The sequence below is a fragment of the Blautia sp. 210820-DFI.6.14 genome (assembly GCF_020558815.1).
Lineage (GTDB): Bacteria > Bacillota > Clostridia > Lachnospirales > Lachnospiraceae > Blautia_A > Blautia_A obeum.
Genome location: NZ_JAJCKS010000023.1, coordinates 1 through 52,826, shown reverse-complemented (window position 1 = coordinate 52,826; position 52,826 = coordinate 1). Strand labels below are relative to the sequence as shown.

Annotated in this window: 48 protein-coding genes; 43 read left to right on the top strand and 5 right to left on the bottom strand. The window is 42.3% G+C overall.

Going from position 1 to position 52,826, the window contains the following annotated elements; all coding sequences use genetic code 11:
* Nucleotides 1-709 precede the first annotated feature (709 nt).
* The 6 genes from LI112_RS14115 to LI112_RS14090 all read left to right on the top strand — a co-directional run bounded on the left by LI112_RS14115 (nt 710) and on the right by LI112_RS14090 (nt 7,630).
* A complete protein-coding gene (locus LI112_RS14115) occupies nt 710-1,768 on the top strand; it encodes an FUSC family protein (RefSeq protein ID WP_227190917.1) in 1,059 nt (352 codons plus the stop codon).
* Nucleotides 1,769-1,944: 176 nt separating this feature from the next.
* Complete coding sequence (locus LI112_RS14110; protein ID WP_227190916.1) at nt 1,945-2,949, top strand: N-acetylmuramoyl-L-alanine amidase; 1,005 nt, start codon at nt 1,945-1,947, stop codon at nt 2,947-2,949.
* Between the two features lie 135 nt (nt 2,950-3,084).
* The gene (gene rfbD / locus LI112_RS14105) at nt 3,085-3,936 is read left to right on the top strand and encodes a dTDP-4-dehydrorhamnose reductase (RefSeq protein WP_005427580.1); all 852 of its coding nucleotides are present in this window, start codon (nt 3,085-3,087) and stop codon (nt 3,934-3,936) included.
* 1 nt (nt 3,937) lies between these two features.
* On the top strand, nt 3,938-5,236 hold the full coding sequence (locus tag LI112_RS14100; protein ID WP_044926162.1) for a dicarboxylate/amino acid:cation symporter: 1,299 nt from the start codon (nt 3,938-3,940) through the stop codon (nt 5,234-5,236).
* A 354-nt stretch (nt 5,237-5,590) separates the two neighbouring features.
* On the top strand, nt 5,591-7,147 hold the full coding sequence (locus tag LI112_RS14095) for an ABC-F family ATP-binding cassette domain-containing protein (RefSeq protein WP_227190915.1): 1,557 nt from the start codon (nt 5,591-5,593) through the stop codon (nt 7,145-7,147).
* Nucleotides 7,148-7,162: 15 nt separating this feature from the next.
* The gene (locus LI112_RS14090) at nt 7,163-7,630 is read left to right on the top strand and encodes a transporter (protein WP_227190914.1); all 468 of its coding nucleotides are present in this window, start codon (nt 7,163-7,165) and stop codon (nt 7,628-7,630) included.
* A gap of 1 nt (nt 7,631) precedes the next feature.
* Here LI112_RS14090 and LI112_RS14085 read toward each other — a convergent pair whose 3' ends face one another.
* Nucleotides 7,632-8,087: a CYTH domain-containing protein gene (locus LI112_RS14085; protein WP_118050782.1), complete on the bottom strand. Its 456-nt coding sequence runs from the start codon at nt 8,085-8,087 to the stop codon at nt 7,632-7,634.
* A gap of 143 nt (nt 8,088-8,230) precedes the next feature.
* On the opposite strand from LI112_RS14085, the gene LI112_RS14080 reads away from it, so the two are divergent.
* From LI112_RS14080 to LI112_RS14010, 15 genes are all read left to right on the top strand, one after another.
* Nucleotides 8,231-8,788, top strand: a complete 558-nt coding sequence (locus LI112_RS14080) for a DJ-1 family glyoxalase III (RefSeq protein WP_227190913.1) — start codon at nt 8,231-8,233, stop codon at nt 8,786-8,788.
* A gap of 216 nt (nt 8,789-9,004) precedes the next feature.
* Complete coding sequence (gene tig / locus LI112_RS14075; RefSeq protein WP_005425294.1) at nt 9,005-10,291, top strand: trigger factor; 1,287 nt, start codon at nt 9,005-9,007, stop codon at nt 10,289-10,291.
* Nucleotides 10,292-10,344: 53 nt separating this feature from the next.
* Entirely contained in the window at nt 10,345-10,926 is a 582-nt protein-coding gene (gene clpP / locus LI112_RS14070) for an ATP-dependent Clp endopeptidase proteolytic subunit ClpP (RefSeq protein WP_005425295.1), read from the top strand.
* Between the two features lie 74 nt (nt 10,927-11,000).
* A complete protein-coding gene (clpX, locus tag LI112_RS14065; RefSeq protein WP_005425296.1) occupies nt 11,001-12,314 on the top strand; it encodes an ATP-dependent Clp protease ATP-binding subunit ClpX in 1,314 nt (437 codons plus the stop codon).
* An 18-nt stretch (nt 12,315-12,332) separates the two neighbouring features.
* Nucleotides 12,333-14,645: an endopeptidase La gene (gene lon / locus LI112_RS14060; RefSeq protein ID WP_118197659.1), complete on the top strand. Its 2,313-nt coding sequence runs from the start codon at nt 12,333-12,335 to the stop codon at nt 14,643-14,645.
* 18 nt (nt 14,646-14,663) lie between these two features.
* Nucleotides 14,664-15,269, top strand: a complete 606-nt coding sequence (gene yihA, locus LI112_RS14055; RefSeq protein ID WP_005425298.1) for a ribosome biogenesis GTP-binding protein YihA/YsxC — start codon at nt 14,664-14,666, stop codon at nt 15,267-15,269.
* Between the two features lie 13 nt (nt 15,270-15,282).
* Nucleotides 15,283-16,128, top strand: coding sequence for an energy-coupling factor transporter ATPase (locus LI112_RS14050; RefSeq protein ID WP_005425299.1), 846 nt, complete (start codon nt 15,283-15,285; stop codon nt 16,126-16,128).
* Nucleotides 16,119-17,006 (top strand): energy-coupling factor transporter ATPase, encoded by an 888-nt coding sequence (locus LI112_RS14045; protein ID WP_005425300.1) that lies wholly within the window; start codon nt 16,119-16,121, stop codon nt 17,004-17,006. Before LI112_RS14050 ends, LI112_RS14045 begins: the two co-directional genes overlap by 10 nt.
* Complete coding sequence (locus LI112_RS14040; RefSeq protein WP_005425301.1) at nt 16,999-17,802, top strand: energy-coupling factor transporter transmembrane protein EcfT; 804 nt, start codon at nt 16,999-17,001, stop codon at nt 17,800-17,802. Before LI112_RS14045 ends, LI112_RS14040 begins: the two co-directional genes overlap by 8 nt.
* Nucleotides 17,803-17,863: 61 nt before the next feature.
* A complete protein-coding gene (truA, locus tag LI112_RS14035) occupies nt 17,864-18,604 on the top strand; it encodes a tRNA pseudouridine(38-40) synthase TruA (RefSeq protein ID WP_044925733.1) in 741 nt (246 codons plus the stop codon).
* 190 nt (nt 18,605-18,794) lie between these two features.
* Nucleotides 18,795-20,438 (top strand): hydroxylamine reductase, encoded by a 1,644-nt coding sequence (hcp, locus tag LI112_RS14030; RefSeq protein ID WP_055056892.1) that lies wholly within the window; start codon nt 18,795-18,797, stop codon nt 20,436-20,438.
* 279 nt (nt 20,439-20,717) lie between these two features.
* Entirely contained in the window at nt 20,718-23,363 is a 2,646-nt protein-coding gene (locus LI112_RS14025; protein ID WP_227190912.1) for a calcium-translocating P-type ATPase, PMCA-type, read from the top strand.
* A gap of 61 nt (nt 23,364-23,424) precedes the next feature.
* Nucleotides 23,425-24,594 (top strand): cation diffusion facilitator family transporter, encoded by a 1,170-nt coding sequence (locus LI112_RS14020; protein ID WP_022387952.1) that lies wholly within the window; start codon nt 23,425-23,427, stop codon nt 24,592-24,594.
* A 244-nt stretch (nt 24,595-24,838) separates the two neighbouring features.
* On the top strand, nt 24,839-26,302 hold the full coding sequence (locus tag LI112_RS14015; RefSeq protein ID WP_173908680.1) for a uracil-xanthine permease family protein: 1,464 nt from the start codon (nt 24,839-24,841) through the stop codon (nt 26,300-26,302).
* A gap of 224 nt (nt 26,303-26,526) precedes the next feature.
* Nucleotides 26,527-27,126, top strand: a complete 600-nt coding sequence (locus LI112_RS14010) for a 50S ribosomal protein L25 (RefSeq protein ID WP_173908678.1) — start codon at nt 26,527-26,529, stop codon at nt 27,124-27,126.
* Nucleotides 27,127-27,205: 79 nt separating this feature from the next.
* Here the strand turns inward: LI112_RS14010 and LI112_RS14005 are convergent, their stop codons facing one another.
* Nucleotides 27,206-27,850 carry a TetR/AcrR family transcriptional regulator gene (locus tag LI112_RS14005; RefSeq protein WP_173908676.1) on the bottom strand — a complete coding sequence of 215 codons (645 nt, stop codon included), beginning with the start codon at nt 27,848-27,850 and terminating at the stop codon, nt 27,206-27,208.
* 157 nt (nt 27,851-28,007) lie between these two features.
* Between LI112_RS14005 and LI112_RS14000 the strand changes: the two genes are divergently transcribed.
* The 11 genes from LI112_RS14000 to LI112_RS13950 all read left to right on the top strand — a co-directional run bounded on the left by LI112_RS14000 (nt 28,008) and on the right by LI112_RS13950 (nt 36,546).
* Nucleotides 28,008-29,177 carry a uroporphyrinogen decarboxylase family protein gene (locus tag LI112_RS14000; RefSeq protein WP_173908674.1) on the top strand — a complete coding sequence of 390 codons (1,170 nt, stop codon included), beginning with the start codon at nt 28,008-28,010 and terminating at the stop codon, nt 29,175-29,177.
* Nucleotides 29,178-29,188: 11 nt separating this feature from the next.
* The gene (locus tag LI112_RS13995; RefSeq protein ID WP_022213332.1) at nt 29,189-29,335 is read left to right on the top strand and encodes a hypothetical protein; all 147 of its coding nucleotides are present in this window, start codon (nt 29,189-29,191) and stop codon (nt 29,333-29,335) included.
* A 42-nt stretch (nt 29,336-29,377) separates the two neighbouring features.
* Nucleotides 29,378-30,013 carry a B12-binding domain-containing protein gene (locus LI112_RS13990; protein WP_173908672.1) on the top strand — a complete coding sequence of 212 codons (636 nt, stop codon included), beginning with the start codon at nt 29,378-29,380 and terminating at the stop codon, nt 30,011-30,013.
* Between the two features lie 25 nt (nt 30,014-30,038).
* Nucleotides 30,039-30,839 carry a dihydropteroate synthase gene (locus LI112_RS13985; protein WP_173908670.1) on the top strand — a complete coding sequence of 267 codons (801 nt, stop codon included), beginning with the start codon at nt 30,039-30,041 and terminating at the stop codon, nt 30,837-30,839.
* A 15-nt stretch (nt 30,840-30,854) separates the two neighbouring features.
* Nucleotides 30,855-32,375, top strand: coding sequence for an ASKHA domain-containing protein (locus LI112_RS13980; protein ID WP_173908668.1), 1,521 nt, complete (start codon nt 30,855-30,857; stop codon nt 32,373-32,375).
* 6 nt (nt 32,376-32,381) lie between these two features.
* On the top strand, nt 32,382-32,927 hold the full coding sequence (locus tag LI112_RS13975) for a DUF2284 domain-containing protein (protein ID WP_227190911.1): 546 nt from the start codon (nt 32,382-32,384) through the stop codon (nt 32,925-32,927).
* Nucleotides 32,928-33,214: 287 nt separating this feature from the next.
* Nucleotides 33,215-33,715 (top strand): RNA polymerase sigma factor, encoded by a 501-nt coding sequence (locus tag LI112_RS13970; protein ID WP_227190910.1) that lies wholly within the window; start codon nt 33,215-33,217, stop codon nt 33,713-33,715.
* Nucleotides 33,712-35,055 carry an anti-sigma factor C-terminal domain-containing protein gene (locus tag LI112_RS13965; RefSeq protein WP_173908664.1) on the top strand — a complete coding sequence of 448 codons (1,344 nt, stop codon included), beginning with the start codon at nt 33,712-33,714 and terminating at the stop codon, nt 35,053-35,055. Before LI112_RS13970 ends, LI112_RS13965 begins: the two co-directional genes overlap by 4 nt.
* A 15-nt stretch (nt 35,056-35,070) precedes the next feature.
* Nucleotides 35,071-35,352 (top strand): hypothetical protein, encoded by a 282-nt coding sequence (locus tag LI112_RS13960; protein WP_173908663.1) that lies wholly within the window; start codon nt 35,071-35,073, stop codon nt 35,350-35,352.
* Nucleotides 35,353-35,355: 3 nt separating this feature from the next.
* Complete coding sequence (locus LI112_RS13955; protein WP_173908662.1) at nt 35,356-35,901, top strand: TIGR00730 family Rossman fold protein; 546 nt, start codon at nt 35,356-35,358, stop codon at nt 35,899-35,901.
* A gap of 21 nt (nt 35,902-35,922) precedes the next feature.
* Entirely contained in the window at nt 35,923-36,546 is a 624-nt protein-coding gene (locus tag LI112_RS13950; RefSeq protein ID WP_055065721.1) for a peptidase C39, read from the top strand.
* A 145-nt stretch (nt 36,547-36,691) separates the two neighbouring features.
* Here LI112_RS13950 and LI112_RS13945 read toward each other — a convergent pair whose 3' ends face one another.
* Together LI112_RS13945 and LI112_RS13940 are read right to left on the bottom strand one after the other, a co-directional pair.
* Nucleotides 36,692-37,822 carry an alanine--glyoxylate aminotransferase family protein gene (locus tag LI112_RS13945; RefSeq protein ID WP_022387959.1) on the bottom strand — a complete coding sequence of 377 codons (1,131 nt, stop codon included), beginning with the start codon at nt 37,820-37,822 and terminating at the stop codon, nt 36,692-36,694.
* A gap of 30 nt (nt 37,823-37,852) precedes the next feature.
* The gene (locus tag LI112_RS13940) at nt 37,853-38,410 is read right to left on the bottom strand and encodes an ECF transporter S component (RefSeq protein WP_022387960.1); all 558 of its coding nucleotides are present in this window, start codon (nt 38,408-38,410) and stop codon (nt 37,853-37,855) included.
* Between the two features lie 227 nt (nt 38,411-38,637).
* Between LI112_RS13940 and LI112_RS13935 the strand changes: the two genes are divergently transcribed.
* Together LI112_RS13935 and rsmH are read left to right on the top strand one after the other, a co-directional pair.
* Nucleotides 38,638-39,552 carry an alpha/beta hydrolase gene (locus LI112_RS13935; protein WP_227190909.1) on the top strand — a complete coding sequence of 305 codons (915 nt, stop codon included), beginning with the start codon at nt 38,638-38,640 and terminating at the stop codon, nt 39,550-39,552.
* An 82-nt stretch (nt 39,553-39,634) separates the two neighbouring features.
* Nucleotides 39,635-40,693, top strand: coding sequence for a 16S rRNA (cytosine(1402)-N(4))-methyltransferase RsmH (rsmH, locus tag LI112_RS13930; protein WP_022387962.1), 1,059 nt, complete (start codon nt 39,635-39,637; stop codon nt 40,691-40,693).
* A gap of 67 nt (nt 40,694-40,760) precedes the next feature.
* Here rsmH and LI112_RS13925 read toward each other — a convergent pair whose 3' ends face one another.
* Nucleotides 40,761-41,207 (bottom strand): DUF5684 domain-containing protein, encoded by a 447-nt coding sequence (locus tag LI112_RS13925; RefSeq protein WP_005425348.1) that lies wholly within the window; start codon nt 41,205-41,207, stop codon nt 40,761-40,763.
* 148 nt (nt 41,208-41,355) lie between these two features.
* On the opposite strand from LI112_RS13925, the gene LI112_RS13920 reads away from it, so the two are divergent.
* The 9 genes from LI112_RS13920 (at nt 41,356) to LI112_RS13880 (ending at nt 52,787) form a co-directional block, all read left to right on the top strand.
* Nucleotides 41,356-42,858 (top strand): class I SAM-dependent DNA methyltransferase, encoded by a 1,503-nt coding sequence (locus tag LI112_RS13920; RefSeq protein ID WP_227190918.1) that lies wholly within the window; start codon nt 41,356-41,358, stop codon nt 42,856-42,858.
* Nucleotides 42,859-42,883: 25 nt separating this feature from the next.
* Nucleotides 42,884-43,993, top strand: a complete 1,110-nt coding sequence (locus tag LI112_RS13915) for a restriction endonuclease subunit S (RefSeq protein WP_227190908.1) — start codon at nt 42,884-42,886, stop codon at nt 43,991-43,993.
* Nucleotides 43,994-44,005: 12 nt separating this feature from the next.
* On the top strand, nt 44,006-44,464 hold the full coding sequence (locus tag LI112_RS13910; RefSeq protein ID WP_022387964.1) for a DUF3990 domain-containing protein: 459 nt from the start codon (nt 44,006-44,008) through the stop codon (nt 44,462-44,464).
* A complete protein-coding gene (locus tag LI112_RS13905; protein WP_117739074.1) occupies nt 44,464-44,925 on the top strand; it encodes a hypothetical protein in 462 nt (153 codons plus the stop codon). The genes LI112_RS13910 and LI112_RS13905 overlap by 1 nt, the downstream gene beginning before the upstream one ends.
* A gap of 43 nt (nt 44,926-44,968) precedes the next feature.
* On the top strand, nt 44,969-45,937 hold the full coding sequence (gene xerA / locus LI112_RS13900; RefSeq protein WP_227190907.1) for a site-specific tyrosine recombinase/integron integrase: 969 nt from the start codon (nt 44,969-44,971) through the stop codon (nt 45,935-45,937).
* Between the two features lie 36 nt (nt 45,938-45,973).
* Nucleotides 45,974-47,056: a restriction endonuclease subunit S gene (locus LI112_RS13895; RefSeq protein WP_227190906.1), complete on the top strand. Its 1,083-nt coding sequence runs from the start codon at nt 45,974-45,976 to the stop codon at nt 47,054-47,056.
* Nucleotides 47,057-47,102: 46 nt separating this feature from the next.
* On the top strand, nt 47,103-50,453 hold the full coding sequence (locus LI112_RS13890; RefSeq protein ID WP_227190905.1) for a DEAD/DEAH box helicase family protein: 3,351 nt from the start codon (nt 47,103-47,105) through the stop codon (nt 50,451-50,453).
* A 33-nt stretch (nt 50,454-50,486) separates the two neighbouring features.
* Nucleotides 50,487-51,719: an MYG1 family protein gene (locus LI112_RS13885; protein WP_227190904.1), complete on the top strand. Its 1,233-nt coding sequence runs from the start codon at nt 50,487-50,489 to the stop codon at nt 51,717-51,719.
* 63 nt (nt 51,720-51,782) lie between these two features.
* Complete coding sequence (locus tag LI112_RS13880; protein ID WP_227190903.1) at nt 51,783-52,787, top strand: LacI family DNA-binding transcriptional regulator; 1,005 nt, start codon at nt 51,783-51,785, stop codon at nt 52,785-52,787.
* Nucleotides 52,788-52,826 lie beyond the last annotated feature (39 nt).

The window sequence follows — 52,826 nt, the reverse complement described above, 5'->3', positions numbered from 1 at the left end:
ATACAATCACCAGGCAGCAAGCATCCTCAAGTGCCATAGAAAGAAAAGCAAGATACAATCACCAGGCGGCAAGCATCCTCAAGTGCCATAGAAAGAAAAGCAAGATGCAATCACCAAGTAGCAAGCATCCTCAAGTACCATAGAAAGAAAAACAAGATACAATCATCGGGCTGCAAGCATCTTCAAGTGCCATAGAAAGAAAAGCAAGATGCAATCACCAGGCAGCAAGCATCCTCAAGTGCCATAGAAAGAAAAGCAAGATGCAATCACCAGGCTGCAAGCATCCTCAAGTACCCCAAAAAGAAAAACAAGATACAATTGCTTATTAGGGATCATCTTCAAAATATGGAAAATACAAGTTGAGGATGCGTTTGTTCATAGTTGACAGAAATAAGGCATCTGCATACGAATTAACTATGTAAATGAAGATGCACTGCTGAAAACTAAGTAATCTACAAATGTGATTAAAGTGCGAATGAAGATGCACTGCTGAGAATTAAGTAATCCGCAAAAGTTATTGAAGAGCAGCTCAAGATGCACTGCCAAGGCATTAGGGAACAATATCAGAAAGAAGGAGTTGTTATCCCCCAATACTCTCTGGTTTCCGGATTAAAAAATCCCCTCTTGACCTTTCGCCACTTTTGCGGTATAGTTCTCTACACTTTGTTAAAAATAATTTGAAAGCTAGTGTACGAAAGGAGCGAGTTTTATGACTTTTTATCAGGAACTTCAGCTGAGCTCGACCGGTTCGAAGCAGCTGATCAAAAACACCACTGACCCGAAAGAAAAACGCAGACATATTTTAATCTATAATTTCAAAGTCTATCTGGTAATGATATTCTGTGTTGCGGTGGTATCGCTGTATAGCAAGTTTATTGGAAATGATAACAGTGTCGTAGGTGTAACTGTCCTGCTTGCGGTGCTTGTGCTCAGACAGGCAGACTTTGGAATCCGCACATCACATGGATTGCTCTCTATTGCCGGAATATTTGCTATTCTGATGACGGCACCACGTTTTGCAAACACACTGTCACCAGTACCTGCATTTGCAGTAAATGTGATTGCAATTCTTCTTCTGATGATTCTTGGATGCCACAATGTGATCATGTACAATCATTCCACTTTTGTACTGGGGTATTTACTTCTGCTTGGCTACGATGTGACAGGAGCATCATACATAAAGCGAGTGGAAGGCCTTGCGGTAGGTATGATCTTGTGTATGATCATTTTCTACAAGAATCAGAAAAACAGACCGTACAGAAGAACCTTTCTTGATCTGTTTCGAGAATTTGATCTTCATTCAGCGCGTGGCAGGTGGTATCTGAAACTGACATTCATCGTATCAAGTGCGATGCTGTTTATGAATCTTCTTGGACTTCCAAGAGCTATGTGGGCAGGAATTGCCTGTATGTCAGTATGCCTTCCATTTACAGAAGACTGCGTTGCAAGATCAGGAAGCAGATGGCAGTTTAATATAGTAGGCTGTGCGATATTTATCGTGCTGTACCTGGTACTTCCGGAGTCAATGTATCCGTATATTGGTATGATTGGTGGAATTGGAGTTGGATATTCAGCAGGATATGCATGGCAGACAGTATTCAATACTTTTGGCGCATTGTCCATCGCAGCAGGATTATTTGGAATGCCGGCTGCGGTTGCACTTCGTATCGGCGCAAATGTATTTGGTTCGGCCTATACCGTAATTTGCAATAAGATAATTGACAAACTGGCTGACAGATTTGTGGCAAGACAAAGTGCAGAAGCATAAGAAATAGAATTCCGTACGATTTCGCCAGGAATATGTCTGATCAACTTGAAAAAAATAAAGTGTCATGAGAAAATATATTAAATGTGAGATGACTTCCGCTTGATATAGCTTATGCAGTATTCCGACAAGCGAGTTGGAACGTATTCTGAATCATAAAAGTGAGAAGGGGAAAACGTATGAAAAAGTTCAAAAGATTTGTCTGCATTTTACTTACCCTGCTGCTTACAGCCGGGACATTCTCAGAAACAGCGATGAACGAAAAACAAGGCCTGTTCAAAATATCTACAGTTCAGGCAGCAGCGCAGAACTTAAGTTTCTACACCGGTTGGAAGACTGTATCAGGAAAACGCAGGTATTATCAGAATGGCAGGATGAAAAAAGGATTTTCCAGAATAGGAAACGATTATTACTGCTTTGATACAAAAGGGAACATGCATACGGGATGGCAGTATACCGGAAAACGATACCGCTATTTTGATAAAAAGACCGGCAAGATGAGAACCAACACCACGATCCAGGGAAGAAAGATCAACAGCAAAGGCGTCTGGACTCCGGTGATCGTGCTTGATCCGGGGCATTCTGGAAAAGTTGCCAGAGGAACGGAACCGATAGGACCGGGATCTGGAGAACGCAAAGCTAAGGATGTTTCTGGAACAATAGGTTGTGTAACGAGAGTAAATGAATACCAGCTCACTTTGCAGGTGGCAAAAAAACTCCAGACAGAGCTGAAAAAACAGGGATGTAAAGTAATCCTGACTCGCAAAGACAATAAGACTGCAATCAGCTGTGCACAGCGTGCCCAAAAAGCAAATAAGGCAAAAGCTGATGCATATCTCAGGATCCATGCAAATGCTGTTGATTTTTCCAGTGCGAATGGTGCACTGACTATCAGCGTCAGCCGTCGCAATCGTTTTATAGGAAGTAAAATGGTTAAAAAATGCTATGCACTTTCCAAAGCCGTTCTGGATTCTTATGTAAAGGCGACCGGATGCCGCCGCGAATATATCTGGGAAAATGATACTATGAGCGGCAACAACTGGAGCAAGGTTCCTACAACATTGATCGAACTGGGATATATGTCCAATCCGGGTGAAGACCGGAAGATGCAAAGTGCTTCTTATCAGAAAAAGATGGTAAAAGGACTTTCTGACGGAATTCGAAGATTTTTGACAGCAAAATAATGATATATACAGAACTGTCATGTGTTTTTTCTTGACAGAGAAATGCTGAATTGGTAACATATTAAAGGATATAAAGATTGAGAAAGCGTTGATTTTTATTCTGAATCAACGCTCTTTTTATGAAGGAGGAATAATATGTTAAAAGTATGGATTGCAGGTGCCAGCGGACAGATTGGACGCGCCCTGAATGATGTGCTTGATCCAATGCAGATTGAAGCACTGAACACAGATCTTGATGAACTGGACATTACAGATACTGATGAAGTCATCAATTTCGGTACAGTCAACCGCCCGGATGTCATCATCAACTGTACTGGTATCACAGACACCGATGAGTGTGAAGCGAACCCGGAACATGCGTACCGTGTCAATGCCCTCGGTGCAAGAAACTTAAGTATCGTTGCCCGTAAATGTGGATCTAAGATCGTGCAGCTTTCTACAGATGATGTTTTTGACGGACAGAGCAAGAAACCGTATACAGAGTTTGATGATACCAATCCGCTGACAGTATATGGCAGATCCAAAAGAGCCGGAGAAAACTATGTCAAAGAATTTACGCACAAGCATTTTGTTATCCGAAGTAACTGGGTGTACGGACATGGTGGACACAACTTTGTAAACCGCGTGCTGGCAGCGGCAGAAGCAGGAAACGGACTTTCTGTTGCATCCGATCAGTTTGGTTCTCCGACCAGTGCAAAAGACCTGGCAAAGATGATCATGTATCTGATCAGCACCAACGAATATGGAACCTACCATGTAACATGCAGAGGTGTATGCAGCCGGTACGAATTTGCGCAGGAAATCTTAAAACTTGCAGGTAAGGATATAGAGCTGAGAGCTGTTCCGACAGAGCAGTCAGACCTTTCCGCAGTCAGACCACCGTACGCGGTTCTGGATAATTTTATCCTTCGTATCATTGAAGTGTATGATATGCCGGACTGGAAAGAATCACTGAAAGAGTACATGGATGAAAGAACGGAGGATTGATATGAAAGAAAAAAACGTAAAAGCAAAAGCTCCGAATAAAAAAGTTCTCGGACTGACTACAAAGATTTTTATTGCACTGCTCGCTGGTGCAATTCTGGGTATTGTACTTTGTTATCTGGTTCCGGACAGCAGCTTTAAGAAAGATGTCATTGTTGAGGGCATTCTGTATGTCATCGGACAGGGATTTATCCGTCTGATGAAGATGCTGGTCGTACCATTGGTATTCTGCTCTTTGGTCTGCGGAAGTATGGCGATCGGAGATACCAAGAAGCTCGGAACCGTAGGTGTGAGAACTCTGGCATTTTACCTTGCAACAACTGCACTGGCAGTTTGCGTTGCACTTGGTGTCGGAAATCTGATCAATCCTGGTGTCGGACTTGACATGAGCGCGATCCAGAGTTCCGCGGCATCCGTGGAAACCATGGAAGCAACGTCACTCACTGACACGATCCTCAATATCATTCCGGACAACCCGATCAATTCTCTGGCGAGCGGAAGCATGCTTCAGGTTATCGTATTTGCCCTGATCGTAGGTGTGATCCTCGCGAAGATGGGAGAGCGTGCAGAGACCGTAGCAAACTTTTTCAGCCAGTTCAATGACATTATGATGGAAATGACCATGATGATCATGAGCCTTGCCCCGATCGGCGTTTTCTGTCTGATCAGCCGTACCTTTGCAAATATCGGTTTCAGTGCATTTATTCCGCTGGCGAAGTATATGATCGGTGTACTGCTTGCCCTGGCAATCCAGTGTTTCGGTGTATACCAGATCCTGCTCAAGATCTTTACCGGTTTGAATCCGATTCGTTTTATCAAGAAATTTTTCCCGGTTATGGCATTCGCATTCTCAACTGCTACATCCAATGCGACCATTCCGATGTCTATTGATACCCTTTCCAAGAAGGTTGGTGTATCCAAGAAGATTTCTTCCTTCACGATTCCGCTTGGTGCGACCATCAACATGGATGGTACTTCCATCATGCAGGGCGTGGCTGTTGTTTTTGCGGCGCAGGCATTTGGTATCCACTTAACCCCGATGGATTATGTAACGGTTATCGGAACAGCAACACTTGCTTCCGTAGGTACTGCCGGTGTACCGAGTGTTGGTCTTGTAACCCTGACGATGGTATTCAACTCTGTAGGACTTCCGGTTGAGGCAATTGGTCTTATCATGGGTATCGACCGTATCCTGGACATGACAAGAACAGCAGTCAACATCACCGGTGACGCTGTCTGCACAACGATCGTTGCACATCAGAACGGTGCTCTGGATAAGAAGGTCTTTAACGAAACAGAATAAAAGCAGAGTGATCTGTAAAAAACGACTGTACATGATGTATGGTCGTTTTTTATGTAATAGGAAATTACTCCGTAATGTTCCTATTACATAAAAACGCTCCGCGAGGATGCGACCAGATGCCTGAGGAATATGTCTGCTGAAGCAGACTGCATCTGGCGCGCAAAGCGTAACAAGTCCCTCAAGCTTGAGGGATTCAGGGAGTTTGAAGAGGACTTGTCCGCTTTGTTCTGTAATACATAAAACCGGTTGCATTCGCCATATGGCTTCGGCTATAATACGAGATATCAGGATTGCAGAAGTGCAAATACGCACAGCAGTCCGTATAGATCAGTTAAATGAAAGAGAGAATACTATATGAGTATATTAAATGTAGAACATCTGACCCATGGCTTTGGTGACAGAGCAATCTTCTCAGATGTTTCTTTTCGCCTTCTTAAGAGAGAACATATTGGACTTGTTGGCGCAAATGGTGAAGGTAAGTCCACGTTTATGAGTATCGTGACAGGAAAACTGATGCCGGACGAAGGCAAAGTAGAGTGGGCAAAAAATGTTCACGCAGGATACCTTGACCAGCATGCAGTCCTGGAGAAAGGAATGACGATCCAGGAAGTACTGAAATCTGCATTTGATCCACTTCTTCAGAAAGAACAGCGCATGAATGAAATCTGCGATCTTCTCGGAAGCGCAGATGAGGAAGAAATGAACGTGCTGATGGAAGAACTTGGCACAATTCAGGATGAACTTACCCTGCATGATTTTTATGTTATTGATTCCAAGGTTGAAGAGGTTGCAAGAGCACTCGGACTTCTGGATCTGGGGCTTGACCGGGATGTTACAGACTTAAGCGGTGGTCAGAGAACAAAAGTACTTTTGGGCAAGCTGCTTCTTGAAAAGCCAGATATCCTTCTTCTGGACGAGCCGACAAACTACCTCGACGAAGAACACATCGCCTGGCTGAAACGTTATCTTCTGGATTATGAAAATGCATTTATCCTGATTTCTCATGATATTCCGTTCCTTAACGAAGTGGTAAACATCATTTATCATATGGAAAATCAGGAACTGAACCGTTACGTAGGTGACTATGATCATTTCCAGGAAGTTTATGCAGTCAAGAAAGCACAGCTCGAGGCAGCTTACCGCCGTCAACAGCAGGAGATCAGTGAATTGAAAGACTTCGTTGCAAGAAATAAAGCCCGCGTTTCTACAAGAAACATGGCAATGTCCAGACAGAAGAAACTGGATAAGATGGATGTGATCGAACTGGCAGCAGAGAAACCAAAGCCGGAATTCAATTTCCGCTACGGAAGAACACCGGGAAAAATGCTCTTTGAAACACATGATCTGGTGATCGGCTACGATGAGCCGCTTTCCAAACCACTGAACTTTACAATGGAACGTGGACAGAAGATTGCTCTGGTCGGAACCAATGGTATCGGAAAGACGACTCTTCTCAAGAGCATCCTCGGATTGATTCCGTCTCTGAAAGGAAGCTGTGAGCGAGGTGAAAACCTCCAGCTTGGATATTTTGAACAGGAAGTGAAGGGTGATAATAAGACGACCTGTATTGAAGAACTCTGGCAGGAATTTCCATCATATACACAGTATGAAATCCGTTCTGCTCTTGCGAAATGCGGACTGACGACCAAGCATATCGAAAGTCAGGTTCGTGTCCTGAGCGGTGGTGAGCAGGCAAAAGTCCGTCTGTGTAAGCTGGTCAACAGAGATACGAATGTCCTTCTTCTTGACGAGCCGACCAACCATCTGGATGTCGATGCCAAGGAAGCCTTAAAGAGTGCACTCAAAGAATACAGAGGTAGCATCCTTCTGATCTGTCATGAGCCGGAATTCTACCAGGATGTAGTAAATGAAGTCTGGGATATGAGTAAATGGACTACGAAGGTATTCTAAATAACAGGAGGATTTATGCAGAAAGAGTTAAACCACAAGGTTCGTAAATGTTTCAACGAGGGGATATACAATGTCGCGCGCTATACGGAAATCGTACTTTCAATCATTATTTTGATTGTGATCGCGCTGGCTGGGATCCGCCTAATCTTTACGATCACAGAAATACAGATCATGGGCATGGACATAGATTTCTTTACAACATTTCTTGCAAATGGGTTATCTCTGGTAGTCGGAGTTGAGTTTGTAAAGATGCTCTGCAGACATTCAGCACAGACAGTTGTTGAAGTATTGATGTTTGCAACAGCCCGACAGATGGTAGTGGAACATATGAAACCATCACAGACACTGATCGGTGTGATCGCGATCGCAATCCTGTTTGCCATCAGAAAGTTTCTGATGACAGAGGATGACGATATGGCGCATGCTCCGGTCAAAAAGCATGCAGATATGAATAAAGATGAGAATGTAGATGAGAAAGAATAAATTATCTCCTGCCCTTACTTAATGTACTGTTGTGATAATCAGAGGAGAAGGTCACATCACGGCCGAACCATGCCGGAGCGGTGTAAGCGTTGGCTGCATCCTCGGATGGGAATTCCACCTCGGCGAGCAGCAGTCCCTCGTAATCATCATGAAAAACATCCAGCTCGATCGTAAGCCCGTCTTTTTCAGGGATCAGATAACGAGTTTTGGAGATAACAAGCCCATCTGCTTTGGGTTTAAGATGTTCATAGGCCTCCTGCGTCAGTGGAAGATTATATTCTTCTCTGGCCATGAGGCCTTTTGATTTGTATGTGAGAAAATATTCATTATCCTGACGACGGATACGGACAACAGGAGAAGTACAGAGATATCCCTGTTCGATTCTGTGAAATGGATAGTCGGAGAGGTTCTCCGGAAGCTGTTCTTTTTCTATCAGATATTTTCTTTCGATTTCCATATATGTTTCTCCTTTAAAAAACTCAGTTATTTTGTGGATTTAGTATATCGCTTTCAGGGCAAAAATGCTATACTGAATGACAGAATGGCGCCTTAAAATAATGAAATAAAATTTCAAAAAGATATAAAAGGGAGAGGTTTTTTATGAGCAAAAAAGTATATATTTTTCTGGCAGATGGATTTGAAGATATTGAAGGTCTGACCGTGGTGGACCTGATGCGGCGTGCAGACATTGATATAAAAACAGTTTCGATCAAGGAATCAAAAGAGATCACGACCTCACATGGAATCAGCATGTTGACAGACCTGGTATTTGTAGAAACGGATTTTTCAGATGCAGATATGCTGGTACTTCCGGGAGGAATGCCGGGAACAAAATATCTGAATGAATATCAGTCGCTTCGTGACCTGCTTGCGGACTTTTACAGAAAGGGCGGTAAAGTAGCTGCTATCTGTGCTGCACCGACTGTTTTTGCTTCTCTCGGATTCCTGGAAGGCAGAAAAGCAACTGCATATCCATCCTGCATGGAGGGCCTTGCAGGTGCAGAGCGTTCACTGGAGAGCGTTGTTGTAGATGGTAATGTGACAACCAGCAGAGGACTTGGAACGGCAGTAGATTTCGCACTTAGCCTGATCGGACAGCTTCTGGGAGAAAAAAAGGCGGATGAAATTGCCGAATCTGTGGTTTATAGCCGAAAATAAAGGAAAAACAGGGCTTTTTCATAAAAAATACTGGTGTTTTTAAAAACGTTGTGCTATACTACGATAATGACTGTAATTGTATCTCTTAATGAGAAGATACAGGGCCTGGACTATAGGAAACAGGCGCAGGGATAAAGATTATAGGTAGAATATAAGTAACTGGATCAGTTACGATTATAAGAAGTCTAACCTGAAAATTAAGGAGGAACAGGAAACATGAGTTTACAGGTGGAAAAACTGGAAAAAAACATGGCGAAACTGACAATCGAGGTTTCTGCTGAAGATTTAGAGAAAGCTATGCAGGCTGCATATCAGAAAGCAAAAGGAAGAATCACTCTTCCTGGATTCCGTAAAGGAAAAGCTCCAAGAAAAATGATCGAGCAGATGTACGGCAAGGGAATCTTCCTTGAAGACGCTGCAAACGCTCTGATTCCGGAACACTACAGCAAAGCACTGGAAGAATGCGACCTTGAGATTGTATCCCAGCCGGAAATCGATGTAACACAGGCTGAGCCAGGAAAAGCTTTCATCTTCACAGCAGAAGTTGCTGTTAAACCGGAAGTTACTCTTGGTGAGTACAAAGGTGTAGAAGTTCCGAAGTCTGAAACAGAAGTAACAGACGAAGACGTTGAAGCTGAACTGAAGAAAGAACAGGAGAAAAACTCCAGAACAGTTACAGTAGAAGACCGTGGAGCAGAAAACGGTGATATCACAACAATCGATTTCGAAGGATTTGTTGATGGTGAAGCTTTCGAAGGCGGAAAAGGAACAGACTACCCGCTGACACTTGGTTCCGGATCTTTCATTCCAGGATTCGAAGATCAGCTGGTTGGAGCTAAAGCCGGAGATCACGTAGAAGTAAAAGTTACATTCCCGGAAGAATACCAGGCAAAAGAGCTGGCTGGCAAAGAAGCTGTATTCCAGTGTGACGTTAAGAAAGTAGAAGCAAAAGAACTTCCAGAACTGGATGATGATTTTGCACAGGATGCTTCTGAGTTCGATACTCTTGCAGAGTACAAAGAAGACATCAAGAAGAACCTGACAGAAAAGAAAGAAAAAGAAGCACGTGCTGCAAAAGAAAATGCAGCTGTAGATAAAGCAATCGAAAACGCTCAGATGGAAATCCCGGATGCTATGCTGAATACACAGGTTCGCCAGATGCTGGATGATTTCTCCAGAAGAATGCAGTCCCAGGGACTTACTATGGAACAGTACTTCCAGTTCACAGGAATGACTCTTGAGAAAATGCAGGAAGAAATGAAACCGCAGGCTCTGAAGAGAATCCAGACAAGACTTGTTCTTGAAAAGATCGCAGAAGTTGAAAACATTCAGCCAACAGATGAAGAAGTTGAAGAAGAATTCAAGAAAATGGCTGATGCATACAAGATGGAAGTGGAGAAGATCAAAGAACTGCTTGGTGACCGCGAGTTAGAGCAGATGAAGAAAGATATGGCTGTACAGAAAGCCGTAACTCTCGTTGCTGACGAAGCAAAGGAAGCCTAAGTAAGCGTTCGTTCTGAATTACCACTGGAATCGACGAATGGAGGCATTTATATATGAGTTTAGTACCATATGTCATTGAACAGACAAGCAGAGGAGAAAGAAGCTATGACATTTACTCCCGTCTTCTGAAAGACCGTATTATCTTTCTTGGAGAAGAGGTAAATGATGTAAGCGCCAGCGTTATCGTGGCACAGCTTCTGTTTCTGGAAGCAGAGGATCCGAGCAAGGATATCCAACTGTATATCAACAGCCCGGGAGGATCTGTAACTGCTGGTATGGCTATTTACGATACCATGAAATATATCAAGTGTGACGTTTCCACAATTTGTCTCGGAATGGCAGCCAGCATGGGTGCTTTTCTTCTGGCAGGCGGAACCAAGGGTAAGAGATTTGCTCTGCCGCACTCTACTATCATGATTCATCAGCCGTCAGGCGGTGCCCAGGGTCAGGCAACAGAGATCCAGATCGTAGCAGATCATATTGCCCAGACCAAACGGACATTGAATGAAATTCTGGCAGAGAACACTGGCCAGCCTTACGAAGTAGTGGAAAAAGACACAGACCGCGATAATTATATGACTGCTGAAGAAGCAAAGGCATACGGACTGATCGATGGTGTTGTCGAGCATAAATAAAGCAGACAGAAGGAACCTCTTTTCAGGGGGTTCCTTTTGTGCCATATCAAACTGAAAGGAAACGAGAACTATTTATGGCAGAAAAAATGAGAGATGGAAAAGTCAGATGCTCTTTTTGTCACAAGTCAGAAGACCAGGTCCGCAAGCTGATCGCCGGACCGGAAGGTGTTTTTATCTGTGATGAATGTATTGGTATCTGCTCAGAGATTATGGAGGAGGAACTGGCTCAGTATGATACAGAAGATGTTTATGATTCAGACATCAATCTGCTGAAACCGGAAGAAATCCATAAGATTCTGGATGACTATGTCATTGGACAGGATGAAGCCAAAAAGGCTCTGTCTGTGGCTGTCTATAACCATTACAAAAGAATTACCGCATCTAAGAATCTTGATGTGGAACTGCAGAAAAGTAATATTTTGATGCTGGGACCTACCGGTTCCGGTAAGACACTTCTGGCACAGACACTTGCCCGTCTTCTGAATGTACCGTTTGCGATCGCAGATGCTACGACACTTACAGAAGCCGGTTATGTCGGTGAGGATGTAGAGAATATTCTGTTAAAGATCATTCAGGCTGCGGATTATGATATTGAACGTGCGCAGTATGGAATTATCTATATTGATGAGATCGACAAGATCACAAGAAAATCTGAAAATGCATCAATCACCCGTGATGTATCCGGTGAAGGTGTGCAGCAGGCTCTTCTGAAGATCCTGGAAGGTACGGTAGCCAGTGTACCGCCACAGGGTGGACGTAAGCATCCGCACCAGGAATTTATTCAGATTGATACAACAAACATTCTGTTTATCTGCGGTGGAGCATTTGATGGTATTGAAAAGACGATCGAAGCCCGTCAGGATACCAAATCCATCGGATTTGGAGCAGATGTTTCTGTGCAGGAAGAAAGAAATATCGGAGAAATTCTGAAGGACGTTATGCCGGAAGACTTTATCAAATATGGTCTGATTCCGGAGTTTATCGGACGAGTTCCAATCGTAGTAACATTAGACGGGCTGGATGAGGAGGCACTGATCCGTATTCTTAAAGAGCCTAAGAATTCTCTGACCAAACAGTATCATAAATTATTTGAACTGGATGGAGTAGAGCTGGAATTCCAGGAAGAAGCACTGAAAGAAGTAGCCAGAAAATCCCTGGAACGTAAGACCGGCGCCAGAGGACTTCGTTCCATCATGGAAAAATCCCTGATGGATCTGATGTACCGTACGCCTTCTGATAATACGATATGCAAATGCATCATCACAAAAGATGCAGTAGACGGAACCGGAGAACCGGAAGTGGTTCATGGTGAACAGCCTGCTGTACAGCAGAATACCACAAGAAGAAATTCCCGTTCCAGAAAGACAGGAAAGCCGGAGACGGCTTAAAGAAGGGATTGAAGATACATGAAACAGCCAATTAGCATTCTTCCGGCAATTGCGCTCCGTGGGACAACGATTCTTCCGGATATGATCGTGCACTTTGATGTGAGCCGGGAACGTTCGATCAAGGCTATTGAGGCAGCAATGCTTCATGATCAGAAAATCTTTCTCGTTACACAGAAAGATCCGGAAGTAGAAAAACCAGAGTTGTCTGAGCTGTATCAGGTGGGAACGGTTGCTTATATCAAGCAGGTTGTGAAACTTCCACATGATCTGCTCAGAGTGCTGGTAGAAGGAATTGAACGAGCAGAACTTCTCGGTCTGGAACAGGAAGAGCCGTTTCTCAAAGCAGAGACGGCACTTTTTGAGCCGGATGGAGCGCGGTATACAAAGTCTCTGAAAGAAGCGATGTTCAGAAGCATTCAGGAACTTTTTCAGAGATATTGCATGGAAAGTGGAAAGATCAGCAAAGATCTGGCTGCACAGATTATGAATATTACAGAACTGGAAGAGTTGATTTCCCAGATTGCCGTGAATGTACCACTGACTTATCAGAATAAGCAGAAAATTCTGGAAGCAGTCAGTCTGGAAAATCAGTACGAAGTTCTTGCTGCGATTCTGAATAATGAAATTGAAGTCCTGCAGATCGGGCATGACCTGCAGCGTAAATTAAAGGCACGTGTAGACAAAAATCAACGTGATTACATTCTCAGAGAACAGCTGAAGCTGATCCGGGAAGAACTCGGTGAGGAGAATACTGCGGATACGGCGGAAGAATACCGACAGAAAGCGGAAGCACTGGATGCACCGCAGGAAGTAAAAGACAAGCTGAATAAAGAAATCGACCGATTTAAGAGTATGAATAATGCTGCGGCAGAAAGCAGTGTTCTGAGTACTTATATCGAGACACTTCTGGGACTTCCGTGGAATAAGAAATCGGAAGATTCCACTGATCTTAAAGAGGCGTGGAAGATCCTGGAAGAAGGTCACTACGGTCTGAAAGATGTGAAGGAACGTATCATGGAATTCCTTGCAGTACGTAAACTGACATCTGGCGGTAAGAGTCCGATCCTGTGTCTGGTAGGACCTCCTGGAACTGGTAAGACTTCCATTGCGAAATCTGTAGCAGAAGCACTTCATAAGAAATATGTACGTATCTGTCTGGGCGGAGTCCGCGACGAAGCTGAGATCAGAGGTCATCGTAAGACTTATGTGGGAGCTATGCCCGGACGTATCACAGCAGCTCTTTCGCAGGCTGGTGTCAGCAATCCGCTGATGCTGCTTGATGAGATCGACAAGACAAGCAGTGATTATAAGGGTGATACTTCAGCGGCACTTCTTGAAGTACTGGATCCGGAACAGAACAATCATTTCAATGATCATTATGTAGAAGTTCCACAGGATCTCTCTGAGGTACTTTTTATTGCAACAGCCAATGACATGGACGGTATTCCGCGTCCACTCCTTGACCGTATGGAAGTGATTGAAATTTCCGGTTATACTGAGAATGAGAAGGAACACATTGCAAAAGATCACCTGATTCCAAAACAGCTGGAAGTAAATGGAATTCCAGAGGGCAAACTCAAGATTCAGACTCCGGCACTTCGGAAGATTATTACACTCTATACAAGAGAAGCCGGTGTGCGTGGACTCGAACGTAAGATTGGACAGATCTGCCGTAAGGCAGCACGTGAGATCATGGAAAATGATCAGAAAAAGGTGACTGTCAACAGTAAGAATCTGGAGAATTACCTTGGAAAAGCCAGATACAGTTATCTGATGGCAAACAAAAAGGATGAGGTTGGTATCGCAAGAGGTCTTGCATGGACGCAGGTCGGCGGTGATACGCTGCAGATTGAAGTTAATGTAATGCCTGGTAAGGGAGAACTTGTTCTCACAGGACAGCTTGGAGATGTTATGAAAGAATCCGCGCAGGCGGGTATTTCTTATATTCGTTCAGTGGCAGATAAATATGGAATCGCACCGGAGTTTTTCCAGGAAAATGATATCCATGTACATATTCCGGAGGGAGCAGTTCCAAAAGATGGTCCTTCTGCGGGTATTACCATGGCAACTGCAATGCTTTCTGCAATTATCGGCAGAGAGGTGCGTGCAGATGTGGCTATGACCGGTGAGATCACACTTCGTGGTCATGTGCTTCCAATCGGTGGTCTGAAAGAAAAGCTTCTTGCGGCCAAATATGCCAAGATCAAGCAGGTTCTGGTACCGAAGGATAACAAACCGGATATTCAGGAGATGGATGCCGAGATTCTTGATGGACTGAAAATCTCCTTTGTAGATAATATGAATGAAGTGCTGCATGAAGCACTTGCCTGATAATCGAAAGAGGATTTTATGATCATAAAAAGTGCAGTTTTAGATATCGTATGCGGTATTACCAGTAAGATTCCGGATACCGGTCTGCCGGAGGTTGCATTTGCAGGTAAATCAAATGTTGGCAAATCGTCTCTGATCAATGGACTGATGAACAGGAAAGCACTGGCACGTACCAGCGCACAGCCTGGCAAAACGCAGACGATCAATTTTTACAAGATCAATGATGAACTTGATCTGGTGGATCTTCCAGGTTATGGATATGCGCGGGTTACACCGGCCGAGAAAGAAAAATGGGGAAAGATGATTGAAAATTATCTTCATACTTCACATAATCTGAAAGCCGTTTTTCTCCTGATCGATATCCGTCATGATCCTTCTGCAAATGACAGACAGATGTATGAGTGGATCCTTCACAACGGATATGAGCCGATCATCATTGCAACGAAACTGGATAAACTGAAACGCAGTCAGGTTCAGAAGAATCTGAAAGCGATAAGAGAAGGCCTTCAGCTGAAAAAAGGAACTACAGTTATCCCTTATTCAGCAGAGACAAAGCAGGGCAGAGATGAGATCTGGGAACTGATCGAATCTCTGACCGGTGGAGAGCCTTCCGAAGAAGCCTGAAAGGACTAGAAAGATGGGAATCATCAAAGCGGCAAAACTTGCATTTGACTATTTAAGATATGACGAGGACGGAAATGTAGAAGCTACGCAGAGAGCAGTTGATGGTGTGGATTTGGACATTCAGGCAGGTGAATTTGTAGCAGTACTGGGTCATAATGGTTCTGGTAAATCTACTTTTGCAAAGCATATCAATGCACTGCTGCTTCCGACAGAAGGTACGATCTGGATTGATGGAATCGATACATCGAAAGAGTCGGAACTCTGGAAAGTACGCCAGAAAGCCGGAATGGTATTTCAGAATCCGGATAACCAGATCATCGGAACTGTAGTGGAGGAAGATGTGGGATTCGGACCGGAAAATATGGGGATATCTACCGGTGATATCTGGAAACGTGTGGATGAGAGTCTTGCAAAAACAGGAATGACGGCCTATCGTCATCATTCACCGAACAAACTGTCCGGAGGTCAGAAGCAGCGGGTTGCGATCGCCGGAGTAATGGCGATGCGCCCACAGTGTATCGTTCTGGATGAGCCGACTGCCATGTTGGATCCGAATGGACGAAAAGAAGTTCTGGAGGCAGTTCATCAGCTGAACCGGCAGGAAAATGTTACGGTCGTTCTGATCACACATTACATGGAGGAAGTCATTGATGCAGACCGGGTTGTGGTTATGGATGACGGTCATGTAGTGATGGAAGGAACACCGAAAGAAATTTTTTCTCAGGTAGAGACCTTGAAAAAATATCGCCTGGATGTGCCACAGGTAACTTTGCTGGCACATGAACTGAAACAGTCCGGAGTGGATATTCCGGATGGAATTCTTACTACGGAAGAGTTGGTAAATGCCTTATGTCAATAGAATTAAAAAATGTAACATACACATACAGTCCTGGAACTTCCTATGAGATTCATGCATTAAAGGATATCAATCTGAATATTCCGGATGGGCAGTTTATTGGTGTGATCGGACATACAGGCAGTGGAAAATCCACACTGATCCAGCATCTGAATGCACTGATCCAGCCGACTTCAGGAACAGTATCTTACAATGGTGAAGATGTATGGGCAGAGAACTATAATCGACGCGCACTTCGAAGTGAAGTCGGTCTGGTGTTTCAGTATCCGGAGCATCAGCTTTTTGAAAGTGACGTGCTTTCGGATGTCTGCTTTGGACCGATGAATCAGGGAAAGAGCAGAGAAGAAGCGGAAGAAGAGGCGAAGAAAGCACTTCTTCAGGTTGGGTTCAAAGAAAAAAATTTCAAAAAATCTCCATTTGATCTGTCCGGAGGACAGAAAAAGCGTGTTGCGATTGCCGGAGTTCTAGCAATGAATCCGAAGATCCTGATTCTGGATGAGCCGACAGCTGGTCTGGATCCAAAGGGAAGAGATGAGATCCTGGATCAGATTGCAGAACTTCACAAAGTCCGCGGCATTACGATCATTCTGGTATCACACAGCATGGAAGATGTAGCCAAATATGTGGAACGCCTGATCGTAGTCAATCACGGAAAGATTGCTTTTGACGATATACCGAAAAAGGTATTCGCACATTATAAAGAACTTGAAGAGATGGGGCTGGCAGCTCCTCAGATTACCTATATTATGCATGCCCTGAAAGAAAAAGGACTTCCTGTAGATCCAGCAGATACAACGGTGGAAGAAGCGAAGCAGGATATTTTGCATGCACTTCGGGAAATGAACTCATCCTTGCTGAAAGGAGGAGTCCAGAATGATTAGAGATATTACGATTGGACAGTACTATCCTGCGAAGTCTGTGATCCACAAATTGGATCCTAGAACAAAACTTTTTGGGACACTGGTTTTTATCATTTCTGTATTTTTGTTTCACTCAATTGCCGGTTATGCGGTAGCGACGGTGTTCCTTGCAGGAATGATCCTGATTTCCACGGTTCCGGTGAAGTTTATCTTTAAGGGACTGAAAGCCATCTTTATGATCCTGCTGATCACGATGGTGTTTAATATATTCCTGACACCAGGGGAAGCACTTGTGAGTTTTGGAATCTTTAAGATTACAAAGGAAGGACTTTCCATGGCAGTCCGTATGGCAATCCGACTGGTTTATCTGGTAATTGGTTCTTCGCTGATGACATTGACAACGACACCAAACCAGCTGACCGATGGTCTGGAAAAAAGTCTCCGTCCATTAAACAAGATTCATGTTCCGGTACATGAGATTGCGATGATGATGTCGATTGCGCTTCGCTTTATACCGATTCTTCTCGAAGAGACGGATAAGATCATGAAAGCACAGATTGCCCGTGGTGCGGATTTCGAAAATGGAAATCTGATCCAGAAAGTCAAAAACATGGTTCCATTGCTGGTGCCACTGTTTATTTCAGCCTTCCGTCGTGCCAATGATCTGGCGATGGCGATGGAAGCCCGCTGTTATCATGGTGGAGATAATCGTACGCAGATGAAACCGTTGAAATACAAAAAGAGAGATCACATTGCATACCTGATTCTGTTTGCATATCTTGCGGTAGCAATTGGATTTCGTGTAGCCGGGTTATAAGAAGAATAGATGGTTCTTGCTGTAAGGGCGAGAACCATTTTTACCATAAATGGAGGGAAACATGAAAAGAGTTGGACTTGTAGTCGCCTATGATGGAACGAATTACAGTGGCTGGCAGATTCAGCCGAATGGAATTACCATTCAGGGTGTACTCAATGATGCATTGACAGATCTTTTGGGGGAAAAGATTGAGATCATGGGTGCAAGCCGTACAGATGCAGGAGTACACGCACTTGGAAATGTAGCAGTGTTTGATACGAATACACGCATTCCAGGCGAAAAGATTTCCTATGCACTGAACCAGAGACTGCCGGAGGATATCCGGATCCAGTTGTCAGAAGAAGTGGAGCCGGATTTTCATCCAAGATACTGTGACAGCGAGAAAACATATGAATATCGCATTCTGAACCGTAAATTTCCGGTTCCGACGGAACGTCTGTATTCCTATTTCTATCATTATAAGCTGGATGTGGACAAGATGCGAGAGGCGACCTCCTATCTGATCGGACGTCATGATTTTGCGAGCTTCTGTGGAACAGGAGCACAGGTGAAATCTACGGTCCGTACATTGACGGGAATCGATATCTGGCGCGATGGTGATATCGTAACAATCCGTGTCAAAGGTGAGGGATTCCTTTATAACATGGTGCGCATCATTGCTGGAACACTGATTCAGGTTGGAAATGGCCAGTATCCGCCGGAACGTGTAAAGAAGATCCTGGATGCCTGTGACCGTTCGGTTTCCGGACCGACTGCACCCGCACATGGACTGACACTGATGGGAATTGAGTTTTTTGATTAAAAATTTAAATGAATGCATATAAACAAGGCAGGGCTTAAGGTTCTGTCTTTTTTTATGGAAAATTCTTTTATTTCATTTTGTAGAATCATATCAATCCGTGGTTATAACCACATCTTTATGGTGGAATGTATATTATATTAGATTTGCAAAGAAAATAGAATATACGTTAACGCAATAAGGAGGTTTAACCATGGGAAATAAAGAAAATAAAATGTTTTGTTTTCAATGTCAGGAAACAGCAGGATGCAGTGGATGTACAGTATCAGGGGTATGTGGCAAGAAGCCGGATGTAGCAGCAATGCAGGATCTTCTTGTTTATGTGACAAAAGGATTAAGCGCAGTGACTACGGAGCTTCGTTTCGATGGAAAAGAGATTGAGGCCTATGTAAATGAAATGATCATAGTGAATCTGTTTACGACGATCACCAATGCGAATTTTGATAAAGATTCTATCATTGAACGAATTAAAAATACATTGGCGACAAAAGAAGAATTGATCCGGAAAGTGGAAAATCGAGAAGTACTTCCGGAAGCAGCACTCTGGAAAGGAACGGAAGCGGATTTTGAAGCAAAAGCTTCTCGCGTGGGAATTCTTTCTACAGAGAATGAAGATATCCGCAGCCTTCGTGAACTGATCACTTACGGGCTGAAAGGACTGGCTGCTTATGCAAAACATGCAGCGGCACTTGCACATACAGATGTGGAGATTGACGCATTTCTGCAGAGGGCACTTGTAGCGACTCTGGATGATTCCCTGAGTGCAGATCAACTGACTGCACTGACACTGGAGACCGGAAGTTACGGTGTGAAGGTGATGGAACTTCTGGACAAAGCCAATACAGAGACTTATGGAAATCCGGAGATCACAAAAGTCAACATTGGGGTTGGAAAAAATCCAGGAATCCTTGTTTCCGGGCATGATCTTCGTGATCTGGAGATGCTTCTGGAACAGACACAGGGGACAGGTGTGGATGTTTACACACATTCGGAGATGCTTCCGGCACATTACTATCCAGCCTTCAAGAAGTATCCGAACTTTATCGGAAACTATGGAAATGCATGGTGGAAACAGAAAGAAGAATTTGAGCGTTTCCACGGTCCGATTCTGATGACGACAAACTGTATCGTGCCGCCAAAGGACAGCTACAAGGATCGTATGTACACGACAGGAGCAGCTTCCTATCCGGGATGCACCCATATTCCAGGTGCTATCGGAGAAGAAAAAGATTTTTCTGCGATTATCGAACAGGCAAAGAAATGTCCGGCGCCGGAAGAAATCGAGCATGGTGAGATTGTGGGAGGATTTGCACATGCACAGGTACTTGCCCTTGCAGATAAGATTGTGGAAGCAGTCAAATCCGGAGCAATTCGTAAGTTTGTTGTTATGGCAGGATGTGATGGACGTGCAAAATCCCGAAACTATTACACGGATTTTGCCAAAGGATTGCCAAAAGATACCGTGATCCTGACTGCCGGCTGTGCAAAATATAAATATAATAAGCTGGATCTGGGGGATATCGGTGGAATTCCGAGAGTCCTTGATGCTGGACAGTGCAACGATTCCTATTCTCTGGCAGTGATCGCACTGAAATTAAAAGAAGTTTTTGAGCTGAATGATATCAATGAACTTCCAATCGTGTATAACATTGCGTGGTATGAACAGAAAGCCGTGATCGTGCTTCTGGCGCTGCTTTCCCTTGGCGTGAAAAATATTCATCTGGGACCGACATTGCCGGCATTCCTCTCCCCGAAAGTTGCCAAGATTCTGGTGGATAACTTTGGAATCAGCGGAATTGGAACCGTGGAAGAGGATTTGAAAAATCTGATCGGATAAGAAATTTTGAATCAGATGATGTTTCCCTTGACTAACCGCACCTGTATATGATTAAATCAACAGGAATCAATCATATATATCTATATGAGGGAGTAGTGGCGCACAGCGTGGCAAGTCAACATCCTGACCGCTGGTCTGGCTTGTCTTAAATAACGAGACTCATGTATGGCAAAGTTACTGTAAAAGTAACGTTTTGTTTGCTGTACATGTAGTCTCATTTTTGTATGTACGAAGAATAATAAAGCCACACAAATCTCAAAGAAAACAGGAGGAGACAAAATGAAAGATGCATTTATGATGTCTCGGGAGGAACTCCTTGCAAAGACCGGTACAGACAGTGCAAAAGGTCTGAATCCGGAACAGGTAGAGAAATCCCGCAGCACCTACGGCACAAACTCTTTTGTCCGTCAGAGTCATGAATCTCTGGCAAAAAGAATTTGGGATGCATCCACAGAACCGATGTTGGTTATGCTGATTTTTGCCGCGATCATTACATTGGCAGTCAACATCAGCAGATATTTTACAGGCGGAGAGTATAATTTCCTGGAGTGTGTTGGCATCTTTGCTGCAATCGCACTGTCTGTTGTGATCACGATCATCACAGAAGGAAAAAGTGCAAAAGCATTTGAAGCATTAAATAAAATTAATGAGGATACACTGATCAAGGTTATCCGTAACGGTGAGCCACAGCTGATCACACAGAAAGAGATTGTTGTGGGTGATATCATCATGATCGAGACCGGTGATAAGATTGTTGCAGATGGACGACTCTTTTCAAGCAATGATCTTTCCGTAGATGAATCCGCACTGACGGGAGAAAGTCTTCCGGTCAAAAAAGATGCGGAATTTGTCTGTCAGAAGAGCACACCAGTTGCGGAACGTGCCAATATGCTGTATTCAGGATGCTTTGTTTCAGCAGGAAATGGACAGATGCTGGTTACCGGTGTAGGAAACGATACAGAGTTTGGCCAGATCGCACAGGAACTTTCTTCTATTGAAAAAACAACGACTCCGCTGCAGGAAAAACTTGATAAACTTGGCAAACAGATCACGGTTCTTGGTGCTTCTGCGGCAGCAATTGTTTTTGCAATAGAGGTCCTTCAGTTTGTAATGAACGGACAGCTTAATCTGGACACAGTATCAGATGCATTTATCACCAGTATTGTCCTGATCGTAGCGGCTGTTCCGGAAGGACTTCCAACGATTGTGGCAGTTTCCCTGGCATTGAATATTATCAAGATGTCAAAGGAAAATGCACTGGTCAAAAAAATGATCGCATGCGAGACGATTGGATGTGTCAATATCATCTGTTCAGATAAGACCGGTACACTGACTGAGAACAGGATGACTGTTCAGAAAATCTACACAGGTGGCGAGCTGATCGATCCGGAGCAGTTAAAAGATGAGATGCTTCTTAAGAACTACTGTATCAACAGCAATGCCAATATTTCTGAAGAAGACGGAAGCTGGTCCTTTATCGGAAATCCGACAGAAGGTTCTCTGCTTGCAGCGGCTGCAAAAGCAGGCGTGGATTATCAGGAACTTCGTCAGGCGGCCGATATTGTCCGTGTATTCCCGTTCTCATCTCAGAACAAGGACATGAGTACGATCGTTCGTGAAAATGGCAAAGAGATTTTGTATGTCAAAGGAAATCCGGAAAAGATCATTTCTCTCTGTACTGGCATTTCCGAAGAAGAAAAAGAAAAGAATTTCCATCTGATGGAAGAATTCCAGAACAAAGCAGGCCGTCTGCTTGCATTTGCACATAAAGAGCTGGAAGGTCAGTATAACGATGAGGAGCAGGATGAGGTAGAACAGGGACTGATCTACGATGGTTTTGTGGTAATCTCTGATCCACTGGGTCCGGATGTATATGAATCCATCCGAAACTGTCGCAGTGCAGGAATTGAAGTAAAAATGCTGACAGGTGATAACATTCGTACAGCAAGAGCAATTGCCAATGAGCTGCATATGCTGGATGATGATCATATCGCAGTAGAGGCTGCTGATATCGAAAAGCTGACAGATGAAGAACTTAAGGAAGCTTTGAAAAAGATTCAGGTAATTGCAAGAAGTACGCCGCTTGTCAAGATGAGAGTTGTCAAACTTCTCAAGGAGCAGGGAAATGTTGTTGCGGTTACCGGTGACGGAATCAATGATGCACCGGCTATCAAACATGCAGATGTCGGCATTTCCATGGGTATCGCCGGAACAGATGTTACAAAGGAAGCCAGTGATATGGTACTTCTGGATGATTCTTTCTCTACAATCATCAAAGCGGTGCAGTGGGGACGTGGAATCTATGAGAATTTCAAACGTTTTATTCAGTTCCAGCTGACCGTTAATGTTTCTTCTGTAGTAGTTGTTATCTGTTCGATCCTTGCCGGTTTCAGTGCGCCGTTTACCGCACTCGAACTTCTGTGGATCAACATCATCATGGATGGACCGCCGGCACTGACACTTGGTCTGGAGCCGATTCGTCCGGATCTTCTGAAACATAAACCGACCAGAAGAAACGAAAATATTATTTCTAAAAAAATGCTGCTTCGCATCTTTGTAAACGGAATTTTTATTTCTGTGATCTTCATGCTACAGCATTTCAAAAACTTCCTTGGTGCAGCACCTGAGGAAGAAGCAACCGTATTATTTACACTGTTTGTATTGTTCCAGTTGTTCAATGCATTCAACTGCCGTGAACTGGATGACACACCAATGTTTAAAAATCTTCTGAAGAACAAGCTGATGCTTGGTGTGTTCCTTCTGGTATTGATCCTTCAGGGAATCATCACGCAGTTTGGGGCAGCAGTATTTGAAACAGTTCCGCTTTCCGCAGCAATGTGGGGCAAAATGCTTCTGACTGCTTTCACAGTTATTATTCTGAATGAAGGCATCAAAGCAGTGAAGCGGCTGTTTGTACGTAAATAAAGATTACTGTGAATAGTGACACATATAGCAGACAGTGGCAGATCATTTGGAGGGAATGTGTATGATCACTTTTATGGCATCACTTTTTATCAAGGACAGTAAAAATTATAAAGAACCATCGGTAAGGCAGGCATACGGAGTATTAAGCGGGGCAGTAGGAATCGGACTGAATATTTTGCTGTTCTTTGGAAAATGGCTTGCCGGTACGATCAGTGGTTCGATTGCAATTACTGCAGACGCATTCAACAACCTTTCAGATGCCGGATCGTCGATCATCACGTTGATCGGCTTTCGGCTTTCCGGACAGGAACCGGATCCGGAGCATCCATTTGGACATGGAAGAATGGAATATATTTCCGGTCTTCTGGTGTCCGTTGCAATTCTTGTCATGGGATTTGAACTGATCGGGTCCTCCATCGGCAAACTGCGAAGTCCGGAACCGATTGAGAGCAGTGCACTGGTATTCGGCATTCTGATCGCATCGATTCTTGTAAAGCTGTACATGTTTTTTTACAATCATTCCTTAAGCAAAAAGATAGAAAGTGCAGCGATGAAGGCAACATCAGTGGACAGCCTGAGTGATACAGTTGCAACAACGCTGGTTCTGATCGCAACACTGATCAGTAAATATACGGGATTACTTCTTGATGGATGGTTTGGTATTCTGGTAGGATTGTTTATTCTTTATACCGGAGGCTCTACGCTGAAGGAAACCATAGATCTTCTTCTTGGTCAGCCGCCGAAACAGGAGTTTATCGATGAGGTTAAGGAAATCGTGCTGGGACATTCAATGGTACATGGCGTGCATGATCTGATCGTGCATGATTATGGGCCGGGGCGTGTAATGATCTCACTTCATGCTGAAGTGGATGTGAATGGAGATATTCAGGATATTCATGAACAGATCGATCATATTGAACATGAACTGCAGGAAAAACTGCACTGTTCGGCAACGATTCATATGGATCCGATCGTAACCGATGACAAAGAGGTCCTTGCGATGAAGGCAAAAGTTGAGGAGATGGTACATTTTCTGGATGAATCGTTCAGTATGCATGATTTCCGCATGGTGAAGGGATCGACCAGAACGAATCTGATCTTTGATGTGGAGGTACCGAGAAAAACATCTTATACAGATAATGAAATCGTGAACTGGCTGAAAGAAAGGATTCATGAACTGCCGGGGAGTAAATATTTCGCTGTCATTCAGATTGATCATGAATACTATTAAAAATATTGATGACAATACAAAAAGTTTTAGTTTGACAGGTCATATGGATTTGGTATAATAAATTAATCGTGGCAATATTCAGTGCGTAGAACGGTATAATCGCACCTTCAAAGGAAATAGCAGAGAGCTTCAAAGAAGAAGTAACTGTTGTTTCCTTTTTCATGTTATGAATAAATAATTCCGGAATGTTCCAATAACGTGAAAAGTAAAAGCCCGGTAAGAGAATTGAAAGAGAGGAAAGAGGATGGAAACAAAAGAAAAAAACACTGCAACGCCATATGATCTTGATGGAAAACCGCCATTGAAGCTGGCAATTCCGCTTGGCCTGCAGCATGTTCTGGCAATGTTTGTCGGAAACCTGACACCGCTTCTGATCATTACAGGAGTTTGTGGCATTGAGTCAGGAAGCGAACTTCAGGTAGCACTTCTTCAGAATGCTATGCTGATTGCGGGAATTGTAACACTGATCCAGATTTATACGATCGGACCGGTTGGAGGTAAATTACCGATTGTTATGGGAACCAGTTCCGGATTTATCGGAGTCTGTAGAAGCGTGGCAGTAACCATGGGAAGTGGTGTGGCTGGTTATGGAGCAATTCTGGCAGCTTCTTTTATTGGTGGTCTGTTTGAAACAGTGCTTGGCGGATTCCTGAAGCCATTGCGTAAATTTTTCCCGGCAGTAGTAACCGGTACAGTTGTATTGTCAATCGGTCTTTCACTGATTTCTGTTGGTATCGGTTCTTTTGGTGGCGGAAATACCGCACCAGATTATGGTTCACTGGAGAACCTTTTTGTAGGTACGGTAGTTTTGGTTGTAATTATTGCACTGAAACATGGAACTAAAGGATTTACCAGTTTTTCTTCCATTCTGCTTGGTATCATTGTTGGATATGTTCTCGTATCTGTTATGGCGATGGTCCTTCCAACAACATTTACCTATGTAGATGAGACCGGCGCTACGATCGAAGCGACAAAATCATGGGTTATCAACTGGAGCAAAGTGGCAGATGCATCCTGGTTTGCAATTCCAAAGATCATGCCGGTCAAATGGGTGTTTGATGCGAAAGCGATCGTGCCGATCTGCATTATGTTTGTGGTTACAGCAGTAGAGACGGTTGGTGATATTTCCGGTATCACAGAAGGTGGACTTGGAAGAGAAGCTACTGATAAGGAACTTTCCGGTGGCGTTATGTGTGACGGACTTGGTTCTTCACTTGCAGCAGTATTTGGCGTTCTTCCGAATACTTCTTTCAGCCAGAATGTAGGTCTGGTTGCCATGAATAAAGTCGTAAACCGTTATTCGATTGGTATTGGTGGGATTTTCCTGATCGCATGTGGCTTATTCCCGAAACTTGCGGCACTGATTTCCATCATGCCACAGAGTGTTCTGGGTGGAGCAGCAGTTATGATGTTCTCATCTATCGTAATCAGTGGTATTCAGCTTATTACAAAATGGCCACTGTCTCCAAGAAATGTAACGATCGTTTCTGTAGCACTTGGTGTGGGATACGGACTTGGCTCTAACTCTGCAGTTCTTGCACAGCTTCCGGAAAGCATTAATCTGATCTTCGGTGGTTCAGGTATCGTGCCGGCAGCATTGTTTGCGATCATTCTGAATATCATTCTGCCGAAGGATGAAAAGACGGAAGTTGAGATGGCAGAAGAGATATTGGCGGAGAAGAAAGAAAAGGAAAGTAAAGGAAAGTAAATAGAACAGGAAAAAATATAAAAAAGTCTGAGATTTTTATATTATGTATACAATTTTGAAATATCAACAAAATTTCTGCTGAAAAAACTTGATATTTGGTTAATCTGTTTTGACACTCAGTGCTATACTTCTAACCGTAAAAAGTAAACAGAACTTAACAAAACCTCCTTTCACAAAACAAAGTTGAAGGCTGCTAAGCATCAGATTTTTGGAGGAAAAGACAAATGAATACTTTAAAAGCTGAAAAAAGAAGCATGGACGTTAAGGCAAAAAGACTGAGAAGAGAAGGATACGTTACAGGTAATGTATTTGGTCGTGAGATTGAAGGTTCTATCCCAGTAAAAATGCTGAAGACCGAGGTTGACAAACTGTTAAAAACTGACCACAAAGGAAGTCAGGTTATGTTGGAAGTAGATGGTCAGACATATGATGCACTGATCAAAGAGGTTGATTTCAACCCACTGGCAGGCAGAGTTGATGAGATTGATTTCCAGGCACTGGTAAGCAATGAAAAAGTACATTCTGTTGCTGAGATAGTAATTATAAACCATGACAAAGTAGCAGACGGTGTTCTTCAGGAGAACATGGAAGAAGTAAATTACAGAGCTTATCCGTCAGCACTGGTTGACAAAGTAGAAGTAGATGTAGCCGGACTTAAAGTTGGCGATACAGTACGTGTCAAAGACCTGAGTCTTGCCAAAGACAAAGATGTTGACATCAAAGATGATCCGGAAGCTGTTGTACTGACAGTTGTAGCAGTTCATAACGGAGCTGTACCGGAAACAGAAACAGCTGAGGATGCAGAAGCAGAAGAAGCCAAATAAATTCCTCAGAGACTTACACCTATATAATAAAATAAGATAAAAGATTCCTCCTGTAGAGTTGGTTCACAGGAGGAATTTTTTATGCAGAGGTATTGTTTTCGCAAAAATTTACAATACACTGCTTCAGATCTTCACAAAGTTCCCGGGTTCTTTCTTCAGGAATACACAGAATATGGAAACAGCACTGCAAAACCTGCCAGAACAGGGTATTCAGCGAGAAACGTTCCGGTGCTGCTTTGACCATTTGAGAAATCACACCGATGTAACCGTACATAGAAGCCATGGTAAATTCGTCCACATCCGAAATGGGGAGAAGCTCATCAAGGCTGTTTCGGTAAAGCGTCGTGATAAAGACAGGAAGATCTTTCTGGGGTACATAGACAGGATAGTCCGTGTAGTAATCTGTCAGAAAACGTCCAAGCTTCGGGTCGGTCAGGATCTGCCGCCACATCAGATACAAAGCAAAGACATACTGATGGGATGAAACAGAAGTATACTGTTCGGCAGTCCGCTTGTTGTCCGTATAGATTTCCCACAATATTTCATATCGGATCATATCTTTTTGCTTGAAGTGATAATAGATCGATCCACGGTTTACATGAGCTGCCTTGCAGATATCATTATAACTGGTTTCATGAAAGCCATTATCCAGAAATAATTTTCTGCATTCCGCAAGGATTAGTTTTCGGGTTTCGATTCCCGTTTCGTATTTTTTGTCTGCCAATTCAAATCCCTCCAATTTGACGATAAACAAAATTTGAACAGTTTCCGCTATTGTTCAAAAATGATAAAATTATCTTAACATAATTGAAAAAAATATGCAAGTTGAATAAAATATAGGTGTAGCAAAAAGAAAGGTGTTTCTATTACGGAGGTGCGAAATGCCAGAGAAAAATTTACTTGAACAGAAAAAAAGCAATCTGATGAAGGCACTGAATCGGCAGGGCGCTGATTACGTTCCGACAATGCTGGCTTCCAGCTGCGCGGAAGTTGCCTGGACAGGACAGAAAGTGACCGATGTGATCGGTGATGCAAATGCATATGTTAATGCCATGACAGATGTATTTGGAGTTATGTGGGGAGATGCGAATACATTCTCAGGAACTTTGTTTACACCAGCTATCTCCGATATCATCGAACCGGTACAGAACAAATTCGGACCGGACGGAGTCACTCCGGAACATGTACAAATGCCACAGATGGAGCGCGGAGAGTACGATCAGCTGATCGAAGATCCATTTGGATTTGTTGCAAATGTACTTCTTCCAAGAAAATATCCAAAACTGTTTGAAGATCGCGAATATGCGAAAAAGACGATCAAAGCTATTGCTGCGGACAAAGCTTATGCCATGGGTGTTCTGTTTGGGATGACAGATAAGGTCCTGGCAGAAAAATATGGTATTACTGGAATTTGTAATTTCGCGGATGTATTTTCAAATCCAGTAGACACTTTATTTGATTATTTACGTGGATTCAAGGGAACACTGACAGATCTTCGACGTCAGCCGGACAAAGTAAAGGCTGCCTGCGACAGACTGTGGGAGACTTATAACCTGCCGAAACTTCAGGGTACACCGGCACCGTTCCCATATGCATGCCACATGACACATATTGCACCTTATTTAAGCCCGAAGCAGTTCTATGAGCTTTACTGGCCATATGAAAAATTCTGGATTGAGCGTGCTGCAGCAGCCGGAACGAAGGTATGGATCATGCTGGAAGGTCGCTGGGAGAATGTATGGGAATGCTTTAAGGAAGTTCCGAAGGACAGCTGTATTCTTCATATTGACGATGATGATATCATCAAGGCAAAAGAAGTGCTTGGTGATTACCAGATCATTGAGGGCGGTCTGAAGATGGCTTCTGTCAGAACAGACAGTCCGGAAAAGATCAAAGATGATGTAAAGAAGATTATTGATGCGTGTCAGCCGGGCGACGGTTTCCTGTTCTGTACAGACAAAGCATGGATCGCGCCGGGTGATGTAAATCAGAATCTGATCGATGCCTATAATTTTGCTCATGAGTATTCATTGAGCAGGACACAGAAATAAGGAGGTTCGTCATGAGTGAAGAGAAAAAAGAACAGACCAATCAGGAATATTTACAGGATATCGTAAATGAACTTCTCGCTGATGAAGAGTGGGAGCTTCCAAAAGAACTGCGTTTCTGGCTGATGGGAACTTATACCTGGGAACTTTTATATTTATAAAAAGCAGAAGTGTCAGATTTATAAATGAAGAGGAGAATCAGTATGGATTATAAAGAATTAGAACAGGCTATGGCAGATCTTGATGAGGATACCGTCCTTGATATGATGAAAGAAGTTATGGATAACAATGGAGAAGGCGTCAAAGATGCACTGGAAGCATGCCAGAAGGGAATGGCTGCGGTAGGAAGTCTGTTTGAAAAAGGTGAGTACTTCGTAGGAGACCTGATCTATGCAGGCGAGATCATGGTGGAAGCCATGGATATCATCAAACCGGCACTGGCTGGCGCGGATCACAAAAAACTGGGTCGTATGATCCTGTGCACCGTTAAAGATGACCTTCATGACATTGGTAAAAATATTGTAAAAGCAATGCTGGAAGCAGGTGGATTTGAAGTTGTTGACCTGGGAATCGATGTTCCGCCTGAAAAGGTAGTAGAAGTCGCCAAGCAGGAAAACATCAAGATCGTTGCTCTGTCAGGTGTGCTGACACTGGCACTGGACTCTATGAAAGATACGATCAATGCGTTTAAAGATGCAGGCATGCGTGATGATGTGAAGATCATCATTGGAGGAAATCCGGTAAGTGAGGAGGCCTGCAAAGCACTTGGCGCGGACGAATGGGCTTACAGTCCACAGAAGACCGTTCAGGTATGTACAAACTGGGTAAATGCAGCATAAGAAATAACAGAGGTGAGACAGCAGTATGATTATTATAGGTGAAAAAATCAATGGTGCGATTCCTTCCATCAGACAGGCCATTGAAGATCACAACGAGGAACTGATCCGGGAGCGAGTAGCAGCACAGGCGGCGGCAGGGGCAAATTATATTGACTGTGCGCCAAGTACTGCGCCGGAAATCGAATATGACACGATGGTATGGCTGATCGATCTGATTCAGGATACCACGGATCTTCCGATTAGCATTGACAGTCCAGATCCGCTTTTGCTGAAACGCATCATTGAAGAGGGACGGCTGAAACGTCCGGGCATGGTCAATTCTGTTAATGAAGAAGGAACCAAATGTGAGACACTGTTTCCGCTGATCGCGGGAACTGACTGGAATGTGATCGGTCTGACCTGTGACAAGCAGGGCATTCCTATGCAGCCTGATAAGAAGCTGGAGATTGCAAAAAGTATTATTGACAAAGCAGATCATTTTGGTGTGAAGCTGTCAAATTTACATATTGATCCCTGTGTAATGGCACTGGCGACCGCACCGACTTCCATGGATGATTTTGCATTTTGTATTAAAAAGATCCATGAGATCGCACCGGAAGTAAAAGTGACGGGAGCATTGTCAAATGTAAGTTTTAACATGCCTGCAAGAAAATATGTCAATGCAGGATGCATGACGGTTGCAGTGGAAGCAGGACTGGATTCCGCGATCATGGATCCGTGTAGTTCTTTTATGATGGGAACGCTCTTTGCAGCAGAAGCTTTATCTCAGAGAGATAAGGGCGGACGTAAATATAACAGAGCATTCAGAAAGGGAATCTTTAAATAGGACAAAGGAGGACATATGCCGGAAATTGTATTTTTACCAAATCATGTTTCTGTAAAAGTTTCCGCAGGTACGTCCATTCAAGAGGCTGGCAGAAGTGCCGGCCTCTTGTTAGATGCACCATGTGGCGGGCATGGGCTTTGTGGAAAATGTAAAGTAAAGGTTGGAAAACAGGAAGTGCTGGCATGCCAGTATCAGGTGGAAAAGGATGTGACCGTTATTCTGCCGGAGGCGCCAAAGAGTACTGGGATCCTTGCAAATGGAATGGAGTCAGAATTTGCAGTTTCTCCGGTGAAGGAGGGAGACTGTCATATCAGTGTGGATATTGGGACAACTACGGTTGTGGTATATTTGCTGGATGGAAAAAGTGGCAGGATCCTTGGTTCGGAGAGCATGCTGAATCCACAGTATCCTTATGGTGCGGATGTGATATCCAGAATCCAGGCGGCAGAAAATGGAGAGTTGGATGTACAGTGCCGCAAGATTCGGCAGGAAATTGAAAATCTGGTTCATACTCTTTGCAGAAAATACAGGAAAGTACCGGAAAAAATCGGAACGATGGCGATTGTCGGCAATCCGGCCATGCAGCAGATTTTTCTGAAAATTGCTCCGGAAAATCTGACTCACCCGCCCTTTGCACCGGCAATCAAAAAAACGGTCAAAGAAAAGCTTTCTGATTATTTTGCGGATATGACAGGCGGGGTGTTGCTGACAGTTCCGGATATAGCAGGATTCATCGGTGCGGACACGATGGGGTGTGTATTGTCTACAGGAATGTATAAAGAAGATAATATCACGCTGATGATTGATATTGGAACCAACGGAGAGATGGTTCTGGGAAATAAAGATCGAATGGTAGCCTGTTCCACCGCAGCCGGTCCGGCATTAGAGGGAGGAAGAATCAGCTGTGGCATGCGGGGTGGTCCCGGAGCTGTTGATCATATCTGGATGGAAGACAGTACGGTATACAGTTCTGTGATAGGCCGGAAGGAGCCTCTGAAAAAAGGAACCCCTGTGTCAGATGCAGAAGTACAGGGACTCTGTGGTTCAGGATTGATTGATGCAGTTGCAGTGATGCTGGATCTTGGAATACTTAATCGCAGAGGAAGGATTCAGAAAGCATATTATGGGGATGAGAAGAATCGAATCTATGCAGTTACAGATCAGATTTCTCTGACACAAGAGGATATCAGGGAAGTGCAGATGGCGAAAGGAGCCATTGCAGCGGGGATTGAACTGATGATGGAAGAACTTGAGATTACTTACGAGCAGGTTGACCGGGTGATCCTGTGTGGCGCATTTGGCACATATATGAATGCAAAAAGTGCAGCAAGAATCGGCCTGATACCAGAGCCGCTGCTTTCTAAAGTGATCGCTGGTGGTAATGCTGCCGGAATGGGATGCCGTCAGATTACCATGGACCAGAAGTTGTTTGCACTGACCGGCGAACTGGTGCAAAAAATTGAACCTCTGGATCTGGCAAGTCTGCCACAATTCCAGAGAACTTTTGCGAAGCATATGGCATTTTCGGAGGTGTGATAACAGATGATGACAGATGACGAAATTACAGAAAAATGGATAAGGACAGCAAAAGAAATCGGATTTTCAGAAGCTGGTGTATTGAATCCGGAGACTTTGAAGGTAATGCCATTGGTGCGTGAGACATGTGCAGAAGATATGTGTCATGCGTACAATCACAACTGGACCTGCCCGCCGGCCTGTGGAACGCTGGATGAATGTGAACGCAGGATGCGTGCCTATAAAAGAGGTATTCTGGTGCAGACGACAGGTGTGTTGCGGCGGGATATTGATACCAGAATATACAGAGAGACAGAGAAATTGCATACAGAATATCTTAAAATTCTGCGGGAACAGATGATGGAAGAATTTCCGGATATGCTGATGCTGGGAGCAGGTGGCTGCAGAATCTGCGGGCAATGTGCTTATCCGAAGCCATGTCGTTTCCCGGAGAAAGCTATTTCTTCTATGGAAGCTTATGGATTGTTTGTTACGCAGGTCTGCCGGGATAATAACCTGAAATATTATTACGGACCACGAACGATTACTTATACGGGATGTGTGTTGTTCTGAAAGAAGCAAGGGACAGAGTGAAATGAAGCTGCCATACGTGAAAACTTATATTTCTCTCAGATTCTTCAGGATGCATTGATGGCAAAGCTTGGAATGAACAGATAAATAACAGATAAATAACAGATAAATAACAGATAAACCGGTCAGCACTTTTTTTGAGTGCTGATTTTTTTGTAACATTTTCCGCGTTCAGATGTTATATTGTTGAAAGAGAGAAAATTTCCGGTGGAAAAAGTGGACAGAAAGGCAGTATCCGGTGCAGAATGCAGGAAAGGGGGAAGGCAGATGTGGATAATGAAATTTTATTAAAGCTTTATGGCCTTTATCAGAAAGAGCTGTATCTGTATTTGTATTCCCTCTGCGGTGACGGGCATCTGGCGGAAGATCTGCTTCATGAGACGTTTCTCAAAGCATTGTTGGCACTGCCGGATGGGCATACAAATATGCGGGCATGGCTTTATATGGTAGCGAGAAATCTTTTTTATAATCAGCAAAAAAAGAAATCCCGGGAGATATTGATGGAGGAGCAGGATTATTTTCCAGAGAAAAAAACAGACGAAGATCTGTTTGAAAAAATCCTTGAGGAAGAGAACAGGCGAATGCTTTATCAGGCAATCCGCAGACTGGAGATAAAAAAACGAGAAATTATTCAGATGCAGTATTTTGGCGGAATGTCGCAAAAAGAGATTGCGGCTGTTCTACATATCACGCCAGAAAATGTGCGTGTATTGGCATACAGGGCAAAAAAAGAACTGAAAAAATATCTGGAAAAGGAGGGCGTCAAATGACATATCGTGAGTTATTGAAATTATATAAGCAAGGCAAACTGGAAGACAGCGCAAAAAAACAGATAGAAGCGGAAATCGAGAAACAGGATGCAATCAGTGAATTTCTCTACGAAGAAGGCGAGATACCAGGATTTTCAGATCTGGAGAGTGAAAATGCAGGAAATCTGGAAAATGAAGAATGGCTGACAGGTCAGCAAAACAACCAGAAGGAGCAGTCAGAGAATCAGATAGAAAAGAAAAATAAATGTATCGGAGATTCCCGGAATGAGCAGGAGGATGAGTTCAACAGGCGCTTTATAAAGGAAATCCAGCGTTCCATTCGTAAAGCTTTCATCAAAATGGGAATGATTGTAGGGGCTGCTGTCCTTGTAGTTGTCCTGTGTGCAGTTTTTATTCTTCCTAAAGTTGTGTCAAAATTTTATTACGATCCGAATGAAGTTGCAGGAAAATATGAAGAAATGACCACGACCAGAATGGAACTGGATATGTCTGTTTATTCCGAGCTGTTTTTGCCGGGAAATCACCGGGATCAGGTCAATGCAGTATCGAGGGGCTATGGGGAATATGACATCGTCATTCCACAGACTTCCAGCTGGACGGGAAAATTTACTTCCGTCAGCGGACGCCTGGTTCGGGGAAAACTTACTCTCTATGATAACAATGTACTGAGCCGCCCGATCATGCAGTTCTACATTCCGGGAGACGAGACCGCCTGGGAAGCCTGGGAAGTAGATGAAAACGGTAAGGAAACCAAAATGGATACAGAAGCACGTAAACAGGCAAGCATTCAGGACTCTAAAGAAGCAATTGAAGCATACAATGACAACGACTGGTACCTTGCCTATGTTTCCATCAATGACATCATGGATTATAAAGATTTCATCGAGTGGTTTCAGAATCTTTCGGATCAGAAAGAACTGGAATGGGGGACTCTCTGGTGTGCCGTGCATACAGAAGACAAAGATGGTTACTGCGTGGAACCAAACATTGGCTTTTGCCCACTTCCATCCGGAATGAGCATGAGCTGGGACAGAGAAACATATCCATATCTGTCGCTTCTGGACAATTCAGATTCGTACGACCGGGTAGAAGCAAATGATGAAGAAACTATGCAGACTCACGTTATCAGCATGCTATCCTACATCCAGGATCATGACGAGATTCTTTCGATGATGGGCCAGACAACCGATTCCCCGGACAGATATCAGGACATGATCAATTACGTAAAGAAAAACGGTCTTAAAATTCATGGATTTGCCGTCAGTGCAAAGAAAAAGACTCTTCTTGAACTTTATAAGCAGGATGTGGTATCTTATATTCAAACGACACCACAGAATTAGAAAAGAAGTGAGACTATGGAAATTACAGAAATGTTAGATGAACTGAAAAGCAAAGCGCGCCGTGACGAAAAGCTGCGGGCAGAGCTTCTGGAAACAAGGAAAGACGCACAGCCTCTTAGTGCATTCTGCCGGAAATGCAGGGAGCTTGGATATGAGATTTATGATATGGATCTTATCACAGCAGGAGAGGAATTCTATGCAACCATGCGAAGAAGCACCAATGGCGGCGGGGAAAACTCCCCGATGCTGGAAGGCGAAGATGATTTCTATGAGCTGTTTTTCGCCGGACTGGAGTAAATTATGAATATATGTATTTACGGAGCTTCCAGTGCAGAACTGGAGCAGATTTATTATGAAAAAACAGAAGAACTTGGCAGAATGATGTCGAAGCGCGGTCATGGACTTGTATTTGGCGGAGGCACGACCGGAATGATGGGAGCAGCAGCCAGGGGCGTTGATTCCGAAGGCGGCTATATCCTCGGTATTGCCCCGCGTTTCTTCGACAAGCCGGGAGTTTTATATGAGAATTGCAGTGAATTTATTTTTACAGAAACCATGCGCGAGCGAAAAAAACTCCTTGAGGAACGTTCCGATGCAACAATCGTGACTCCGGGCGGAATTGGAACTTACGAAGAATTTTTTGAGATTCTGACACTCAAAAGTCTGCACAGGCTGGACCGCCCGATCGTTCTTTATAATATCAACGGCTATTATGATGGAATGAAAGCTCTGCTTCAACATACCGCTGACGAGAAATTTATGGATGTTGCCAACATGGAACTTTGTGCGTTTATGGATGATCCGGAGCAGATCCTTACATACATAGAAAACTATCGCAGACAATAGGCACAAACGAAGGAATAAAAGATGAAAAATCCATTACATTACCAGTTATCCGAATACGACTGCGGACCGACATCTATGATGAATGCAATCGCCTATTTATTTGAACGGGAAGAAATTCCACCGGAGGCAGTCCGAAATATGATGCTCTACTGTCTGGACTGCCACAGCAAAGAGGGCATCCCAGGGAAACGTGGGACGTCCAGAGCTGCAATGATGTTTTTAAGCAACTGGCTGAATGAATACGGCGAGCTGGGAATCATGTCCGTGAGCAGTGAGTATCTGTCAGGGCGAAGCGTGTACATAAGTGAAGAAAGCCGCATTAATCATGCATTGAACCATGGTGGCGTGGCGGTTGTTCGTCTGTATCTGGAGGAAGAGCATTATGTTTTGATGACAGGTATACAGAATGAAAATATTCTTCTCTTTGATCCTTATTACTGGGATAAACCATTTGAACAGAAAGATATTCTGATGGATGATAAACATCCCAGGGAATATAACCGTATCGTACCTTTTCAGTACTTTAATCAGGAAAATAAAGAAATAATATATGCTCTCGGTCCGGTGGAAGAGAGAGAAGCAGTTCTCATTTTCAATGAAAAGACAAAGACCGTGCCGGAGGAAGTCATCGAGTACTTTATCTGATTATAGAAAAAAGGATTTCAGAATCCATGGAGATTTTATATCAAACCATGGAACTGAAATCCTTTTTTGGGTGTGTTTAAGAATTATGGATGAAGTCCGCCGACACCCTGAATGATGTTTGACGGGATGTTCATAATAATATTCCTCATTTCATATTGTCGCAGAAGATTTTCTCCATGCTTGCTTTAAGCGGAACGCCAAGCTTGGTGAGTGTTCCATCCAATGCTGCAAAGACTTCGCGGACATTGTAGAAATCAGCATTGTTTCCCATATGACCGATGCGGATGACTTTGCCTGCAAGTACATCAAAAGAGCCTGCAAGCATAATATTGTAATCGTTTTTGACACCATCAAGAATGGCGGCTGCGGTGGTTCCTTTTGGTACTTCGAATACCGTGACCGTACTGGAAAATCCGCTCTTAAGGTAGAGGTTCAGTCCTGCACCTGTGATTGCCTTGCGAGAAGCCTCGGCGATTTTTTCATGTCGTGCAAGGATATCCGGGTCTGCGGCGATATTGTCGATCGCTGCACGAAGTCCGTAGATATCGCTGATCGGCATGGTGTATGGGAACCATTTTTCTTCATAATAATGTGCAAAAGTAGTCAGGTTTGCATAGAAGGATGCAATCTGTGTCTTACGTTCTGCCATTGCCTTTTTGGCATCATCGCTGATGACTACAAAAGTCAGCCCTGGAGGCGCGGAGACAACTTTCTGGGAGCCGCCGCACATAATGTCAATCTGCCAGTCGGAGATACGCATTGCTTCACCGAAAGAAGCAGATACGGAATCGACAACGGTCATGATGCCATATTTCTTGAGAAGAGGACAGATTGCAGAAACATCATTCAGCATGCCACTAGGGGTGTCCCCGTGGACAACGGTTGCATATTTGTAATTGTGATGTTCTTTGAGGAAGTTTTCAAGTTCCTGCACATCGAGAGTTTCACGGTAATCTCTGGAATAAAGTTCCGGACATCCTCCGTACATGGAAACAAAATCAGCAAATCCTTTGCCATAGATACCGTTATCCAGTACGAGGACACGGTCACCAGGTTCTGTCATAGAAGCGCAGGCAGCCTCCAGACCGAGGATTCCCTCTCCGCCAAGAATGAGAGTTTCATTGTCGGTGTGGAGAAGGCGGCTGATCTCTTCGCAGGTTTCTTTGTAAAATTCTACGAAGCTTTCATCGAGATCAGGGTTTGTGCATTCTCTGCTGCGGGCGAGACGTACGTTTTCAGCAACCTGTGTCGGGCCCGGTGTCATAATTTTATACATAAGATCAAGTCCTTTTTCTTAATTAAATTCTTATTTCTTTAAACCAGTGCGTTTAGCTGCAACATTCAGCGGTGCGATTACAACCAGTGTGATGACTGCTGCAACACCGATCTGTACCAGGTTGCCAGGAATGGAAGCAACCGGTGCAAGTGGATTTCCGTAAATTACGACTTCTGCGATATAGTAACCTACGACTTTGATCACACAGGCTGCGATAAGTGCGATCACATACCATTTGAAGTTCTGGTGTTTTTCATCTTCGGTAAGCTTTCCTACAGTGAAGCCCATCAGAGCAACGATCACGAAAGTAAATGGAGCCCATAAAGTCCATCCGGAGAGCAGGTCAAACAGTCCCATTCCGACACCACCTGCGATTGCTCCGGTTTTCTTGCCAAAGATGATCGCACCGATGAACAGAGGAACGTTGCCGAGGTGAATGAGTCCTCCATTTGCTGCGATTGGAAGACGGACGTTGATGAATGCAGTAAAGATATAAGTCAGTGCAACGAAGATTGCTGTTACGGTGAGAAACTGAACAGAAGAAACCTCCTGATCGTTTGCTGCTGTCTGTACATTTGCGTTTGCCATGATAATAAATCCTTTCCCGGGAGTTAATTCAATTAACATCCCTGTTTGATATGTTTTACTTGGACTATACTTTACAATAGAACTGTACATTAATAAAGAGGCAATTTATGAAAAAAATAAGGGGACAGTCCACAAGCGAATGATACTGCTTTTTCTGTCATGCTTGCTATTTATCAGTGCGGATGTTAAAATCAGCATTAACAAAAACTCTTATATGGAGGAATAAAGTGAAAAAAATACTGTCCCCTATGGAAAAAATGGATTTTCCGGAGAGCGAGGAGCTTCCGGAGGGTGTCAGAGAAATAGAAGCAGAAGACAACTTTGGATACTGTACAGAATTATATACGGATGTAGAATATGCAGTTCACAGTGGAAAGAAATTACACCTTCAGATCATGACACCAACAGTATTCGGACAGGATCTGAAATGGCCTTTGATCGTATATGTGCAGGGTTCTTCCTGGCACAAACAGAATCTTTTTCAGAGTCTTCCCACTTTGGCACGGATGTGCGAAAGAGGCTATGCAATTGCGATCGTAGAGCACAGAGAAAGCGATCTGGCTCCATTTCCGGCACAGGTAATAGACGTTAAAACAGCAATTCGTTTCTTACGTTTAAATGGAAGAAGTTATCATATTGATACAGATAAGATTTCTCTCTGGGGTGATTCAAGTGGAGCCCACAGTGCTTTGATCGCAGGAATTACAGGTAATACAAAGTATCTTCCGGAGGAATATCCTGAAGTCAGTACCGAGGTCGACTGCATTGTTGACTGGTTTGGACCAACGGATCTTATGGCAGCAGTACAGCATCCCGCAGTCATTGATCATGATTCAAGTACCAGTCCGGCAGGCATTCTGATCGGGGGAAAATCACTTCATGATCACCCGGAAGATGTTTATCCGACCAATCCCGTGGTTCATTTGCAGCCTGACCGAGAAACACCTCCGATTCTCATTATGCACGGCGGCAGGGATCCACTGGTTCCGTTTAATCAGTCCTGCATTTTATATGAGGCATTAAAACAGATGGATAAAGAAGTAGAATTTGTCAAGCTGAAAAATGCTGGACATGGCTGGGGCGGCTTTATGAGCGAAAAAGCACTTGATATAGTAGAAGAATTTATAAAAGAAAAAATGTAATCTTGATACAGAAGATTTGGAACTATACAGACTTTGAACAGCCACGAATTTTCAATAAAAATACAGAAACAGGGAGAATGATATGGAACAGGAAACACAGACACCGCACAAACGAAGAGTACGATATAAAGGAAAATATCCTCGTAAATTCGAAGAAAAATATAAAGAATTAAATCCAGAGAAATACAAAGATACGATCGAGCATGTAATCAGTAAGGGAAACACACCGGCTGGAATGCACATTTCCATTATGGTAAATGAAATTCTGGATTTTCTTAAGATCCAGCCGGGTGAGACAGGATTTGACGCAACCCTCGGCTATGGCGGACACACAAAGGCAATGATGGAATGTCTGCACGGAGAAGGGCATATGTATGCGACAGATGTAGATCCGGAGGAATCTGCAAAGACACGTAAACGTCTGGCAGAGCAGGGCTTTGGAGAGGACATCCTGACCGTGAAACTCCAGAATTTCTGCACGATCGATGAGATTGCAAAAGAGGCAGGCGGATTCGATTTTATCCTTGCTGACCTTGGCGTATCTTCAATGCAGATCGACAATCCAAAGAGAGGATTTTCCTTCCGTGCAGATGGACCGCTGGATCTCAGACTGAATCAGGAGAAAGGAATCAGTGCAGCAGAGCGACTGGATAAGATCAGCCGTGAGGAGCTTGCCGGAATGCTGTACGAGAATTCTGATGAGCCGTATTGTGAAGAAATCGCAAAAGCGATCACTGACGAGATCCGCAAGGGAAATCGTGTGGATACCACAACAAAACTGCGTGAGATTATAGAAAAAACACTGGATTTCCTTCCGGAAAAAGAAAAGAAGGATACCGTCCGTAAGACTTGTCAGCGAGTATTCCAGGCACTTAGAATCGATGTGAATCGTGAATTTGAAGTTCTTTATGAATTTATGGAAAAACTTCCTGATGCACTGAAACCGGGCGGACGTGTGGCAATCCTGACTTTCCACTCCGGAGAGGACAAGCTTGTTAAAAAAGCCCTCAAGGCAGGATACAAAGCAGGAATCTATTCCGATTATGCAAAAGATGTCGTACGTCCATCCGCACAGGAATGCGCCCAGAACGGACGCGCCAGATCAACCAAAATGCGCTGGGCAGTCAAATCAGAATATTAAATAAGAAAAAGGCATCTGGGAGAAAATCTCAGATGCCTTCGTTCATTATAAGAGCTATGTGTCTGTATTATCTGTCTGCACCGTAGTACTGGTCAGAGCCAAAGCCAAGAATCAGTAAGAAGATTGGCTGTAATAAGATGAGTCCGATCGCAAATCCGATACCACGTCCGAATGCTCTTGCAAGTTTTACGCAATACATGATATTGATCACTGTAAGCGCAATCTTAAGCAGAATAACGATCAGTGAGAGAAACATGCTTTCATTAAGATTGGCATTTGATACATAAGAAAGTAATATTCCAAGGATAAAATTCAGCCAGAAATAAGATGTCTGCCAGGCAATTTTGTAGGAAACATAATCACCGTAGATCGGAATAAGGCTTTTCCACCCTGCCTCACCGGCTTTGGTAAAAATATTCCAGTTTGCGATGATCTGCAAAATCCACCATACAAAAGCAAAGATCAGATACATACCGCCTAAGACCATCATAGAACTGATTATAAGAAGTCCCATAGTTATTGCCTCCTAATTTTTTGTACCCTCATTAAAGCACAATCAAGGTGGACTGTCAAATGGGTGGAGGTGGTACAGAAAAATTCATGACATGCTTACCTTATCGTGATATACTGTTCAATATGAAACCTAGGGGGAAAGAATTTTGATAATTACAGGTGAACTTAAGAATAAAATTGACAGTTTGTGGGAGATTTTCTGGACTGGTGGTTTAACAAATCCTTTGGATGTTATTGAGCAGATGACTTATATGATGTTCATTCGAGATCTGGATGACAGTGATAATATGCATGCAAAAGAAGCAGCCATGCTTGGCCTGCCATACAAGAGTATTTTTGCTGGAGAAGTAAAGATTGGAGAAAGATCAATTGATGGAAATCAGTTGAAGTGGAGTGTGTTTCATGATTTTCCAGCAGCTAAGATGTATTCTGTTATGCAGGAATGGGTTTTTCCTTTTATAAAAGAATTACATGGAAATAAAGAAAGTGCATATGCAAAGTATATGAGCGATGCAATTTTTAAGGTGCCAACTCCGTTGATGTTGGATAAAATTGTAACATCATTAGACGATATATACGAGCAGATGGCACAGTTAAAGAAAGCAGATACTCGCGGTGATGTATATGAGTACTTGCTTTCAAAATTAGCTACCGCTGGTGTAAATGGCCAGTTCAGAACTCCAAGACATATTATTAATATGATGGTTGAATTGATGCAGCCGAAACCAGATGAGGTAATTTGTGATCCTGCTTGCGGTACTTCCGGTTTTTTGGTAGCTGCCAGTGAATATTTGAAAAAGAATCGAAAAGAAGATGTGTTTTTTAATCGTCAGAACAAAAATCATTACATGAATGAGATGTTCCATGGTTTTGATATGGATAGAACGATGCTTCGCATTGGAGCTATGAACATGATGACTCATGGTGTAGATAATCCAAAGATAGAATACCGCGACAGCTTGTCTGATCAGAATCCAGATAAAAATAAGTACAGCTTGATTTTGGCCAATCCTCCATTTAAGGGATCACTTGACTATGAAATAGTATCTGCTGATCTTCTAAAAGTATGCAAAACAAAGAAAACGGAATTACTGTTTGTGGCACTTTTCCTTCGAATGCTTAAAGTTGGTGGAAGATGTGCCTGCATAGTTCCAGATGGTGTTTTATTTGGATCATCTAATGCTCATAAGTCGATCAGAAAAGAACTCGTTGAAAATAATCGCTTAGAAGCAGTTATTTCTATGCCTTCTGGAGTGTTCAAACCATATGCCGGAGTTTCTACTGCAATCCTGATCTTTACCAAGACAGGCCATGGTGGAACTGATAAGGTTTGGTTCTATGACATGAAAGCAGATGGATTAAGCTTAGACGATAAGAGAAGCGAAATCAAAGAAAACGATATTCCGGATATCATAGCTCGTTTTCGAAATCTTGAAGCAGAAGCTGACAGAGAACGTACTGAGCAGAGTTTCTTTGTGCCCAAGGAAGAAATTGTAGAAAATGCTTATGATCTTTCGATTAATAAGTATAAGAAAGTAGAATATGTACCTATTGAGTATCCTTCTACACAGGAAATCATGACGGACCTTCATGAGATAGAAATGAAGATTGGAGAAGAGATGGCTGCGTTAGAAGAGTTACTTGGATTATAAATTCGGATTTGTAGGGATGATGTAGATGAGAGCAAAACTTGAAGATGTTTGCGTAAGAGGTTCATCAAACCTCAAGCAATCAGATGTTATAGATAAAACTGGGGAGTATCCAATTTATGGAGCTGCAGGGTATATAGGGAATGTCGATTTCTATCATCAAGATCAACCATATGTTGCTGTTGTAAAAGATGGGGCAGGTATTGGTCGAACTTCTTTGTATCCAGCAGAGTCTTCGGTGATTGGTACTATGCAGTATTTATTACCAAAAGAAAATGTGTTGCCGGAATATCTTTGCTATGTTGTGAAATATATGCACTTAGAAAAATATTTTACAGGTGCGACTATACCACATATCTATTTTAAAGATTATAAAAAGGAAGAGTTCAACTTAGATACTTTGGATAGGCAGAAAGAAATAGTGAATATTCTGGGAAGAATAGAATGTGTAATTTCTTCGCGACAGCAGGAACTTCAAAAATTAGACGAACTTATTAAAGCCCGATTTGTCGAGATGTTTGGGGATTTAGCTAATCCAGAGTGTTCATGGGATAAGAGTAAACTTATAGATGTTTGTACAGATAAGGATGACATAAAATGTGGCCCATTTGGTACTCAACTAAACAAGGATGAATATATAGAATCAGGAATTGCTGTGTGGGAAATTCCACAGATTAATGCAGCATTTTTGATTAACCCAACACATTTCTTGACAGAGGAGAAAGCTGAACAATTAAAGGCATATACAATTATTCCAGGCGATATTGCAATGTCACGAAAAGGAAATGTTGGAAAATGTGCACTTTTTCCAGATAATTATCCAGAAGGAATCATTCATTCTGATGTTTTAAGAATTAGAGTAGATAGAAAAAGAATAAATCCATTATTTATGATGTGTCAGTTACATTTTAGTGGATCGGTTACAAGGCAAATAGAATTAGTGAGTTCGGGAGCAATAATGGCAGGAGTGAATGTTACAAAATTAAAACAGATTTATGTACATGTTCCACCAATAGAATTGCAAAATCAATTTGCCGACTTCGTCCATCAAGTCGACAAATCAAAAGTTGCAGTACAAAAGGCATTGGAAAAAACACAATTATTATTTGATAGTTTGATGCAGCAGTATTTTGGATAAGGAGTGTTGCGAATGGGAATGATGACAGTATATCATGGTGGCTATCAAGCCGTAGAAAAGCCGGAAATACGAAAAGGACGCAATACGAAAGACTTCGGAACAGGCTTTTATTGTACAGTAATTAAAGAACAGGCTGAACGCTGGGCGAGACGCTATGATACAAAAGTAGTTTCTATTTATGATGTACGGGTTAAAGAAAAACTGAACATTAAAGAATTCAAAGATATGTCCGAAGAATGGTTGGATTTCATAATTGCTTGTCGAAGCGGAAAGAGTCATACCTATGATATTGTGATTGGAGCTATGGCAGATGATCAGATTTATAACTATGTATCCGATTATATGGATGGTGTAATTACGCGAGAGCAGTTTTGGGTGTTGGCAAAATTCAGGTATCCAACCCATCAGATTGCTTTTTGTACAGATATAGCATTGCAATGCCTGGAATATAGAAATTGCGAGGTGTTTTAATGGTCGGTGAAGGAAGAGAAAACAAAAAAGATAATGATCTTTTTTATACCTGCAGTTTGATTGATTATGTTGCACGAAAAACAAAGAATACACGTATTGATGTGGTAAATGCATTAGGAAAGAAAAATCTTGAAAGAATTTACGAGTATGCAGACGTATTTCACTGTGAAAATATAGATAGTGTAAGCGATGAATTCATTGAAAAGTGTAATATTCAGGAAGGACAGTTTGATAATGTTGGAGAATGTAAGTATGCTATTCCGACATATTGGGATATTGGAAAAGTATATAAAAGACTGATCAAGCAGGTATCTGAAAATGAAGGAATAGAAGTGATTGATGCGTTGATAAAAGTGTATAGATCCTTTATCAGCACAAAAATAGATGATTATAATAGCAGCGTATATTATGAAAATCCATCATACATATACGAATCATATAGAGAAAATAAAATGCTTTAAGTAAAATGGATGAAGGATGCTGGTACAAAAGGAGATGACCAGCATGGAAGAAAAAATTGTAAAAGTACTTAACGAAATGTCTGCCTATCTGACAATTGCACAGATGAAAAAATTACAGGAGATTATGTTGGATACGTTTGCTGAAAACAAAATAGAGAAGTCCAATGTGGCAAATAATGATTTCCTTCAGATGTTTTTGGATGCAAAAAAAATTGAAGGATGTTCTGAAAGAACGATACAGTATTATCAAACTACAATACTACATATGTTTTCGAAAATGAATGTTCCGATTCGAAAGATAACGACAGAAGAAATCAGAGCCTATTTATCTGAGTATCAGGAAAACAGTCATTGTACAAATGTGACTGTAGATAATATTCGCAGAAATATATCTAGTTTCTTTTCATGGTTGGAGGAAGAGGATTACATTTTAAAAAGTCCGATGAAGCGCATTCATAAAATAAAAACCAAAACAGTAGTAAAAAGCGTAATATCTGATGAGGGAATTGAAAAACTCAGAGATTATTGTACGGAAAGTCGTGATCTGGCAATAATTGATCTGTTGTATTCGACAGGAATAAGAGTTGGGGAATTAGTCAATCTGAATATTGATGATATTGATCTGGAAGGCAGAGAATGTGTTGTCTATGGAAAAGGAAATAAGGAACGCCGTGTGTATTTTGATGCAAAAGCAAAAGTACATTTGAAAAGATACATGGAAGAAAGACAAGACAATAATGAAGCACTTTTTGTTACATTGGATTATCCATATAATCGATTAAAAATCAGCGGTGTAGAAATACGATTGCGCGCATTGGGAAGAAAACTAAATTTGGAAAGAATACATCCTCACAAGTTCCGAAGGACGATGGCTACCAGAGCAATAGATAAAGGAATGCCAATAGAACAGGTACAGAAAATACTGGGGCATTCGCAAATCGACACGACTATGCAGTATGCTATGGTAAATCAGGCAAATGTAAAATCATCTCATCAGAAATATATGAGTTGAATTCTTTGTCAATTCGGATTTGTAGGGATGATGTATATGAAAGTAAGATTAGGCAATTACATAGAAGAATATTCGAAAAAAAACAAAGCTGACGAAGATATTCCAGTATATAGTGTTACAAGTACTCAAGGATTTTGTCGAGATTATTTCGGTAAAGAGGTTGCTAGCAAAGATAAAACTACTTACAAAATTGTTCCTCAAGGTTGTTTCGCATATAATCCATCAAGAATTAATGTGGGATCGGTAGACTGGCAACGTAATGAAGAAAGGGTTATAGTTAGTCCCCTTTATAATGTTTTTTCGGTTTCTGAGGAGTTGGATCAAGAATATTTATATTATTATTTAAAGAGTGATTTTGCGTTGCAAAGAATTAGAGCAGTTGCAACAGGAAGTGTACGAGACAATCTGAAACTTGAAATGCTAAAAGAGTTTCCAATTTTACTGCCACCCAAAAACGACCAAAAGACAATTGCAAATAATTTAGATAGAGTAAAAAGAATCATAGAGCTTAGAAAAAGTGAAATTGATAAAATGAATGAACTCATCAAAGCCCGATTTGTCGAGATGTTTGGGGATGTTATGCATAATGATAGAAAATGGGAATGTAAGCAGTTTTCTGATATTACTACTTCAAGATTAGGTAAAATGCTCGATGCTAAACATCAGACGGGTACATGTAAATATCCTTATTTAGCCAATTTCAATGTTCAATGGTTTAGATTTGAATTAGATAATTTGAATGAAATGGATTTTAATGAAAAAGATCGAGAAGAATTTTGTCTTGAGGACGGAGATTTACTTGTCTGTGAAGGCGGAGAGATTGGCAGATGTGCAGTTTGGCACAATCAGGTTAAGAAATGTTTTTTTCAAAAGGCACTTCATAGAGTGAGATGCAACCAAGACATAATTTTACCAGACTATTTGGCATGGTGGTTTAAGTACAATTGTGAGAACGGTGGTTTTGCTGCTATTGAAGGTGCTAAGGCGACAATATCTCATTTGACTGGTGTTAAAATGAAAATGCTAGATGTGACAGTTCCAGCAATTGAGCTGCAAGAACAATTTGCCGACTTCATCAAACAAGTCGACAAATCAAAAGTTATAAAGCTGAGCAATTAATTGTTTTCATAAAATTAATACGTATTCGATACAAAAGGAGGTTTCTATGATAACCAACTTTGATTATTTAAAAAATGAAGAAAAATTTAAGGCATTTGCAGACGTAGCTGTGTCTGCAGAGAAGATTATTTTGATTGATCCGGAGGCATGTGTCACAAACTGTCGCAGGGCGATGGAATTCGCGGTAAAATGGATGTACTCTGTTGAAAAGCAACTGGATATGCCTTATCAGGACAATCTGCAGAGTCTTATTAATGCGGAAGATTTCAGGGATATTGTCGGATACGATATATGGAAACGTATGGATTACATTCGAAGATGCGGCAATAATGTTGCACATAATAGCAAAAAGACTGGTAGGGCAGAGGCAATGCTTTGCCTGGAAAACCTGGCAATTTATCTTGATTTTATTGCATGTTGTTATTCTTCGGATTATACAGAACATATTTTTGATAAGCAGTTAATTGAAGACAGAATTAATAGAGCGAAACAATCGAAAAAAGACGCTGCAGACACAAAAGAAAATCTTCTGAAAAAAATCAGTGAGCTTGAAAAAAAAGAGTTAGACTTACAATCGTTAATAAAAGAAAATGCGGATTTGAAGGAGAAACTGTCAGCCAGACGAGAAGAACAGCAGGATGCGTATGTTCCTAAGCCACTTGATTTATCAGAGTATAAGACAAGAAAATTATACATTGATTCTATGCTGCAGGACGCTGGATGGACGGAAGGGGAAGACTGGATAAATGAGTATGAGCTCCCTGGTATGCCAAATAAGTCAGAAGTTGGTTATGCAGATTATGTTCTGATGGGAAATGATGGGCGTATACTGGCAGTTATTGAAGCAAAGCGTACGTGTGTCGATGTTTCTAAAGGAAGACAGCAAGCAAAACTCTATGCGGATCTTATTGAAGAAAAACAGAAACGAAGACCAGTGGTATTTCTTACAAATGGTTTCGAAACAAAAATTATTGATAACCAATATCCGGAACGAAAAGTATCAGCATTTTATTCTAAACGAGATCTCGAAAAGCTTTTTAATCTTCAGACAATGAAATCCAGTCTGAAATACATTACTGTGGATAAAAATATTGCAGGAAGGTATTATCAGGAAGCTGCAATTAAAGCGGTGTGTGACAGTTTTGACATAAAAAATCGTCGTAAAGCACTTCTTGTTATGGCTACAGGTTCAGGAAAGACCAGAACAGTTATTGCACTGTGCAAGGTATTATTAGAGCAGGGCTGGATTAAAAACATCCTGTTTCTTGCTGATCGTAATTCACTTGTAACGCAGGCAAAGAGGAACTTTGTGAATCTTCTCCCGGATTTGTCTGTTACAAATCTTTGCGAAGAGAAGGATAATTATACGGCTCATGGTGTGTTCGCAACCTACCAGACCATGATGAATTGCATAGATTCCATTCATGACGAAGAAGGAAAACTGTTTACCTGTGGTCATTTTGATCTGGTTATTTGTGATGAAGCGCATAGATCAATATATAATAAATATAAAGACATTTTCAGTTATTTTGATGCGCCATTAATTGGTTTAACAGCAACACCAAAAGACGAGATTGACAAAAATACATACGAGATTTTCGAACTGGAAAATGGTGTTCCGACATATGGCTATGAACTGGCGCAGGCAGTAAAAGATGGGTACCTTGTTGACTTTGTTTCCGTGGAAACTACGTTGAAATTCATTGATCAGGGTATTGTATATGATGAATTGTCAGAGGAAGAAAAAGAAGAATATGAAAACAAATTTACAGATGAAAATGGTGAGTTGCCTGAGAGCATTAACTCATCTGCATTAAATGATTGGGTATTCAACGAGGATACGATCAAAGAAGTTCTTCATATTTTCATGACCAATGGAATTAAAGTGGACTATGGCAACAAAATCGGTAAGAGTATTATATTTGCCAAAAATCATGAACATGCAGAAAAAATTTATGAGATATTTGGAAAAGAATACCCGCATCTTGTAGGTTATGCAAAAGTAATCGACAACTATCTGAATTATGCACAGAGCGCTATTGATGAATTTTCTGATCCGAAGAAAATGCCGCAGATTGCTATTTCTGTAGATATGCTTGATACTGGTATTGATGTGCCAGAAGTAGTAAATCTTGTTTTTTTCAAAAAGGTGATGAGTAAAGCAAAATTCTGGCAGATGATAGGCCGTGGAACACGTTTATGCCCTGGATTATTGGATGGAGAAGACAAAGATAAGTTTTATATCTTCGATTTCTGTGGTAATTTTGAATTCTTCCGAATGAGTAAAGGACGTCCAACAGCTAATATGATTGCCTTACAGGGTGCTATCTTTCAGCTTGAATTTGAAATTGCCTATAAACTGCAGGACATAGTATATCAGACGGAACGATTAATTGCCTATCGTAAAGCTCTTGTTAATCATATGACTACAAAGGTCAAGGAACTTAATAGAGAAAATTTCGCAGTGCGGCAACATTTAAAATATGTTGATATTTACGCAAATGAAAGTAACTATGTAGGGCTGACTTACGAGGATACTCTTGTGGTACGCGAGGAGTTGGCTCCGTTAATTGAGCCGGAAAATGATGAAGTTACAGCATTGAGATTTGATGCATTAATGTATGGCATTGAATTAGCTTATTTGATTGGAAAGAAGCATTCTCGAGGACACCGGGATCTGATGTCAAAAGTATCTGCGCTCTCAGGTGTGGCTAATATTCCGGAAATTATGGAACAGGCTGAATTGATTAATCAGATTCTTCATACAGACTATCTTGCAAATGCGGGGATTAATGAGTTTGAACATATCCGAGAAAACCTTCGTGATCTGATGAAGTACATTCCTAAAGGTCCTAAAATTATCTATGATACTAACTTTGCTGACGAAATTCTGGCAATGGAATGGAAAGAATCTGAATTGGAGAATGATGATCTTAAGAACTATAAGGCTAAGGCAGAATATTATGTACGTCAGCATCAGGATAATGAAGCAATCGCTAAATTAAAAAATAACAAACCCTTAACATCAGAGGATATAAAAAATCTTGAAAACATTCTGTGGAGTGAAATCGGAACAAAACAAGATTATGAAGCAGAGTATGGTGAGAAGCCATTAGGTGAGTTTGTTCGTGAGATAGTTGGCCTTGATATGACTGCTGCAAAAGAGGCATTTGCTGAATATTTGGATGAGACAAATCTGGATAGCAGACAGATCTATTTTGTAAATCAAATTGTAGAATTCATTGTTCACAATGGGATGATGAAAGATTTATCTGTTTTACAGGAACCTCCGTTTACTGATCAGGGAAGTATAGTTGAAGTATTTACAGATCTTTCAGTATGGATGGGAATCAGAAAAACAATAGAACAGGTCAATGCCAATGCATTGGCAGCTTAAAATAGATATTGAATACAGTTAAGGAGTACCTACATGAATAACTTACTAAATAAAATCCACCAGCAAAACGCAACTGCTTTTACCCACAGTGGTAAATTCCATGCGGATGATGTATTTTCCGCTGCGTTACTACTATATTTAAACCCAGAACTCACGATTCTACGTGGTAACCGAGTACCGGAAGATTTTGACGGTATCGTATTTGATATCGGCAGAGGCAGATACGATCATCACCAGAAGGACAGCAGAGTTCGAGAGAATGGCATTGCATATGCGGCATTTGGGCTTCTCTGGGAGGAGCTTGGTGCAGAAATCCTTGGTGAAGAACTGGCGGATAAATTCGATGAATCCTTTGTGCAGCCACTGGATAACAATGATAACACCGGTGAGAAAAACGAGCTTGCGTCACTGATCGGAAATTTCAATCCAACCTGGGATGCCGAAGGAAGCAACGACGAAGCCTTTTTCCAGGCAGTCAGTGTTGCCGGAATGATTCTGGAAAACAAATTCGACCGTTACAGAGGAAACGAACGTGCCGATAAACGAGTAGAAGAAATTTATGAAAGACACATGCAGGCATTTCATGACAGAGAAAAACACTGCGAGGATGCAAAGATTCTGATCCTTCCGGAGTTTGTGCCGTGTCAGAAATTTTTATCTGAGACATCAATTGCATTTGTGATCTTTCCGTCTAACAGAGGCGGTTACTGCATTCAGCCGCAGAAAAAAGAATACTCCATGAATTACAAATGCAGTTTTCCAGCTGAATGGCTCGGCCTTGAGAACGAAGAACTGCAGGAGGTTACAGGGCTCAAAACAGCCGGTTTCTGTCACAAAGGTGGTTTCCTTATGACAACCGGTGAACTTGTGGATGCAGTACAGGCATGTAAGCTAAGCATGGAACAGTTTCACGAGAAACCTGTGATCGTAAGCTTTGGCGGAGATACAGAATACGATGAACTCATCCATCAGCTTCCAAAATTACAGGCAGCAGAAATCATTCATATAGATTTTCCAACACTTCCGGAAGTTGAAATCCAGGGAGTTTATGCAGAAGTAACCATGGAAAAACAGGAGTGGAAATCCAGAGTCAAAGAACAGGTAAAACAGATCCTGAAATACAAGCCAGAGACCGTTTTTGTCGGAGAAAATCTCTTCGCGGCATATCCAATCGTACATGCACTGCGCAAAAAACATATCCCGGTGCTTGTGTTGGCAGAAAAAGATGGACAGAAGTTGATCGTGCGTATTCCATCAGGGTCCTAAACTGATAAAATCGCAGTATCTCTAAAAACATACATAAGATGTGCAAAGGAGGCGTGATAACAGATGATTCGTCTTCAGGATATTGCTGAAATGGCTGGTGTCAGCCGCACTACCGTATCAAATGTCATAAACGGAAATACGAAAAGAGTTTCCCAGAAAACGATTGATAAGATCACAGCAATCCTTAAAGAACAGAACTATGTTCCGCATATGGGCTCGGTGATGCTTTCTGGTCATGGTTCCAGAATTATAGGAGTAGTCCTGGGTTTTACCTATGCTCATGGCATGCAGTCCCTTCAGGATCCTTTTGTGGGAGAACTTATTGGAAACATCCGTATGGAAACGGAAGAAAAAGGATATTACGTTATGCTCATCGGCGGCGAAGATATTCAGAATGTAGTAGACATTGCGTCAAAATGGAATGTTGAGGGACTGATCATCCTTGGATACAATGAAGAAAGATACCGCAGTCTTTCACGTAAGCTGAATAAGAAAATGATCCTGATCGATGCTTATCCTGAAGGTGCCTATACCTTCCAGAATGTCGGTGTAGATGATTATTCAGGAGGATACCAGATAGGAGAATATCTCTATTCCTGTGGATATAAAAAGGCTTTGTTTATTGCGGAAACTGAAAGAGACAGCGACTATTATCGATGGATGGGATTCAAGCAGGCAATGGAAAAGAAGGGCGGATTCTGCAGTCGTTCCCGATACATTGTTGTTCCAGGTGAGAAAAAATACCGTCTCAGGAAATACGAAGAACTTTTACCGCGTTTCCTTGAAGCAAAAGCACTGGCTTTTTCGTCAGACTATGATGCAATTGAAGCAATGAACTTCTTTTTTGATAAAGGGATCAGGGTTCCGGATCAGATTTCCATCACAGGTTATGATGACAGTATGTATGCGAGTATGGTCCGCCCAAAACTGACGACAGTTCATCAGGATGTCCAGAAAAAAGCACATATGGCTCTGAAACGTCTGATGAAGCTGATTCAGGGAGAAGAATTGAAGGAATTAAATATAAAAAGTCCGGTTTATTTAGTAAAGAGGGGGCTGTCGCACTAAGTAATTAGTGCGCAGCCTCTTTTTGGTGCAAAAAAAATA

What these genes read in the sequence shown, in the direction of transcription:
- LI112_RS14115 (WP_227190917.1), top strand. Translation starts at nt 710, where the DNA reads ATGACTTTTTATCAGGAACTTCAGCTGAGCTCGACCGGTTCGAAGCAG.
- LI112_RS14110 (WP_227190916.1), top strand. Translation starts at nt 1,945, where the DNA reads ATGAAAAAGTTCAAAAGATTTGTCTGCATTTTACTTACCCTGCTGCTT.
- rfbD (WP_005427580.1), top strand. Translation starts at nt 3,085, where the DNA reads ATGTTAAAAGTATGGATTGCAGGTGCCAGCGGACAGATTGGACGCGCC.
- LI112_RS14100 (WP_044926162.1), top strand. Translation starts at nt 3,938, where the DNA reads ATGAAAGAAAAAAACGTAAAAGCAAAAGCTCCGAATAAAAAAGTTCTC.
- LI112_RS14095 (WP_227190915.1), top strand. Translation starts at nt 5,591, where the DNA reads ATGAGTATATTAAATGTAGAACATCTGACCCATGGCTTTGGTGACAGA.
- LI112_RS14090 (WP_227190914.1), top strand. Translation starts at nt 7,163, where the DNA reads ATGCAGAAAGAGTTAAACCACAAGGTTCGTAAATGTTTCAACGAGGGG.
- LI112_RS14085 (WP_118050782.1), bottom strand. Translation starts at nt 8,087, where the DNA reads ATGGAAATCGAAAGAAAATATCTGATAGAAAAAGAACAGCTTCCGGAG.
- LI112_RS14080 (WP_227190913.1), top strand. Translation starts at nt 8,231, where the DNA reads ATGAGCAAAAAAGTATATATTTTTCTGGCAGATGGATTTGAAGATATT.
- tig (WP_005425294.1), top strand. Translation starts at nt 9,005, where the DNA reads ATGAGTTTACAGGTGGAAAAACTGGAAAAAAACATGGCGAAACTGACA.
- clpP (WP_005425295.1), top strand. Translation starts at nt 10,345, where the DNA reads ATGAGTTTAGTACCATATGTCATTGAACAGACAAGCAGAGGAGAAAGA.
- clpX (WP_005425296.1), top strand. Translation starts at nt 11,001, where the DNA reads ATGGCAGAAAAAATGAGAGATGGAAAAGTCAGATGCTCTTTTTGTCAC.
- lon (WP_118197659.1), top strand. Translation starts at nt 12,333, where the DNA reads ATGAAACAGCCAATTAGCATTCTTCCGGCAATTGCGCTCCGTGGGACA.
- yihA (WP_005425298.1), top strand. Translation starts at nt 14,664, where the DNA reads ATGATCATAAAAAGTGCAGTTTTAGATATCGTATGCGGTATTACCAGT.
- LI112_RS14050 (WP_005425299.1), top strand. Translation starts at nt 15,283, where the DNA reads ATGGGAATCATCAAAGCGGCAAAACTTGCATTTGACTATTTAAGATAT.
- LI112_RS14045 (WP_005425300.1), top strand. Translation starts at nt 16,119, where the DNA reads ATGTCAATAGAATTAAAAAATGTAACATACACATACAGTCCTGGAACT.
- LI112_RS14040 (WP_005425301.1), top strand. Translation starts at nt 16,999, where the DNA reads ATGATTAGAGATATTACGATTGGACAGTACTATCCTGCGAAGTCTGTG.
- truA (WP_044925733.1), top strand. Translation starts at nt 17,864, where the DNA reads ATGAAAAGAGTTGGACTTGTAGTCGCCTATGATGGAACGAATTACAGT.
- hcp (WP_055056892.1), top strand. Translation starts at nt 18,795, where the DNA reads ATGGGAAATAAAGAAAATAAAATGTTTTGTTTTCAATGTCAGGAAACA.
- LI112_RS14025 (WP_227190912.1), top strand. Translation starts at nt 20,718, where the DNA reads ATGAAAGATGCATTTATGATGTCTCGGGAGGAACTCCTTGCAAAGACC.
- LI112_RS14020 (WP_022387952.1), top strand. Translation starts at nt 23,425, where the DNA reads ATGATCACTTTTATGGCATCACTTTTTATCAAGGACAGTAAAAATTAT.
- LI112_RS14015 (WP_173908680.1), top strand. Translation starts at nt 24,839, where the DNA reads ATGGAAACAAAAGAAAAAAACACTGCAACGCCATATGATCTTGATGGA.
- LI112_RS14010 (WP_173908678.1), top strand. Translation starts at nt 26,527, where the DNA reads ATGAATACTTTAAAAGCTGAAAAAAGAAGCATGGACGTTAAGGCAAAA.
- LI112_RS14000 (WP_173908674.1), top strand. Translation starts at nt 28,008, where the DNA reads ATGCCAGAGAAAAATTTACTTGAACAGAAAAAAAGCAATCTGATGAAG.
- LI112_RS13995 (WP_022213332.1), top strand. Translation starts at nt 29,189, where the DNA reads ATGAGTGAAGAGAAAAAAGAACAGACCAATCAGGAATATTTACAGGAT.
- LI112_RS13990 (WP_173908672.1), top strand. Translation starts at nt 29,378, where the DNA reads ATGGATTATAAAGAATTAGAACAGGCTATGGCAGATCTTGATGAGGAT.
- LI112_RS13985 (WP_173908670.1), top strand. Translation starts at nt 30,039, where the DNA reads ATGATTATTATAGGTGAAAAAATCAATGGTGCGATTCCTTCCATCAGA.
- LI112_RS13980 (WP_173908668.1), top strand. Translation starts at nt 30,855, where the DNA reads ATGCCGGAAATTGTATTTTTACCAAATCATGTTTCTGTAAAAGTTTCC.
- LI112_RS13975 (WP_227190911.1), top strand. Translation starts at nt 32,382, where the DNA reads ATGATGACAGATGACGAAATTACAGAAAAATGGATAAGGACAGCAAAA.
- LI112_RS13965 (WP_173908664.1), top strand. Translation starts at nt 33,712, where the DNA reads ATGACATATCGTGAGTTATTGAAATTATATAAGCAAGGCAAACTGGAA.
- LI112_RS13960 (WP_173908663.1), top strand. Translation starts at nt 35,071, where the DNA reads ATGGAAATTACAGAAATGTTAGATGAACTGAAAAGCAAAGCGCGCCGT.
- LI112_RS13955 (WP_173908662.1), top strand. Translation starts at nt 35,356, where the DNA reads ATGAATATATGTATTTACGGAGCTTCCAGTGCAGAACTGGAGCAGATT.
- LI112_RS13950 (WP_055065721.1), top strand. Translation starts at nt 35,923, where the DNA reads ATGAAAAATCCATTACATTACCAGTTATCCGAATACGACTGCGGACCG.
- LI112_RS13945 (WP_022387959.1), bottom strand. Translation starts at nt 37,822, where the DNA reads ATGTATAAAATTATGACACCGGGCCCGACACAGGTTGCTGAAAACGTA.
- LI112_RS13940 (WP_022387960.1), bottom strand. Translation starts at nt 38,410, where the DNA reads ATGGCAAACGCAAATGTACAGACAGCAGCAAACGATCAGGAGGTTTCT.
- rsmH (WP_022387962.1), top strand. Translation starts at nt 39,635, where the DNA reads ATGGAACAGGAAACACAGACACCGCACAAACGAAGAGTACGATATAAA.
- LI112_RS13925 (WP_005425348.1), bottom strand. Translation starts at nt 41,207, where the DNA reads ATGGGACTTCTTATAATCAGTTCTATGATGGTCTTAGGCGGTATGTAT.
- LI112_RS13915 (WP_227190908.1), top strand. Translation starts at nt 42,884, where the DNA reads ATGAGAGCAAAACTTGAAGATGTTTGCGTAAGAGGTTCATCAAACCTC.
- LI112_RS13910 (WP_022387964.1), top strand. Translation starts at nt 44,006, where the DNA reads ATGGGAATGATGACAGTATATCATGGTGGCTATCAAGCCGTAGAAAAG.
- LI112_RS13905 (WP_117739074.1), top strand. Translation starts at nt 44,464, where the DNA reads ATGGTCGGTGAAGGAAGAGAAAACAAAAAAGATAATGATCTTTTTTAT.
- xerA (WP_227190907.1), top strand. Translation starts at nt 44,969, where the DNA reads ATGGAAGAAAAAATTGTAAAAGTACTTAACGAAATGTCTGCCTATCTG.
- LI112_RS13895 (WP_227190906.1), top strand. Translation starts at nt 45,974, where the DNA reads ATGAAAGTAAGATTAGGCAATTACATAGAAGAATATTCGAAAAAAAAC.
- LI112_RS13890 (WP_227190905.1), top strand. Translation starts at nt 47,103, where the DNA reads ATGATAACCAACTTTGATTATTTAAAAAATGAAGAAAAATTTAAGGCA.
- LI112_RS13885 (WP_227190904.1), top strand. Translation starts at nt 50,487, where the DNA reads ATGAATAACTTACTAAATAAAATCCACCAGCAAAACGCAACTGCTTTT.
- LI112_RS13880 (WP_227190903.1), top strand. Translation starts at nt 51,783, where the DNA reads ATGATTCGTCTTCAGGATATTGCTGAAATGGCTGGTGTCAGCCGCACT.